Raw genomic sequence first — 54,519 nt, forward strand, 5'->3', positions numbered from 1 at the left:
GGCGCAGGCTCCGAACAGGCGATTACGCCATAAAACGTGCGTCAGCCCGTGCGCCGCGCCGGGGCGCGACCTACCCGGATACTCCTTGCCGACACCCGCACCAGCGCGCCGGCCAGCGTACGCGCCCCTCGCTGCGCCAAACCAAGCTCCTTCAGCCAAAGATGCAGCGCCTCCAGCTTGGCAAGTTCGACGTTCCCCTGCCCGGCCCGCTCGATCATCCGCCCCAGCAGGCGCAGGCCGATCTCGTCCGGCAGATCGTGAAAGCCGGCGCGCGCCATCTCCCGCGGATCGTCGCGCAGCAACCGGGCCGCGGCCTCCCCGGTCGCCGCCTCCAGCGCCGCCTCGGCCCGCGCCATGCGGCCGGCAAGCCGTGCGAATCGCTCGGCATTCAGCCCCTCCCGGGCCAGCAGCGGCAGCAAGGCGCGCAGCCGCGCGCGCGCGAATCGGGCATCGTGGTTCGAGGGATCGTCGGCAAAGGCGACGCCGGCCTGCCGGCACAGCGCCACCAGACCGGCCTTGTCGATGCCGAGCAGGGGACGAATCAGGCGGACCCCGCCCATCGCCCGCTCGATGGGAATGCCGGCGAGCCCACTGAGCCCCGAGCCGCGCATGAGCCGGAACAGCACGGTCTCGGCCTGGTCGTCGAGGGTATGGGCGGTGGCGATGGCGCTGGCGCCGATCGCGCGGGCATGGGCGAGCAGAAGGTCGTAGCGGGCATGGCGCGCCGCCTCCTGCAGGCGGGTCGCCGGCAGCGGCGCGGGAAGCTCCAGCACGGCATGATCCAGCCCGAGAGCGCGCGCGAGCCTTCCGACCGCCTGCGCCTCGGCCCGCGCCTGCGGCCGCAGTCCATGGTCGACAGTGGCCACGAACAGCGCCGTCGGGGTGCCGAGAAGACGACGCCAGCGCGCCGCCAGCAGCAGCAGCGCGGTGGAATCCGGCCCGCCGGAAACCGCCAGCAGCAGCCGTTCATGCATGGCAAAGGGCGCGAACAGGACGGTCAGCGCGGCGGGCGACATCCCGCCAGGGTCAGCTTGCGTGGGATCGGCCTCAGCAGCCGACACGCTTCTGCTCCCGCTCCACCCCCTGCTTGATGGTGGCGGAAGCGCGCGGATATTTGTTGCCGACCGCGTTGAGCGTGGCGCAGGCGGCATCCTTCTCGCCGATGGCGGCAAGCGACTGGCCGAGCCGCAGCAGCGCGTCCGGCGCCTTCACCGCGTTGGGATAGTCGGTCGAGACCTTGAGGAAGCTCTGTGCCGCCTCCTTGTAGGATTTGCGCTGGAACTGCGATTCGCCGAGCCAGTAATAGGCATCGGGGGCGGCGCGGTCATTGGGATAGAGCTTGAGGAACTGGTCGAAGCCCTGGCCGGCCTGCACGTAATCCTGCCGGAGCACGGCATTATAGGCGACGTCGAACAGGTCCTTCGGGCTGTTGGACGGCGCCGCCACGGGCGCTCCGCCCGCCGCCACCGCTCCCGAGAGCTGGCCGAGATCCATCGGCGCGCCCGGCTGCCCGGCAACCGGTGCCGAGGGCGTGGTGGTGCCAAGCGGGCGCGGCACACCCGGCGCAGCCGCCTGCGCGTTGGGATCGAACGCATCCGAGCGTCGCGCGGGCGCCGGATCGAGGATCGGCGCGACGCCGCCGGGGGCTCCCGCGACCGGCGGATTGGCACGGGGCGCCGCACCGCCCGCAGCCGCAGCACCACCCGTGCCGCCGAGGCGGAAGTCGATCTCGCCCTGAAGCGAGCGCACCTGCTGCTCGAGTTGCTGGTTACGATATTGCAGCTGCTCGATCTGGCCGGTCAGCAGCCGAAACTGGTTCTCCAGCCGGTCGATCCGCGTGGTGGCAGATCCGCCCTCATCGGTATCCGGCGGCGGGGCGGTATTGCCCGAGCGCACCTGACCGGGTGGCTTGAACAGGTTGCCGAAGAAATCGTTATTGGCCTGCGCATGGGCGCTTTCCAGCGGCGCCAGCGTCAAGGCCAGGGCACCAGCGAGCACGAGCGAGGCGGAAAAGCGCGAGAGACGGACCATCATCACTGAACAACGAAGGGAATGGGGACGGGCGAGGCAACGCACCGGAACGGGCGGTGCAGTATAGTCGAACATACGAGGCCGATCGCGTCCAAAGTTTGACCCCGGCCGCCACGCATCGCGGCCCGGGCCGCCAAAACGACAAGGCCCGGTCCGCGCGGGCGGTCCGGGCCTTGATATCGCGAGGCGTGCCGCCCGGCGCCGACGACCCCGTCAGGAGCCGGTGGAGTTCAGCACCGTGACCGCGCGCCGGTTCTGCGACCAGCAGGAAATGTCGTTACAGACCGCCACCGGGCGCTCCTTGCCGTAGGAGATGGTGCGCATGCGGTTGGCATCCACCCCGCGCCCGACCAGATAGTCGCGCACGCTCTGGGCCCGCCGGGCGCCGAGCGCGATGTTGTATTCGCGGGTGCCGCGCTCATCGGCATGGCCTTCGATGGTGAAGGTGTACTTGGCATAGTGGTTGAGCCACTGCGCCTGCTTGTCGAGCGTGGCCTGGGCCTGCGAGCTCAGGTCGCTCTGGTCGCTTTCGAAGAACACGCGATCGCCGACCGAGACGATGAATTCCTGCGGGCTGCCGGGAGGGGCAGAACCGAGCGCCTGACCGGCGCCATCCATCGGATTCTTGGCGCAGGCGGCCGCGAGCATAGCGAGGCCGACGATGAAGGCGACGCGCGCTCCGCCCAGCTGGCGCAACATACGGATCATAACCGCTGACTCCCAAAATTCCCTGATCGGGCCGCCCCGACCTAGCGTGCTTCACGTTAATGAATGTTCCGTCTTGCTTTACGGAACCTTGACCAAATGCGTCGATTTCGCGGCCGACACATCAACTGTTTCTTATGGTTAACGGTTCCCTACCGCGTCATGAACGCAGCGGCGACCAGGCGGGGTCGGAGGCATAGCTCGGCGTCGGCACGCGCTGCTCGTTATAGCCCGTGACGTCCACCGTATAGAGTTGGGGGCCCGCCGCGCCGCCGGGGTCGCGGAAGAACATGATCACGCGGCCGTTCGGCGCGAAGGTCGGGCCTTCATTGTGGTAGCCCTCGGTGAGGATGCGCTCGCCCTGCCCGTCCGGACGCATGATGCCGATGGCGAAGCCGCTGCCGGTCTGCTTGGTGAAGGCGATGACGTCGCCGCGCGGCGACCAGACCGGGGTCGAATAGCGCCCCTGGCCGAAGGAAATGCGGTGCTGGTTCGACCCGTCGGGGTTCATCACGTAGATCTGCTGGGTGCCGCCCCGGTCGCTCTCGAAGCAGATCTGCGTGCCATCGGGCGAGTAGCAAGGGGCGGTGTCGATGGCCGGCGTATCGGTGAGGCGCGTCGTCGCCTTCGAGCGCAGGTCCATCACGAAGATATTGGCATTCGAGCCCTGCTGCAGGCTCAGGATCACCCGCTGCCCGTCCGGCGCGAAGCGCGGCGAGAAACTCATGTTGGGGAAATTGCCGACCACCTCGCGCTGGCCATTCTCGATATTGAGCAGATAGACGCGCGGCTCACCCTTGCCGTAGCTCATATAGGTGATTTCCTGGCTCGTCGGCGAGAAGCGTGGCGTCAGCACGAGGTCGTCGCCGCGCGTGAGATAGGTCACGTTGGCGCCGTCCTGGTCCATGATCGCGAGGCGCTTGATGCGCTTCTCCTTCGGCCCGGACTCATCCACGAAGACGATGCGGGTGTCGAAATAGCCCTTCTCGCCGGTCAGGCGCTCATAAATGGCGTCGGCGATGATGTGGGCGACCCGGCGCCAGTTCTCCGGCTGGGTGAAATATTGCTGGCCGATGAGCTGCTGGCCGGCGAACACGTCCCACAGGCGGAACTCGGCCTTCACGCGGCCATCGCCCTGGCGGGTCACGCGGCCCGTCACCAGCGCCTGCGCGTTGATCACGCGCCAGTCCTGGAAGCGCGGCGAGGCGTCCGGATTGGTGATCTTCTCCACGAAGGCCGCAGGGTCGATCGGGGCGAACAGGCCCGACCGGCGCAGGTCCGCGGAAATGATCTGCGAGACGCCCTTGCCCGCCTCGATATCCTGCGGGCTGCCGCCACCGACGAATTCGGAAATGGCGATGGGCAGCGGCTGGACGGTGCCCTGCGTCACGTCGAGCTTCAGCACGGCCGCGGCCGGCCGCGTCAGCAGCCCGACGCCGGCAAGCGCGCCCGCTCCGGTGATGAGACCGCGACGGCCGATGGGAAGACCCCCGAAACCGGGGCGGATAAGCTCTGTCATGATGAATGTCTCAAAAGCAAATGCCGGGCCCCGGATCAACCCCGTACCATTTCGCGGGGATCGAAAGTGACCTCGATGTCCTTCCACGAGTCGTATTTCGCGGGGGACAGCATGTTGAAGGGCTGACCGCGGAAAATGGCGCGCATCGCGCTCTCGCGCGCCGCCATGAAGAACTGGCTCGTGCCCGACGTCAGCACCATCGGCGGACCCGAGAGCGTGCCGTCCGGATTGAGCCGCAGGCGCACCGTGACCACCAGTTCCTCGGGGTTCGAGGCGCCGGCGGGCGGGCTCCACAGCTGCATCAGCCGGGCGCGCAGGGCGTCGATCTCGGTCTGCGAGAGCGTCGAGGCGGTTCCGACCCGCGCGCCGAGCGCGGCGGTCGAGTTGATGGTGTCGCCCACCGCCGCCTGGCGCGTCGCGGTGCGCTTGTCGAGCAGCGCCGCGATCTCGTTCGGCTTGAACTCGCGCTGCTGGTCCTGCGGCGGCGTCTGCACCACCTTCGGGGGAATGTCCTTCGGCTTCTTCGGCGGCGCCGGGGCGGGCTTGGCCTGCGCCTGCTGCTCGGGCTTGGGCTCGTCCTTCTTGGGCTCGGGCGGCTTGGACGCGAGCGATTCGGCGGCCGATGGCGGCGTCGGCTCGGGCTTGGCTTGCGCCTGGGCCGCCGGGGGCTTCGGCTCGGGCTTGGCTTCCGCCGGAGGTGGCGGAGGCGGCGGCGCCGGCTCGTTGGCGGCCTTCACTTCCGGCTTGGCGTCGTCCACCTTGGCGTCGAGCTGTTCCGCGGGCTTGGGCGGCGCGACCTTCTCGACCACGGGCTTGGGCGCCTCGGCCTTCGGCGCATCCTTCTTCCCCGCCATCATCTGGCTCATCTCCGCATCGGAGATGATGTCGACCGGCATGGATTCCTGCATCGGCTCGAATGGGCGCGCCGAAGAGAAGGACACCAGCATGAAGCCGATGATTCCAGCGTGAAGGACAGCCGACGAGACGAGGCCCGCGCGCATGACGCTCAGTTCCCCTGTTCGACTTCGGAAACGAGGGCGACGCGCTTGAACCCGGCACCCGACAGACGGCCCATCACCTTCATGACGGTACCATAGTCCACCGTCTTGTCGCCGCGCACGAAAATCCGCTCGTCATAGCCGGCCTTGGCGATCGCCTGCAGCTTCGGCACGAGTTCGTCGAACTGGATTTCGGTGTCCTGAATGAAGACCTGCCCCTGATTGTTGATCGAGATCACCAGCGGCTGGTGATCCTGAGACACCGCCTGCGCCTGCGTCTGCGGCAGGTCGAGCGGCACGCCGACCGTGAGCATGGGCGCCGCGACCATGAAGATGATCAGCAGCACCAGCATCACGTCGACCATCGGCGTGACGTTGATTTCCGCCATGACGGCAGCACCGCCGCGCCGACGCGAGCGCCGCGACGACCGTCCGGCCCCGCCGCCTCCACCGCCTCCCGAGGACATCCCCATCGCGCGTCAGCCCCGCTCGTCGATCTGCCGCGACAGGATGGCCGAGAACTCGTCCGCGAAGCCTTCCAGCCTCAGTGCCTGCCTGTTCACCTGGGAAATGAACTTGTTATAGAAAATCGTCGCGGGGATGGCCGCGAAGAGGCCGATTGCTGTCGCGAAAAGGGCTTCGGCGATACCGGGCGCCACAACCGCGAGGCTGGTGTTCTTGGACGCGGCGATCGACTGGAAGCTGGTCATGATGCCGATGACCGTGCCCAGCAGGCCGATGAACGGACCCGCCGAGCCCACCGTCGCCAGCACCAGCAACCGGTTCTCCAGCCGCTCCACCTCGCGGGCGATGGTCACGTCCATCACCTTGTCCAGCCGCTGCGTCAGGCCGGCGAAGGAGCGCGCGCCCCCCTCATAGGAGCGCTTCCACTCGCGCATCGCCGCCACGAAGATGGCCGCCATGGCGTGGTTCGGGCGGGAGGACAGCGAGCGATAGAGTTCCTCAAGGCTCTGCCCCGACCAGAAGGTCGCCTCGAAGCGGTCCATCTGGCGCTTCATGCGCTGGAACAGGATCGTCTTGTCGATGATGATCGCCCACACCCAGACCGAGGCCAGGATGAGCCCGACCATGATGATCTTCACGAAGATGCTGGCCTGGAGGAACAGCCCGATCAGCGAAAGGTCGCCGGCGGGGGCTGCCATGGCCGTTTGCGCCACATCGGCAGGATTCATGTGATCTCTTTAACCTCAGAACAAGGACCGGCCACCGTCCGGACGGTCAGCCGGAACGCACGATGCGCAACGCCCTTCGACGGAACCGCCCCTTCGGCGGAACGAACCGGCAAGATGCCGATTCCATCCGCTGAATCCTCAGCCCGTGTTCGACGGCGAATCCGCCGAAACTAGGGCGCACAAGGGCTTGCGCCAGCCAGATTAAGCGACCGATAGGGTTAATGCCGGGTTAGCGTTGCCGCAACGCAACAGCGATAGGCCGCTCCTGCGACAGCCGTGAGAAACTCACGGCCTTCCCGGATGATCCAGCGCGGCCTTCATCGCCGTTCGCAGCGCATCGGGAATACGCCGCGCGCGTCCCTGCGAGACGAAGGCGACCTTCACCTGCCCCACCACCAGGAGTTCGTCGCGGCGCATCACCTTCTGCGTCAGCGTGATCGAGGCGCCGGCCACCTCGCTGGGGCTGGTGTGAACTTCCAGCACATCGTCGATACGGGCGGGGCGCAGGAACTGCAGCTCCATCGAGCGCACAACGAAGGCAAAGCCGGGCGCCTCGGCCAGCGCCTCGCCGAACAGGTCGCCCTGCACCACGCCGATGAGGCGCAGGTTGTCCGAGCGCGCGCGCTCCATGAACTTGAGGTAATTGGCGTGATAGACGATGCCGGAGAAGTCGGTGTCCTCGTAATAGACCCGCACGGGCAGCACATGCCCGCCCGGCACCAGCCGGCCGGCAAGGTGCAGATAGGGATCCGACTTCAGGGCTTCAGGGGTAAAGGGATCGGGGCGCTCGCTCATGGCGCCCTCATAAACGAGACCGCGCCCTTTGTGAACAAAGGACGCGGCCGGGTCGACCATCGGAGGGAGGCTGGATCAGGGGGCGGATCGCCCCCCTCACGGGTCAAGGCGTTCGGCTTCCGGTCAGTTCTGCTTCCAGTCCTGCGGCTGCTCGGGAGCGGGCGCCGGCGAGGGCGCGGGACGGTTGCGGCGATCGGCCATGAACTGGTCGAACTCAGCCTTGTCCTTGGCCTGGCGCAGACGATCAAGGAAGCCCTTGAACTCCTGCTGCTCGTCCTCGAGACGGCGCAGCGTCTCCTCGCGATACTCGTCGAAGGCGCGGTTGCCGCTGGAGGGGAACCCGCGGAACCGTCCGCCAAAGGCGTTGCGCACCGCTTCCGCGCCTTCTTCCTGCCAGCGGCCGAAGCCGCGACGCTTGCCACAAAACATTCGTCCACTCCCTATCGAGAAAGCCAGGATCGCCAGTCCCAGGGGCCACCAGGCCATGAAGCCGAGGACCGTGAGCGCGATCCAGGCGGGCTTGCCGTAACTGTCGAGCTTTTGAGCGAGCTCCATGGCATCCGTTCCTGGGTTAATGTTAATCACATTCACATAGGTAGGCACGCTGGGTCAGATTGTCAAGGATCGTTACATTGAAATCCTTTTGTGGCGGATCCGGCCGGCTTTGCCGCGAGCCGAGACTGCAAACCCGGACGAGGCGCCCGTGCCGGGCCGCTCCCGGTCAGTTGCCGGGCGCGCCGAGGCCCCGGAGATATACCAGGAATGCGGCCTCAAGCAGGTCTTCCGGTGGCATGGGCAATTTGCGGCGGGAGCCGTCGGAGCGGCCGAACAGCGAGGCGACGCCATGCGCCAGCGCCCAGGTGTGCAGCGCCACCATCAGCGCGGGCGGCCGTCCCGCCGCCGGCATGGACGCGACCACCACTTCCGCCGCCTCGCGCAGCACGCCGAAGGCGCGCTGGCCGGCCTGGTCGAGCGCGGGATGCGCCTCGGTCGACAGGCCGGTCTCGAACATGGCGACATATTCCGCCGGATTGCCCCGCGCGAAATCGAGATAGGCCCGCCCCATGCGTTCATAGGCTTCCACCGGCGTCGGTCGGCCCTCGTTCCACCCCGCCTGCAGCGCCTTGGTGAAGCGCTCGAAACCCTCCGCCGCCACGGCGGCGATGAGTTCGTCGCGGTCGCGGAAATGGCGATAGGGCGCGGCCGGGCTCACCCCGGCCCGGCGCGCCGCCTCGGCGAAGGTGGCGCCGGCAGTGCCCTTCTCCGCGATCAGTTCGAGCGCCGCCTTCATCAGCGCTTCCCGGAGGTTGCCGTGATGATAGCCGCGGGATTCGCCGCCGTTCTTGGTCCAGCTCATGTGAAAGGGGCTTACATCACGGGGGGTGGAACGTCGAGCGATGTCGCGAGACCTCTCCCGCCGGGGAGAGCGGGCGGCGCTACTCGCCCTCGTCGAACAGCGGCATCGGACTGGTGCTCGGCGGTGCGGCGAGGCCGAGATGCTTGAAGGCGTGGGCGGTGAGCATGCGCCCGCGCGGGGTGCGCTGGATGAAGCCCTGCTGCACGAGATAGGGCTCTATGATCTCCTCGATCGCGTCGCGCGGCTCGGAGAGCGCGGCGGCGATGGTCTCCACACCCACCGGCCCGCCGCCATAATTCATGGCGATCACCGTGAGGTAGCGCCGGTCCATCTGGTCGAGGCCGGAACTGTCGACCTCCAGATGCGACAGCGCGTGGTCGGCCGCCGCGCGGTCGATGACCTCCTTGCCGGCCACGAGGGCGAAGTCGCGCACCCGGCGCAGCAAGCGGCCGGCAATGCGCGGCGTGCCGCGCGCGCGCCGCGCGATCTCGCGCGCGCCGTCCTTGGAGATGGGAATGCCCAGCACCCGGGCGCCGCGCGTGACCACCAGTTCCAGCTCGTCGATCGTGTAGAAATTCAGCCGGATCGGGATGCCGAAACGGTCGCGCAGCGGCGTGGTCAGCAGGCCTGAGCGCGTCGTCGCGCCGACCAGCGTGAATTTGGACAGCTGGATCTTCACCGAGCGCGCCGCTGGCCCCTCGCCGATGATGAGGTCCAGCTCGTAATCCTCCATCGCGGGATAGAGGATCTCCTCCACCGCCGGGTTGAGGCGGTGGATCTCGTCGATGAACAGCACGTCGCGTTCTTCGAGATTGGTCAGCAGCGCCGCCAGATCGCCCGCCTTGGCGATGACCGGGCCGGAGGTGGAGCGGAAGCCGACACCCAGTTCGCGCGCCACGATCTGCGCCAGCGTGGTCTTGCCCAGCCCCGGCGGGCCGACGAACAGCACATGGTCCAGCGCCTCGCCGCGCGCCTTCGCGGCCTGGATGAACACGCGCAGATTGGCGCGCGCCTGCTCCTGCCCGACGAATTCGACCAGATTCTGCGGCCGCAGCGACGCTTCCGTGGGATCGTCCACGCGCTTGTCCGGAGTGACCAGGCGCTTCGTCGTCATCGCGCGGCCCCGCGCGAGGGGAACACCCCGCCCACCAGCAGCACGCCGGTCACGAAGGCGATGATCGCCGCGAAGATGGCGCCGAGCAGCAGCGCGCGCTGCTGGAACAGGGCGCGGTATTCGTGGAAGTCGATCGACAGCGCGATGACGGCAAGCGGCAGCAGCGCGACGATGATCACGGCGGCGAGCACCGTGAGCCGCGCCCGCGGCGTGAAGGACAGCGCGAAGGCGGCGACCCCGGCCGCGATACCGCCGGGCACCACCGCGATCGCCGCATAATAGGCCGAGGTCGCGCTGTGCATCAGCCGCTCGGTCACCAGCACCGCGAGGATGGCCGCGCCATAGGCGAGGATGATGGCGGGCACGCGCGCGGGCCACGGCCAGGGCGGACTTTCATGGCCAGCGCGCGCAGTGATGAAGCGCAGCATCATTTCGCCAGCTCCCGCAGGCCGAGGCGGATCAGCCGGGCCGTGTCCGCCCCCTCCCCGGCCTCGCGCAGCGCGGCCGCCACGGCAACGCTCGCCTGCAGCTGCGCATAGCCGAGATTGACCAGCGCCGAGACCGCATCGGCCACCGGCGCGGGGGCGCTGCGATCCTCGATCGAGCCGGCGAGCCCGGCCACCATGGGATCGACGCTGGCGAAGCCCGGCGCCTTGTCCTTCAGCTCGATGACGATGCGGGCGGCGACCTTGGGCCCCACTCCGTTCGCCCGCGCCACCATCGCCTTGTCGCCCACCGCCACCGCATTGGCGAGCTCGCCCGGCGAGAGGATGGACAAGACGTTGAGCGCCACCTTGGTGCCGACGCCCTGCACGTTGAGAAGCAGCATGAACCAGCTCTTCTCGGCCGGCGAGGCGAAGCCGTAGAGGCGGATCATGTCCTCGCGCACGAAGGTCTCGATGAACAGCGTCGCCGCCTCGCCAATGCCGGGCAGCGCCTGCAGCGTGCGGCCCGAGCAGTGCACGAGATAACCCACGCCCTGCACGTCGAGGATGACGTGATCCTCGCCGTAGCTGTCCACCACGCCCCTGAGTTTTCCGATCATGTCCCGCTGCCGATCACTGCGCGGCCACCCGTGCCTTGAGCGCCGCCATGCCGCGATGCTGCGCGTGGGTGACGGCCACCGCAAGGGCGTCCGCCGCGTCGTCCGTCTCGAAATCGGCCTGCGGCAGCAGAACCTTCATCATCATGCGGATCTGCCCCTTCTCCGCTCGCCCGGCACCGACCACGGTCTTCTTCACCAGCAGCGCGGCATATTCGGAGACCGGCACCCCGACCATGGCGGGGGTGAGCATCACCACCCCGCGCGCCTGGCCGAGCTTCAGCGTCGAGGCGGGGTTCATGTTGACGAAGGTTTCCTCCACCGCGGCTTCGTCTGGCGCGTGGGTGCGCAGCACCTTGGCGAGTTCCGCATGCAGGAAGGCCAGCCGCACCGCCAGCGCCGCGTCCTCCGGCGGCTTCACCGTGCCGCAGGCGACGAAGGTCAGCCGCGTGCCGAGGGTGTCGATCACCCCCCAGCCGGTGCGGCGGAGGCCGGGATCGAGCCCGAGAATGCGAATCGCGGTTGCAGCCATGGCCTAGGGCGTACCCGAACAAAGGACGAACGTGAAGGCCGCGCGCCGGCATCGGCGTTCCGCCTCGCCCACAGGGTTAACGCTTCGTGAAGGCTGGGTCCCTTCCCGCCATGACGCGATCGGCCATGTGCCGGGCGCGCTGGCGCGGTCGCCGCAGTGCCTATCGCCCTCGCCCGCTGAACGCCCCGCTCGCCAGCGCGACGCCGAAGCCGGTCGCCACCACGCCGGCAATCGCGGCGGCATCGGGATGCTCGCCGAGCACGGGCACCGCGATCAGCGCCGCCAGCGCCGGCACCAGCCCGGTAAAGGCCGCCGCGCGCGAGGAACCCAGCCGCTGGATGGCGATTCCGAACGCCACCAGCGCGACCACGCCCGACAGCACGCCCTGCACAACGAGCTGCAACAGCACCTCGCGTCCATAGCCATCGGACACCGCCTGCACCACGCCCGGCAGGCCGAACGGGGTGAGGATGATCACCGACCACAGGCCGATAAGGCCGACGATTTCGGTCGCCTTCATGCCGGTGCGGCGAAAGGCCAGCGTGTAGCCGGCCCACATCGTGGCCCCGCACAGCAGCAGAAGATGGCCGCGCCACGCCCCATCCTGCGGAAACATCACGCCCCGCCCGCCCAGCGCGAGCACCCCGAGCGCGATGCAGGCGAAACCGAGCGCCCGCGCGAGGCCGAGCCGCTCGCGCAGCACGACGACCGAGATCACCGCCACCACCAGCGGCATGGTGCCGGGCAGGAGCGGCCCGACATCGGCCGCCGGCACGAAGCGCATCGCATTGCCGACGACGAGGAAGAAAAGCGCGCCCGAACCGAAAAAGCAGAACAGGAAGGGCACCAGGCCCCTGCGCGGCCACACGCCGATCCGCAGCCAGGCCGGTGCCAGCATCGTGGCCGGCACGATGAAGCGCAGCCAGCCAACCGTGACGGGCGGCAAATGGCCATGCACGGCATGGCGCGTGGAAACGATCCAGCCGCCCCAGATGGCGACGGCGAGCAGCGCCGCGCCGATACCGACCAGCCGGTCGGCGAGGGATGGATCGACCACGGCTCCAGCCGCGGTCACGGTCGATGATTTCTGCATGGGGAATCGCCGGCCGCCACGGCGGCCTTCCAATCGCGTGATGCCGCCGCGCGGCTGAGTTGCCGGAATGTGGCGCGCGCGATGCACCAAGGCAAATGAGTTTTGCCGATCCGCATGGTCACGAAAGCTGATGGACTGGCGCGTTGACGCGCGCCCGCCGGGGGTCTAGCTCCACGTCCAGCTCAACGCGGACATTCCCGCCCCCGGACATCCCATGCCGTTCGATATGGCCCTCGTCTCGGCCGCCCTGGTCGCCCTCATTGCCGGGGCGACGCGCGGTTTTTCCGGCTTCGGCGGCGCGCTGATCTTCGTGCCGCTGGTCAGCGCGGTGTTCGGGCCCAAGGTGGCGGCGCCGACACTTCTGGTCATCGACACCGCCCTGACCCTGCCCTTCGTCGCCTCCGCGCTGCGCGCCTGCATCTGGCGGCAGGTGGCGCCGCTCGCCGTGGGCGCGGTGGTGGCGGTGCCGTTCGGGGTCATGGTGCTGCGTCACGTCGATGCGCTCACGCTGCGCTGGGCGCTGGCGGGACTCAGCGTCGTGCTGCTCGGCATTCTCGTCTCCGGCTGGCGCCATTCCGGCCGGCACGGGCTGCCCACCACGCTGGCGATCGGCGCGCTCGCGGGCACGCTCGGCGGCGCGGCGCAGATGTCCGGTCCGCCGGTCGTGGCCTACTGGCTGGGCAGCGGCCAGCCTTCCTCTCTCGTGCGCGCCAACCTGTTCGGCTTCTTCGCGCTGGTCACGCTGGCGAGCGGCACCGCCTATGTCGCCAATGGCCTGATGACGCTGGAGGTCGGCCGGCTGTCGCTGGTGCTCGGCCCGGCCTATGCCCTGGGGCTCTACGCGGGCTCCCGCGCCTTTCGCGGCGCCAGCGACCGCCATTTCCGCCTCGCCGCCTACTGGATCATCGCCTGCGCGGCTTTCCTCAGCCTACCGCTATTCGACGGCCTGTTCGGCCGCTGACGCCGGGCTCACGCGGGAAAGAACCGGTTGGCCGGGCGCGGCAGGCCCAGATGCTCGCGCAGCGTGGTGCCCTCATATTCCGTGCGGAACAGGCCGCGCCGCTGCAGTTCCGGCACCACCTTGGCGCAGAAATCCTCCAGACCGCCCGGCAGATACGGAAACATCACGTTGAACCCGTCGCTTGCCTCGGTCACGAGCCACTCCTCCATCGCGTCGGCAATGGTTGCCGCCGTTCCGACAAAGGACAGGCCGCCATAGCCGCCAAACCGCTGGGCGAGCTGGCGCACGGTGAGATTCTCCCGCCGCGCCAGCGCGAGGACCCGCGCGCGCCCGCTCTGGCTGGCATTGGTCTGAGGGATATCCGGCAGCGGGCCATCCGGATCGAAGCCGGAAGCGTCGTGGCCGAGCATGATGGAGAGCGAGGCGATGGCGCTCTCGTAATGGACCAGACTGTCGAGCCGGGCGCGTATGGCGCGCGCCTCCTCCACCGTGTCGCCGACCACCACGAAGGCACCGGGCAGGATCTTGAGATGATCGCGCGCGCGGCCGAGCGTCTCCATCCGGCCCTTCACGTCGGCATAGAAGGCGCGGGCGTCCTCGATCCGGCCCGGCGCGGAGAACACCATTTCCGCCGTCTCGGCCGCGAGCTGGCGGCCGGCCTCGGAAGCGCCCGCCTGCACGATCACCGGCCAGCCCTGCACCGGGCGGGCGATGTTGAGCGGGCCGCGCACCGCGAAATGCGGGCCCTTGTGGTCCAGCACATGCATACGGGCGGGATCGAAGAAGATGCCGCTCTCCACGTCGCGCACGAAGGCATCGTCGGCGAAACTGTCCCACAATCCCGTCACCACGTCGTAGAATTCGCGGGCGCGGACATAGCGCGCATCGTGCTCGATTTGCTCCTCCAGCCCGAAATTCAACGCCGCGTCGGGATTGGAGGTGGTGACGATGTTCCACCCCGCCCGCCCGCCGCTGATGTGATCGAGCGATGCGAAGCGCCGGGCAAGGTTGAACGGCGCCTCGAACGTGGTGGAACAGGTGGCGATCAGCCCGATCCGCTCGGTCGCCCCGGCCAGTGCCGAGAGCAGCGTGAAGGGCTCGAAGGAGGTGACGGTGTGGCTGCGCTTGAGCGCCTCGACCGGCATGTTGAGCACGGCGAGATGGTCGGCCATGAAGAAGGCGTCGAACTTCGCCGCTTCCAGCGTTCGGGCGAAGTGCTTGAGATGGGCGAGGTTGAAATTGGCGTCGGGGGAAGCGCCGGGATAGCGCCAGGCGCCGGTGTGGATGCTCACGGGACGCATGAACGCGCCGAGATGGAGCTGTCGCGACTGGGCCATGGTCCCTCCGAGCGTACCCGCCGGCATGGAGCCGGCCCGCCGAGAGAGCTATGTGCTGGCGTCGCGTGGCGCCAGACCGGTCACCGGAATTTAATACCGGGCGACGCGGCGCAGGCTTTCCGACGAGGCACTCGCCGACGGCGATGCGCCGATCCGGCCCCTCACCGAGCCGCATGCCGGGGCACCTCTCCCCGCCGGGGAGAGGGCCCGCCGTCGCCCCAGTGGCGACGGCGGGCGCTCACGCGCTCAGGCCTCGGTTCGACGGATGAGCGCTCACGCACTCATCTTGGCGACGAAGGCGTCGGACAGCTCGAAATTGGCGTAGACGTTCTGCACGTCGTCATTGTCGTTCAGCGTGTCGATGAGGCGGACCAGCTTCTCCGCCATCTCGTCATCGACCGCGATCGTGTTCTGCGGGCGCCACACCAGGCCGGACTTGCGCGGCTCGCCGAACCGGGATTCCAGCGCGCGTGCAACCTCGTGCAGGTTCTCGATCGAGCAGACCACCTCGTGGCCGTTCTCGTCGGACGTCACGTCGTCGGCGCCAGCCTCGATGGCGGCTTCCAGCATGTCGTCGGCGGACGCGCGGGAGGCATCGAACTCGACCGTGCCGATGCGGTCGAACATGAAGGAGACCGCCCCGGTTTCCGCCAGCGCACCGCCCGACTTGGTGAAGTAGGATCGCACTTCCGAGGCGGTGCGGTTGCGGTTGTCGGTCAGCGCCTCGACGATGACGGCGACGCCGCCGGGGCCGTAGCCCTCATAGCGGATCTCGTCATAATTCTCGGCATCGCCGCCCAGCGCCTTCTTGATGGCGCGGTCGATATTGTCCTTGGGCATGTTCTCGGCGCGGGCCGCGAGGATGGCGGCGCGCAGGCGCGGGTTCATGTTGGGATCGGGCATGCCGAGCTTGGCGGCCACGGTGATTTCGCGCGCCAGCTTGGAGAACAGCTTGGAGCGCACCGCGTCCTGCTTGCCCTTGCGGTGCATGATGTTCTTGAATTGCGAATGACCGGCCATGACCGCCTCTCCACGTCTGGCGGCCGGGGCCCTTGACGGTCCTTCGCCGCGCTTGTCGCCTGTACGAAATGTCGCGTGGCTTATAGGCGCAAGGGTGCGGGCACGTAAAGCTGGCTATGCGCGTCACGCCCGGCCTGCTCCGCGTGACGGCTCGCCAGCGCCGCCGCGATCCGCCGCGCCATCTCCTCGCGCAAGGCGAGCCGGGCTCGCCCCGGCCCTTCGCGGCAGAACGCATCGTCCTCGCCCTCCTCCACCCGCAGCCTGGCGCCAAGGGCCGTCCGGCGAAGAAGGCTCAGGATCATCGAAGGCTCAGGATCATCGCACGGCGCTGGCGGGTCGTCGCAGGGCACGTCGCCGGTCGAACATATCCCGCGGGCGAAGACCGGGCGCGACAGGGCGCCCCTACCAGAAGGCGGGCACGGCCTCTTCCAGCGCGCCGCCGATGCGCACCGGAGCGACCTTCACCGCGCGCCCGGCGCCATTCGTCTCCACCGCGAGGCCCGAGAGCGTGCCCGGCCCCGATGCCGGTTCGAAGCGGGAGGAGCCGATCTTGCGGGTGAAGCGGCGGAGAGGCTCTTCCTTGTCCATGCCGATCACCCCGTCATAGGCGCCGCACATGCCGACATCCGTCATGTAGGCGGTACCGCCCGCGAGAATGCGGTGATCGGCGGTCGGCACATGGGTATGGGTGCCCACCACCAGGCTGGCCCGCCCGTCGCACCAATGGCCGAAAGCCTGCTTCTCGCTGGTGGTCTCGGCGTGAAAATCGATGATCACCGCGTCCGAGACCAGCCCGAGCGGGCCGGCGTCCAATTCGCGGTCGATACTCGCGAAGGGGTCGTCCATCGGATCCATGAAGGCACGGCCCATCATGTTGACGACCAGCACCCGCGCGCCATTCTGCGCCTCGACCAGCGCCGCGCCGCGTCCCGGCGTACCCGGCGGATAATTGGCCGGGCGCACGAGGCGCGGCGCGCGCTCGATGAATACCAGCGCCTCGCGCTGGTCGAACGCATGATTGCCGAGCGTCACGGCATCGGCGCCGGCCTCGAGAAACTCGTCATAGATCGCCTCGGTGATGCCGAAGCCGCCGGCGGCGTTCTCCCCGTTCACGACAACGAAATCGAGCGCCCATTCCCGGCGCAGACGGGGAAGATGCTGCAACACGACCTGACGCCCCGGCCGGCCGACCACGTCACCAAGAAACAGGATGCGCATGCTTTATTCCCCGGCCGGCAGAACGATGCCGGTATCGGTGGCGATGGCGTCGAGCCGCTCGTCATGGGCCTCGACCGGTACGGTGGGAAGCTGCTGCACGGCGAAGGCATAGCCGACCGCCTCGACCCGCTTGGCCCGGCGCAGCAGCGCCAGCGTGCGGTCGTAGAAGCCTCCGCCATAGCCGAGCCGGTTGCCCAGCGCGTCGAACGCCGCCAGCGGCACGACCAGCACATCCGGCGAGACGGCCGGCGCGGATTCGGGGGGCACGGGAATTTGCAGCCGGCCGGGACCGGCCGAAAGCACCAGTTCCTCGCCCGGCTCCCAAAGCCGGAACAGCAGCGGCTTGCCGCACTCCACCACCACCGGCAGAGCGATGGACGCTCCCGCCGCGCGCAGGCGGCGCACCAATGGCGCGGTTGGGATTTCCGAACCGATGGCGGCGAAGACCGAGACAATCTCGCCGCTCACCTCGCCCAGCCAGTCCAGCGCGTTGGCAGCGGCCACCTCTGCCGCCGCCTCGCGCGCAGCCGGCAGCATCGCCGCCCGGCGTGCCAGGGCGATGGAGCGGAGGCTGGCCTTGTCGAGTGTGAGGTCGGACTTGCGGGACATGATGCGATGAGTGCGGAGCCGCGATGGCCGTTGGAGGATCGATCCCGGGAACCTACAACGTAGGTGGGCGCCGTGTGTCCGGACCCACGGGTCCGGTCAGGGACAGCTCCCTTTGAGATCGATAAGGCCCCGGGGAATATGTTCTCCGGACGAACCTCACAGCCCCGCATGACAAATCTAGGACGACCGGGTCCGAATTGCCAGAGGGGTAATGCCGAAGGTGAACAGCTTTCCGCGAGCAGGGTGAAAGGCAGGGGATCCGGCCGGCGGATTCGGAGCTGGGTCCGGGATCGACGCTCCGCCTGCGGAGTTACCTGTCCGGGAGACGTCGACGCTCGGTCTCCCGGACGAGCGGAGCCGAAGCCGGCGCGCCGAGCCGGGACCCCGCGCGAGACGGATGCATCGAATCCAACGCTTCCCCCGAACTCAACGCTTCGGCCGAATTCCTCAGTCCACCTTCAGCATGATCTTGCCGATATGGGCGCTGGTTTCCATCAGCGCATGGGCGGCGCTGGCCTGCGCGAGCGGGAAGGAGCGGTCCAGCACCGGCTTCACCGTGCCGGCCTCGATCAGCGGCCACACCTTCTCGCGCAGCGACGCCGCGATGGCGGCCTTTTCCGCCTTGGGGCGCGAGCGCAGCGTCGAGCCCATGTGCGAGAGGCGCTTCAGCATCAGCCGTATGAAGTCCATCTGCACCTTCGAGCCGTCCATGAAGGCGATCTGCACGATGCGCCCCTGCGGCGACGCGGCTTCGTAATTGCGCGGGATATAGGAGCCGCCGACCATGTCGAGAATGACGTTGACGCCCTTCCCCCCGGTCTTCTCCTTGATCACGGCGACGAAGTCCTCGGTCTTGTAGTCGATGGCGACATCCGCGCCGAGGTCCCGGCACACATCGCATTTGGCCGCGCTGCCGGCGGTGGCGAACACCCGCGCGCCGAACGCCTTGGCCAGCTGGATCGCCGTGGTGCCGATACCGGACGTGCCGCCATGGACAAGGAAGTTCTCGCCCGCCTTCAGCCCGGCCAGATCGAACACATTGGTCCACACGGTGAAGAAGGTCTCCGGCAGCGCCGCCGCCTCAAGCAGCGAGAGCCCGGCGGGCACCGGCAGCGCCGAGGCGGCATCCGCCAGGCAGTATTCGGCATAGCCGCCGCCCGACACCAGCGCGCAGACCTTGTCTCCGAGCGTCCAGCCGGTCGCGCCCTCACCAAGCGCCACCACCTCGCCGGCGATCTCCAGCCCGGGAATGTCCGAGGCGCCGGGCGGCGGCGGGTAGAACCCCTTGCGCTGCATCACATCCGGACGGTTGACGCCGGCGGCGGCGACCTTGACCAGGATTTCGCCCGGCCCAGGCCGGGGCACCGGGCGCTGTTCGGGAACCAGCGCCTCCGGGCCGCCGGGCGTGGGCAGGCCGATGGCGGTCATGCTGGCGGGCAGGTTGGACACGGCGGGCTCGGTCATGGCGGGCTCGGTCACGGCGTTTCCCATCCTTCTCGGTTCACCCGGGTGTCCTAGGTGAAGCCGCCGGCACTGGCAACCGGCCGGGCCGCGCCATAGATACTCCCCGATGGAGTGGCGAGACGGTCCACGCATGAAAATGGGGGAGAAGGCACATGGCCCTGGACGATGATCCCTTCGCGGTGCCGCCGCTGAGGAAGGCCGCCGGTCTCGAAGTCGGCGGCGATCTCTCGACCCTGTCGGAAACCGAAATCGAGGAGCGAATCGGCCGGCTCGAAGCGGAGATCGGGCGGCTGAGACAGACGCTGGCGACCAAGCGCGCCTCGCGCGAGGCGGCGGAGAATGTCTTCAAGCGCTAGACCCGGAAGGGGCCGATTAACCAAGCGTTAAGCTTTCTGAACTATTACTGGCGTCGGTCCAGTTTTCGACCGCGAGTGGCCCTGTCCACTCTGTTTGACGCATCCCTGTCTATGACTTCCGAGCCGCCTCCGGGCGGCTCTTTTTTTGTTTATCCCGTCCGCGTTGCGCCGCAGCCGCAGCCATTGGCGAGCGGCTACGCTATATCGTGTGTTCGAGTGCCCGATCGACGCGGAACGGGGACGGCGCCCGGCAAGCGGACGCACAGGGGACAGGCAATGGGATCGGCGGGCAAGAAGGACGAGCACCGGCACGGCGTGCCGATCAACCTTGCCGAGCGCCGCATCGCCTCGCAGGCCTTCGGCGAACTGTTCCGGCAGGGCATGGAACTGGTGGACGAGGCCGCCGCCTATCTCGATGGTGACGGCCGCCGCGAGAGCCGCACCCTCGCGCGCGCCGCGCTCACCGCCTACGCGCAACAGAGCATGCGCCTGTCGACACGGCTGATGCACCTCGCCTCCTGGCTGCTGCTGCAGCGCGCCGTGGCGGAGGGGGACATGTCGGCCCAGACCGCCGAGCGCGAGCGCGGCCGGATCGACCTCAAGGGCCCCGCGCGGGAGACCGAGCCGGAAGCGCTGCTGCCCGAGCCGCTGCGCGATCTCATCGCCCGCAGCTACGATCTGCAGCGGCAGATCGACCAGCTCGACGCGGCGCTCCGGCCCGGCGCCGACATCGCCACCGAATCGCCTCCCAATGCCGTCGCGGGCCAGATCGGCCGGTTACGCACGGCGTTCGAGCGGCACTGAGACCCGGACAGACCCCCACGACCCCCACCAGGGCAGCCCGGAACCGCCGCCATGCGCCACACTGGATGGCGCCCGCGCCCGGACACGTGCACCGGTATGGCAGACATACGAAAACCCTCGCGCAGGGCGGTGAACCGCGCGCGAGGGTTTGCTGATTCGTCTATAACGCAGGCCTAGCCGTGGCGGCTCCCGGAGGCGGGCCGAGCCCGCCAATCCGCACATGCTGTCCACGTGAGGCCAGCCCGGCACAGACCCGGCCGAAGCCCCACGCTTTCCAGAGCGCCACGCGATCCGCAGCCTCAAGTCGCAAGACCTGGGGCCACGAAACCTTGGGCCGCAAAAGCTGGGGCCAAAAAGCCTCAGGCCTTGAGGAAGCCCGCGAACTTCTTCTGGAAGCGGGACACGCGGCCGCCGCGGTCCAGCAGCTGCGTCGAACCGCCGGTCCACGCCGGGTGAACCTTGGGATCGATATCGAGCTGGAGGACATCACCCTCCTTGCCCCAGGTCGTGCGGGTCGTGTACTCGGTGCCGTCCGTCATCACCACTTTGACGAAGTGGTAGTTGGGATGGATGTTGCTCTTCATGGGGTGCATCCTCAGTCGCCGCACGGCCGGCCCCTTGCGGGAACCACGCGGCGATCTACAAAACGATCCTGCCGGAAATCCGAGCGGCTCTATAACCGAGACAAGAGTGTGACACAAGCCGCCCCACGCCGATCCTCCACCCGTGCCGACATCGCTTCCCCCAGCGGCCTGCCGGACGCTCCAGCTCCCCGCCGCTCGCGCATCACGCCGCTGAAGGCGCTCTGGCCGCTCATCCGCCGCTATCGCGGCCGGGCGAGCGCGGCGTTCGTCGCGCTGGTCGTCGCCGCCCTCGCCACGCTGGTGGTGCCGATCGCAGTGCGGCGCATGATCGATTTCGGTTTCGATGTCGAGCATGCCGGCTTCATCGACCGCTATTTCGGGGTGATGATCGGCGTGGTCGCCGTGCTGGCGGTGGCCTCAGCCGCCCGCTACTTCCTCGTCATGACGCTCGGCGAGCGCGTCGTGGCGGATCTGCGCGCCCAGGTCTTCGCGCATCTGCTCACCCTTGATGGCGGCTTCTACGACCAGGCGAAATCGGGCGAGCTGATCTCGCGCCTCACCGCCGACACGACGCAGATCAAATCGGCCGTCGGCGCCTCCGCCTCCATCGCGCTGCGCAATATCGTTCTGTTTATCGGCGCGGCGGTGATGATGGTGATCACCAGCCCCTGGCTCTCGGCCACGCTGTTCGTCGCCATTCCGATCATCGTCGCCCTGCTCATCGGCGCCGGGCGCGGCGTGCGCAAGCGCTCGCGCGAGGCGCAGGACACGCTGGCGGAAGCCTCCGCCTACGCCGCCGAGGCCATTGGCGCGGTGCGCAGCCTGCAGGCCAACACGGCGGAGCAGGCTGCCGCCCGGCGCTTCGATGGTGAGGTGGAGCACGCCTTCACCGCGGCGAGCGACGCGGTGCGCGCCCGCGCCCTGCTCACCGGCGTCGCCATCTTCCTCATCTTCGCCAGCGTGGTGGCGATCCTGTGGGCCGGGGCCAATGCCGTGCTCGCCGGCTCCATGACCGCCGGCACGCTTGGCCAGTTCGTGCTCTATGCCGTACTCGCGGCCAGCGGGCTCGGCCAGCTCGGCGAGGTATGGGGCGAGATTTCGCAGGCCGCCGGCGCCACCGAGCGCATCGCCGAACTGCTGGACGAGACACCGCGCGTCACGCGTCCGGCCACCCCGCTCGCCCTGCCCCAGCCGCCGCGCGGCGAGGTGCGATTCGAGAACGTCGCCTTCGCCTACCCCACCCGCCCGGACCTGCCGGCGCTCACGGGGGTAAGCCTCACGGTGAAGCCGGGCGAGCGCGTTGCCATTGTCGGCCCCTCGGGAGCGGGCAAGAGCACGCTGTTCCAGCTGCTGCTGCGCTATTACGACCCCGCGAGCGGGCGCGTCGAGGTGGATGGCGTCGACATCGCCAAGGCCGACCCGCAGGCGGTGCGCGCGCGCATCGCGCTGGTGCCGCAGGACGTGGCGATCTTCGCCAGCTCGATCCGCGAGAACATCCGGCTCGGCCGGCCAGAGGCGAGCGATGCCGAGGTGGAGGAAGCCGGCCGTCTGGCGCGGGCCGACGAATTTGTCGCGCGCCTGCCGGAAGGCTGGGAGACCCCGGTGGGCGAGAGGGGCGTCACGCTCTCGGGCGGCCAGCGCCAGCGCCTCGCCATCGCCCGCGCCATCCTGCGGCGCGCGCCGATCCTGCTGCTCGACGAGGCCACCTCCGCGCTCGATGCCGAGAGCGAGACACTGGTGCAGCAGGCACTCGACCGCTCCATGCAGGGGCGCACGACGCTGGTCATCGCCCACCGCCTCGCCACCGTCCTCTCGGCCGACCGCATCATCGTGATGGAGCACGGCCGGGTGGTGGAGGAAGGCACCCATCACAGCCTCGTCGCGCAGGGCGGGCTCTATGCCCGCCTCGCGGCGCTGCAGTTCGGCGACGCCGGGTGAACCCGCGCGGGGCGCGATAACCGACGGGAGCGCGCATGCCGTCCCTGCGCAAAACCTTCGACCTGCGCAAGACGTTCGACCTGCGCGACGAAAGCGGCGTGCTGCGTATCTCCATCGCCATCACCGTATCCATCGCGGTGTTCGGCATTGCCTTCGGCCTGCTGTCGGGCTCGTTCTCGATCCTGTTCGACGGCATCTACTCGCTGGTGGACGCCAGCATGAGCCTGCTGGCGCTGGCCGTCGTGCGGCTCATCCGCACCTACACGCATGAGGCCTCCTCGGCCGGGCGGCGGCTGAGGGAGCGGTTCACCGTCGGCTTCTGGCATCTGGAGCCCATGGTGCTGGGCCTCAACGGCATCCTGCTGATGGGCGTCTCCGCCTATGCCTTCTTCAACGCGGTGACGCTGCTGCTCGATGGCGGGCGCGAGCTCGAATTCGGCTTGGCGATCGTCTATGCGCTCGTAACGGTGATTGCCTGTACGGTGGCGGCGCTGCTGGAATGGCGCGCCAATCGGCGCATCCGCTCGGATTTCATCCGGCTGGACGTGCATTCCTGGCTGATGTCCGGCGGCATCACCACGGCGCTGCTGGTAGCGTTCTGCATCGGCTATGGCGTGGAAGGCACGCGTTATGCGTGGCTCTCGCCCTATGTCGATCCGGCGATTCTGGCGCTGGTGTGCCTCGTCATCATTCCGCTGCCGATCGGCACGGTGAAGCAGGCGCTTGCCGACATCCTGCTGGTCACGCCCGCCGGCCTGAAGGCGCATGTGGACAGCGTGGCAACCGCCGCCGTGGCGCGGCATGGCCTGCTGTCCTTTCGCGCCTATGTCGCGAAGGTCGGCCGGGCGCAGCAGATCGAGCTCTATTTCATCGTGCCGGCCGAGGCCCCGGCCCGCCGCATCGGCGAGTGGGACGCCATTCGCGACGAGATCGGCCAGGCCATCGGCCCGGACAGCCCGGATCGCTGGCTCACCATCATTTTCACCGGCGATCGGGAATGGGCCGACTGAGTCCGCCTCACACGGGCGTGGCCCGCCGCTCCATCTTCAGCGTCGGGCGGCCGGAGGTCGGGTTCACGCCATGGTCGATGACCACGAAGCCCGCCTTCTCGTAGAAGCGCACCGCGCGGCCGTTCTGCTCGTTCACGTCGAGCTGCAAGGGGTGGCGGGTATGGGAGGCCGCGGCCTCGACCAGATCGCGCGCGATGCCGCCGCCCCACTGGTCGGGATGCACCACCAGCTGGTCGACATAGCCCGTGCGCGGGTTGATGCAGGCAAAGCCCAGCAGCGCCGAGGGATTGCCCGCGCGCACCGCCAGCACGAACAGCGCGCCCTCGTCGATCAACTCGCCGACGCGGTGGCACAGCCAGCCGCGCCGGGCCTCGAAATCGATCTCCGGAATCGTTTCCTGCCAGGCTTCCACCCAAAGGTCCGCCATGGCCGGCATTCGGCCCCACTCGAAGCTGACGAGCTCGGCGGGCGCGGGTTGGGTCATCGCGGGCGGATCATCTCTCGGTGAGCTTGAGTTCGATGCGGCGGTTGCGGGCGCGCGCCTCGTCGGTATCGGCGGTATCCAGCGGCTGATATTCGCCGAAGCCCGCGGCGACCAGATGCTTGGGCGAAATGCCTTTGCTCGCCAGATACTGCACGACCGCGATCGACCGCGCGGCGGACAGTTCCCAGTTGGAGGGGAATTGCGGCGTCTGGATCGGCCGGTTGTCGGTATGGCCGTCGACGCGCAGCACCCAGGCGATATCCGGTGGAATCTCGCGCTCGAGATCGGCCAGCGCCTTGGCGATGTCATCCAGCGCGGACGCCGCCTCGGGCCGCATCTGCGACGAGGCGAGGTCGAAGAAGATTTCGGACTGGAACACGAAGCGGTCGCCCACCTGGCGAATGTCCGGCCGGTTGCCGAGGATGGCGCTGAGCCGGCCGAAGAACTCGGAGCGGTAGCGCGTCAGTTCCTGCACCCGCTGGGCCAGCGCCACGTTGAGCCGGCGCCCGAGATCGGCGAGACGCGACTGGCTCTCCTTGTCCTTCTGCTCGGAGATGGACAGCGCCTCCTCCAGCGCCGCGATCTGGCGGCGCAGCGCGGAAATCTGCTCGTTGAGAATGGCGATCTGCGCCGCCGCCTGCGCCACGGCGTCCTGCTCGTTGCCGAGCTTGCGGGCGAGTTCGACGGCGCGCGTCTCGGCCGCCGCGATTTCCTCGGGCGTGGCGATGGCGGTGGCCGCCTCGCGCAGCAGATCGCGCTCCTGCTCCAGCTTGCTAAGGCTCGCCCGCAGCGCGCCGATCTCGCTATCGGTGTCGGAGGTGCTGGCCCGCTCCAGCGCCAGCTGGTCGGTGAGCTGGCGGATCTGCGCCTGCAGTCGCGCCATGGCGTCGTCCTTGGTGCCGATTTCCTGCGTCAGCACGAATTGCGCGAGGACGAAGACCGACAGCAGGAAGACGAAGACCAGCAGCAGCGTCGACAGCGCGTCGACGAAGCCGGGCCAGTAGTCGATGGTGCGTTCGCCGCGCCGGCTGCGTCCCAGGGCCATCAGGCGCGCTCGCGATCGCTCTTGGCCTCGGCCAGGCGTTCCAGCAGCTTCTTGATGTCCTTCTGCTGCTCGGCCTGCGCCTCCACCCAGTCGCGCACCATCTGCTGCTCGCCGCGCATGTGCTGCACCAGCCCCTGCAGGCTCTCGGCCAGATGCGCCATGGCGGTGGTGACGCGGGTCGAGCCCGCCTCGGTCATGGTGCGGTCCAGCCGGGCGATAGCCTCGGTGAGCGGGGTGAAATCGGGCGGCGGCGGCAGCGCGGCGGCCGGCCGCGCGGTCGGGGTTGCCGGGGGCACATAGGTGGTGGGCACCGGCGCCACGCGCTTCAGCTGCCCTTCGAGGCTGAGGTCCTCCACGGTGGTGGAGAGCCAGTCCTCGAGGTCGGTGTAGAAGCGGTTCTGCGCCTGGCCGGCCTGGAGATCGAGGAAGCCGAGCACAAGCGAGCCGGCGAGGCCGAACAGCGAGGACGAGAAGGCGAGGCCCATGCCGCCCAGCGGCGCGGCGAGGCCGGATTTCATCGTGTCCAGCACCGAGGCCGATTCCGGCCCGACATTGAGCGAGCCGATGACGCGGGCGATGGAGCCCACCGTGTCGAGCAGGCCCCAGAAGGTGCCGAGCAGACCGAGGAAGATCAAGAGACCGGTGAGGTACCGCAGCAGGTCGCGCGCCTCGTCGAGCCGGGTGCCGATCGATTCCAGGATCCCGCGCATGGTGGCCTGCGAGATCGCCATGCGCCCGACCCGGTCGCCCAGCAGCGACGCCATCGGCGCCAGCAGCCGCGGCCCGCGCCGTACCTCCAGGCCGGGGTCGGCCACGCGGAAGCTGTTGACCCACTCCACCTCGGGCAGGAGGCGCACCACCTGGCGGAAGGCAAACACCGTGCCGATGAACAGCACGCCGAAGATCACCCCATTGAGGCCGGGATTGTTGAGGAAGGCGCGCCAGATCTGTTCGTGCAGAACGGATGCCAGCGCAATGCACAGCAGCAGGAACACGAACATCCGCACCAGAAAGATGCGCGGCGAAGAAAGTTTATGAAAGGGATCCGTCGCGTCCATGCCCCAAGCCGTCTCTCATATCGGCGGCCGTCCCGCCCCGAGACAACCCTGTTCGGGACTATGCCACAGACGGGCGGAAATGAAATGCTGCGGATTTGCTTAATCTTACAGGATGTTTACCGGCAGAAGCTCAGACCCCGCGCAGCACGCCCAGCAGGTCGCGGCGGATGGTCTCGTTGCCGACGATAATGTCGCCCTTGGCGAGCATCTTGTCGCCGTCGTCGAGATCGCTGACATAGCCGCCCGCCTCGCGCACCAGCACGATTCCGGCCGCCATGTCCCAGGGCTTCAGCCCGCGTTCCCAGAAACCGTCGAACCGCCCCGCCGCCACCCAGGCGAGGTCCAACGCGGCCGCGCCGGTGCGGCGCAGGCCGGAGACCTTCGGCCCCAGCGCGCCATATTCGCGCCCGAACCGCGCGAAATCGCCGCGGCCCATATGCGGCAGGCCGCAGGAAATGACGCTGTCGGCGAGGTTCCGGCGCGCGGCGACGCGGATGCGCCGGTCGTTCATGAAGGCGCCCGCGCCCTTCTCGGCGATGAACAATTCGTCGGTGGCCGGATTGTGGATGACGCCGGCGATCGGCACGCCGTCACGCGCCAGACCCAGCGAGACGGCGAAGAGCGGGATGCCGTGCAGGAAATTGGTGGTGCCGTCGAGCGGGTCGATGATCCAGCGGTGGCTGGCGTCGCTGCCCTCGACCTCGCCGCTCTCCTCCATGAGGAAGCCGAAGCTCGGCCGCGCCTTGGCGAGTTCGTCGTGCAGGATGCGCTCGGCCTTGCGGTCGGCATTGGAAACGAAGTCGCCCGGCCCCTTGAGCGAGACCTGCAGGTTCTCAACCTCGCCGAAATCGCGGATGAGGGAGCGACCGGCCTTGCGGACGGCCTGGACCATGACGGTCATCAGGGGAGTGCGGATCATGGCGGCGGTTCCGGCGCGGGCGGTCAGGATAAGGCTGCACCCTCTGCCGTTCGACGGCGCCAGCGTCAAGCGATAAACTACCGCAGCGGTTCGTCCCGCGTCACGACGCGCCCATCACCTTGAGCGTCACGTCGTCGAAGATCTTCACCGATGAGCCCGCCGCCATGGACCTCAGTCGCTGCTCGTCACGAAAGTCGTCCAGTGTGACGGTCGCCACGGTCGGCTGGGAATAGGACGACCGAATCCGGCTCGCGATCGCGGGTGCCTCTCGAGTGACCTGCCGCACGAATTCGGCCAGCTCGTCGCGGCTTGAGAAACGTAGCAGCAATTCCACCTCCGAACGTCCGGGGCGCGCCCCACAACCCATGCGCTAGCAGAATATATAGGCACCATTCGCGCCTTCGCCAGCGCCAACCGCGCCCTTGCCACACGACGCCCATCACGCGACGCGCAAATCCCGCATGGCTTTGTGGACCGCAGCCTCACAATTGATCATACCCCGGCCGACGCAGTTTGCCCCCTCGGGCAGGGCCGTGCAAGTGTCCCGGATGGTCGCCGCGACTTGGGCTGGTGACGCCTGCGGAGCGACGGACAGGACGAGCGCCGCCAATCCGGCGACTTGAGGACACGCGCCCGAGGTTCCCCACCAAGGCATGTCCTCGTAACCGTCTCCCCACGGCACGATGCCATAGGTTGGCGCGACGCAATCCGGCTTGGGATGGTGCTTCGCCCATTCGCCCGGACCACGGCTGGAATTAGCGTGAGGCGTCAAGGAATCGCAGTTGCTGAGCGCCCGGTTGACCGTGCCCACGCTGACGACCATGTCGTGCGAATTCGGGCCCCAGATCGAATTGGGGCCGCACTTGTCCGGCTCGTAGCGACACACGTCGCTGTAGTGGTTATTGCCAGCGGCGAAGCACACGAAGACGCCTGCGGCGACGGCGGATTCGATGACGCTCATGAAGGGATGGTCCTGCGGCATCACGCCGGGCGAATCGCAGACGTACAGACCATAGGAATTCGTCGCCACCACCCTCCCCTGCAAGTCGCCATTGTCGAGGGACCGCAACAGATTGTCGTAGATGCGGAAGAGATCGACCGATCTGAGGTTGCTGCGCGCGGACAGCACGCGAGCTTCCGGCGCCACGCCGTCATAGGCCCCGGCAATCGATGATCCCGCGGCAATGGCCGCGCACATCGAGCCATGCCCCACGTCGTCGGCCCAGATCTGCCCACGGAAAGCATCGCTCAGATCGACGGCGGAACGCCGAGGCATAGGCAGTTCGCGCAGGTTCTGCACGATGCCCGTATCGACGACGGCGATCGTGACGCCCTGTCCGCGCGCGTGTTCCCAAGCCGAAGGTGCGCCGATCTGCGCGATCACCTCACGGAGATTTCCGGCGACCCTTCCCCCTGCCGGCGACAAGCGGCCATCTGCGGGTACATTCTCGTGGATGCCGCACCGACCGTCCTCCCCGCCGGAAATTCCCGGCAGCACGTCGAACTGCACGTCGCTGAAGACCTGCGCCCCCAGCACGAGCAGGCGATGACGCTCGTCATCATCGACATCCATCAGCAGCGTGTCGGATTGCGAGAAGGAGGCGACCGGCCGACGGCCCTTCAGTTCCAGAGCGGCACCCGTCAGAAGATCAAGTCTCAGGTCTTGCGACGGCACGCGAATGAAGATGCGGTCCATACCTTCCCCCGAACTACCTTTTCGGGAAACGATAAATAATGCAACCTTTGCGCGCAACAATATTCTGACGTTTACTCAGCCCATGCCGACCCGGCCGGACGGGCTGGGGCCCAGCTCGCGGGCCAGGTCTTCCAGCCGCTCGGCGGCGGTGACGATGGTGCCGGCGATCTCCGCCTCGGCCTCGATCATCTGCCGCACCGCCTGGTCACGCGCGCCGCGCTCGGCGGCGCTGTCGCGCTCCAGCGCCTGGATCCGCCGGCGCGCCTCGCTCAGTTCGTCGGCAAGGGTGATCGCCGCCATAACGCTCAGGCGCTGGTCGCCGATCTCGCCGAAAGCAATGCGCAGCTGGTCGATCCGCTCGTCCACCTGCTCGCCGAGCCGGGCGAGGTGGTCCTCCTGCCCGTCGTCGCAGGCCATGCGATAGGCGCGCCCGCCGATGGTGACGGTGACATGGGCCATGGCCGACCTTTCAGCGCTGATGCGCGGCGAGCACCGCGCGAATGGTTTCCATCGCGCTGCCGAGCCGGCGCGAGACCTCCTCATTGGCCCCTTCCAGCCGCTCGGCCCGGGCCTGCGCGCCGTCCAGCGCATCGGCCAAGCGCGAACGGTCGGCTCCGAAGACGTGCAACTGCTGCGCCAGCGCGGCCTCCTGGCGCTCCACCTCCAGCCGGCGCTGGATCGCCACGCCGAGCGTCTCGACAGCGTCGTCGAAGCGCTTGAGCGCGGCCTGCAGCGCGGTGGGCTCGCCGGCCGGATCGATCGCCGAGGAATGGGCCGAAGGATGATGGTTCGCCGAAGGATTCATGGCATCGACGCTCCGGTCTGGGATCGGGCGGCCCCGGAAGAGGCCCCATTCCCGCGATCTCGCAGGGGATTTTGGCGCTATTGAGCCTTCCATTGGGTCAGGCGTCAACCGATGCGCCGTTCCGCAGCCTGGTATTCAAACGCTGTCATACGCTTGTAGCGGCCAGCGCGTTTGACAGAGACCGGCGTGGTGCTATCACTCGACCCGGCCTCCCGCACCGCGGCAGACCCAATCACGCGGTGTCGCATCGAAGCGGCCCGTGATGCACGCACGCCTAAGAGACAACGCGTTCCCCCTCGGAGACATCAGCCCTCATGTCGAACCGCGAAAAGCATGATCGCATGGCCAACGCCATCCGCGCGCTGGCGATGGATGCCGTCGAAGCCGCCAAGTCGGGCCACCCCGGCATGCCCATGGGCATGGCGGATGTCGCGACGGTGCTGTTCGGCAAGGTGCTGAAATTCGATCCGACCGACCCGCACTGGCCGGACCGCGACCGTTTCATCCTCTCCGCCGGCCACGGCTCGATGCTCATCTATTCGCTGCTCTACCTCACCGGCTATGAGGGGATGACGATCGACGACATCAAGAATTTCCGCCAGCTCGGCTCGCGTACGCCCGGCCACCCGGAATATGGCCACACGGTCGGCATCGAGACCACGACCGGCCCGCTCGGCCAGGGCCTCGCCAACTCGGTCGGCTTCGCGCTGGCGGAGCGCATGCTCGCGGCGCAGTTCGGCTCGGACCTGGTCGACCACCACACCTATGTCATCTGCGGCGACGGCTGCCTGATGGAAGGCATCTCGGAAGAGGCGATCGAGATCGCCGGCCGCCAGAAGCTGAACAAGCTGATCGTCTTCTGGGACGACAACCACATCACCATCGACGGACCGACCTCGCTTTCGGTCGCCACCGACCAGCTCGCCCGCTTCGAGGCCTCCGGCTGGAACGCCACCCGCGTCGACGGCCATGACCCGGACGCCATTCTCGCCGCCATCGAGCGCGCCAAGACCTCCAACAAGCCCTCGCTCATCGCCTGCCGCACCACCATCGGCTATGGCGCGCCCAACAAGGGCGGCACCAATGGCGTGCATGGCGCCCCGCTCGGCGCCGCGGAAATCGCCGCCGCCCGCGCCTTCCTGAACTGGGAATACGAGCCCTTCGTGATCCCCAGCGACGTTCTGGACGCCTGGCGCCTCGCCGGCCTGCGCTCGCGCCAGGCGCACAAGGCGTGGTCGGAGCGCCTCAAGGCCGCCGATCTCGAAAAGCGCGGCGAGTTCGAGCGTCGCGTGCGCGGCGACCTGCCGTCCCGCACCTCCGATGTGGTGGCCGGCGTGATCGCCAAGGCCCGCGCCGACGGCGGCGCGGTCGCCACCCGCAAGTCGTCGGAAATCGTGCTGGAGGCGCTCACCGCCGCGCTGCCGGAAATGCTCGGCGGCTCGGCCGATCTCACCCATTCCAACAATACCAAGACCAAGGCCACCTCTGTCTATGTCGAGCCGCCCAAATATGACGGCCGCTATGTGAACTGGGGCATCCGCGAGCACGGCATGGCGGCGGCGATGAACGGCATCGCGCTGCATGGCGGCTTCATTCCCTATGGCGGCACCTTCCTGGTGTTCTCCGATTATTGCCGCCCCTCCATCCGCCTCGCGGCGCTGATGGGCGTGCGCGTGGTCTATGTCTTCACCCATGATTCCATCGGCGTCGGCGAGGACGGCCCCACCCACCAGCCGGTGGAACAGATCGCCGCGCTGCGCGCCATCCCCAACCTCCTCGTCTTCCGCCCGTGCGACACGGTGGAGACGGCGGAAGCCTGGAAGCTGGCGCTGGAGCACAAGACCGGGCCGAGCGTTCTGGCGCTCACCCGCCAGAACCTGCCGCTGCTGCGCACCGACGCGGGCACCGAGCGCTGCCTCACCGCGCGCGGCGCCTATGAGCTGGTGGCGGCCTCGGGCGAGGCGAAGGTCTCGCTGTTCGCCTCCGGCTCCGAGGTCTCCCTCGCCATGGCTGCGCGCGAGCAGTTGCAGGCGCAGGGCGTGCCGACCCGCGTGGTCTCCGTGCCCAGCTTCGAACTGTTCCTCAACCAGCCGGACGAGAGCCGCAAGCAGGTGGTGGGCAAGGCGCCGGTGAAGATCGCCATCGAAGCGGCGATCCGCCAGGGCTGGGACGCCATTGTCGGCTCCGATGCCGCCTTCGTCGGCATGCACGGCTTCGGCGCCTCGGGTCCGGCGCCGGAAGTCTTCGCGCATTTCGGCATTACGGTGGAAGGCGTGGTCGCGACCGCGCTCAGCCGCCTGAAGTCCTGAAGTCACCGGTAAAAAGGGCTGAAATTACAAGCAATGGACGCCCTAGCCATGCAGCTGACGCATAAAGGCTGCGTCAGCTGCGCACAGGGCAAGCATCAGCCCTAAGAGCGACTGGTGTCGTAACGGCGACCGCGCTATGAGGCCCATGGCGCGGCTGGTTTCGACAGATAAGCTTACTTGGGGAAAGACGCATGACGCTCAAGGTTGCCATCAACGGTTTCGGACGCATCGGCCGGAATGTGCTCCGCGCCATCATCGAATCGGGTCGCACCGACATTGAGGTCGTTGCCATCAACGATCTCGGCCCGGTCGAGACCAATGCCCACCTGTTCCGCTTCGATAGCGTGCACGGTCGCTTTCCCGGCGAGGTGAAGGTGGACGGCGACACGATCGACGTGGGTCGCGGCCCGATCAAGGTGACGGCGGTGCGCAATCCCGCCGAGCTGCCGCACACGGCGCTGGGCGTCGACATCGCGCTGGAATGCACCGGCATCTTCACCGCGCGCGACAAGGCCGCGCTTCATCTCGAAGCTGGCGCCAAGCGCGTGGTGGTCTCCGCCCCCTCGGACGGCGCGGACCTGACGGTCGTGTTCGGCGTGAACCACGACAAGCTGACCCGGGATCACCTGGTCATCTCCAACGCCTCCTGCACCACCAATTGCCTGGCGCCGGTGGCCAAGGTGCTGAACGACGCGTTCGGCATCGACCATGGCTTCATGACGACCATCCACTCCTATACCGGCGACCAGCCCACGCTGGACACGATGCACAAGGATCTCTACCGCGCCCGCGCCGCGGCGCTGTCGATGATCCCGACCACCACGGGCGCTGCCAAGGCGGTCGGCCTCGTGCTGCCGGAACTCGCCGGCAAGCTCGACGGCACCTCGCTCCGCGTGCCCACCCCGAACGTCTCGGTGGTCGACTTCAAGTTCGTCGCCAAGAAGAACGTGACGAAGGACGAGATCAACGCCGCCATCAAGGCCGCCGCCGATGGTCCGCTCAAGGGCATTCTCGGCTACACGACGCAGCCGAACGTCTCCTCCGACTTCAACCACGACCCCCACTCCTCGATCTTCCATTTCGACCAGACCAAGGTGCTGGAAGGCAATTTCGTCCGGGTGCTGTCCTGGTACGACAATGAATGGGGCTTCTCGAACCGCATGTCGGATACGGCGGTCGCCCTCGGCAAGCTGATCTGAACGAGTTCCGGCCGGGCCCTCCGCCAAGAGGCCCGGCCGTTTCGCATCAAGATCAACAAAACCCGAGGAGGAACCCATGAGTGAGGCTTCTAATGGCGCGTCCGGCGAGGCTTCGGCCTTCCGCACGCTCGACGACGCCGATGTCGCGGCCAAGCGTGTGCTGGTGCGCGTGGACCTGAACGTGCCGATGGATGCCGGCCGGGTCACCGACGACACCCGCATCCAGGCCGTGCTGCCGACCATCCGCGAAATCGCCGACAAGGGCGGCAAGGTCATCCTGCTGGCCCATTTCGGCCGGCCCAAGGGCGAGGACCCGGCGCTGTCGCTGGCGCCCATCGCCGGCGAGGTCGCCTCCCGGCTCGGCCGGCCGGTCGCCTTCGCCCCCGCCACCATCGGTGAGGTAGCCGCGGCGGCGGTGGAAAAGCTCCAGCCCGGCGAGGTGCTGCTGCTGGAGAATACCCGCTTCGACAAGCGGGAAGAGAAGAACGACCCCGACTTCGTCGCCGCGCTGGCCGCGCTCGGCGATCTCTATGTCAACGATGCCTTCGCCACCGCCCACCGCGCCCACGCCTCCACCGAGGGGCTGGCGCACACGCTGCCGGCCTTTGCCGGACGCTGCATGCAGGTGGAAATCGAGGCGCTGGCCAAGGCGCTGGAGAAGCCGCAGCGCCCCGTGCTCGCCGTGGTCGGCGGCGCCAAGGTCTCGTCCAAGCTGGAACTGCTCGGCAATCTCGTTGCCAAGGTCGACATTCTGGTCATCGGCGGCGGCATGGCCAACACCTTCCTTGCCGCCCAGGGCAGACATGTCGGCAAGTCGCTGTGCGAGCACGACCTTGCCGGGACGGCGCTGGAGATTCTCGACAAGGCCAAGGCGGCCGGCTGCGAGATCGTGCTGCCGGTCGACGCGCTGGCCGCGACCGAGTTCAGGGCCAACGCCCCGCACCGCGTCGCTTCGGTCGACGACATCCAGCCGGACGAGATGATGCTCGATGCCGGCCCGGCCTCCATCGCGCAGGTCATCGAGAAATTGCATGCTGCGAAGACCGTAGTGTGGAACGGCCCGTTCGGCGCCTTCGAGCTGCCGCCCTTCGACACGGCGACGGTCGCGGTGGCGAAGGCGGCGGCGGAACTGACCGACGCGGGCCAGCTGCTCTCGGTCGCCGGCGGCGGCGACACGGTGGCGGCGCTCAACCATGCGGGTGTGGCGGAACGCTTCACCTATGTATCGACGGCGGGCGGTGCCTTCCTCGAATGGCTGGAGGGCAAGGCCCTGCCGGGCGTCGAGGCGCTGCGCCGCTGAACGATCGTCCGGTCCGGTGGAGAAGCCCGTCAATCGGGACAAGTCCGGGCGGATGCGACTGATGTAACCGGCCCGGCCGCGTGGGTGAAACATGCCGCGTGGCCGGGACTATCTGTTTCGCGCGGGAGAGAGATATGACGGCGAGCCTCGAAGAGGTTGCGTACAAGCTGGCGGCGGGCGGCAAGGGCATTCTGGCCGCCGACGAGAGCACGAGCACGATCAAGAAGCGCTTCGATGCCATCGGCGTCGAATCCACCTTCGACAACCGCCGCGATTATCGCGAGCTGCTGTTCCGGTCGACCGAGGCGATGACCGATTATATCTCGGGCGTCATCCTGTACGACGAGACCATCCGCCAGAAGGCCAAGGACGGCACGCCGCTGGTCGATCTGATCACCCAGGCCGGCTCCATCCCCGGCATCAAGGTCGATCTCGGCGCCAAGCCGCAGCCGGGCTGCCCGGGCGAGACCATCACCGAGGGCCTCGACGGCCTCGGCGAGCGCTTCAAGGAATATTACGACCTCGGCGCGCGCTTCGCGAAGTGGCGCGCGGTGATCGATATCGGCGCCGATATCCCGAGCTACACCTCCATCCTTGCCAATGCGCAGGCTCTGGCCCGCTATGCCGCGCTCGCCCAGGCCGCCGGCATCGTGCCGATCGTCGAGCCGGAAGTGCTGATGGACGGCGACCACGATATCGACCGCTGCTACGACGTGACGGAATGGGTGCTGAAGGAAGTGTTCCAGCAGCTGTTCTACGGCCGCGTGAAGCTGGAAGGCATGGTGCTGAAGCCGAACATGGCCATCGCCGGCAAGAAGTCGGCGAAGCAGGCCTCGGTCGCCGAGGTTGCCGAGAAGACCGTGAAGCTGCTGAAGAACACGGTGCCGCCGGCGGTGCCGAGCGTCGCCTTCCTGTCGGGCGGCCAGTCGGACGAGGAAGCCACCGCCCATCTCGACGCGATGATCCGCGCCGGCGCCCTGCCTTGGAACCTCACCTTCTCCTATGGCCGCGCGCTGCAGGCCGCGCCGCAGAAGGCGTGGTCGGGCAAGCCGGAGAACTGGGCCGCCGGGCAGGCCGCCTTCACCCACCGCGCCCGGATGAACTACCTCGCGGCGCTGGGTCAGTGGACGCCGGAAATCGAGCACAAGAGCGCCGCCTGACACCTGTCGGGCCTGTGCTTTAACACCAGAGGCGCCGCCCCCCCCCCGGGCGGCGCCTTGCTTTTTTACCGGTCGACAGCCGCATCGCCGACGCCCGCGCGAGCCTATCCCTGCACACCCGGGCCGAGGCCGGCGGTCGCCGCAAAAGAAAATCCCCAGGCGCCGGCCCGGGGATTTCACGATCGTCACCACCACATCCGGGCACGAGCCCGGGTCGGCCGCTCAGCGGCGGAAGCCGCCGCCGAAGCCGCCGCCGAAATGGCCGCCAAAACCGCCGCCGCCGCCGAAGCGATCGCCGCCGAAATCGCCACCACCGAAATGGTCGGCGTTGAAATCGCCGCCGCCAAAGCCGCCGCCGCGCGCGAAATTCTCCACGCGCTGGTCGCCGTAGCTCTGGAACTGGCGCTGCTGGTCCAGCCGGTCGGTCTGCGCCGCGTCGGTGTCGTGCTGCCAGCCGTCGATGGTCTGGTGCTGCCAGCCATTATTGGCGTCGTACTGGTGAATGCTGCCGTCATGGTCGGTGTAGACATTGCCATTGTTCCACGCCACCGCATTGCCGGTACGCGCATTGCCGGCGACGCCGCGGCTGTCGACGCTGACATGGCCGTTGGTGTCGGTGACGCCGGTCTCGGAGGCATGGCCGACGCCCGTGGTGGGGTTATAGGCTTCCGACTGCCGGCCGGCGGCGAAATTGCCGGTATAGGCATTGCCGACCGCGCCCGCGCGCGCCGCGCCTTCCGCGCCCGTCGCCGGGTTGAAGAAGGAGCCCTCGCGCCCGCCGGCATAATTGCCGGTCCACGGGTTGAAGGCGGCGGCCGAACGGCCCTGGAACGCGGTGCCGTTGGCGGTGACGCCGCTCGCCGCACGGCCGGCCCATTCATTGCCGGTCCAGGGGTTGTAGCCCCAGGCATGGGCATAGGCGGCATTGGCGCCCCACTGGCCGTAAATGTTGGTGGCGTTGACGTTCACGCCCGCCCACGGTCCGCCCCACGGGCCGGGACCCCAATAGGGGCCCCAGGCCGGGCCCCAGGCACCCCAGGGATAGCCCGCCGCGAAGCCGAAGGCGAAGCCGTCGGTCCAGCCGAAAGCGGCATTGGCGCCGTAGGAGGCCGGGCAGCCATACCAGTAGGAGCCGATATAGCCGACGCAGTCATAGCCGGTGCCGTAGACCACCGTGCCGCCCGGCTCGAGCATCACGCCGAGATAGCCGGGCGTGTAGCCGACCGTCACCGCATCGGCGGTCGAGGCATAGACGCGCACATAGGTGACATAGTGCAGCGGCGAGGAGGTCGGGATGGTGTAGATCGCCGCCGGCACCGTCTCGGTCACGAACCACGGGCCGGTCGGCGCATTGGCGACGAACCACGCCGCCTGCACGAGCGCATAGTAGCGCGTCGCGTCGAGCTTGATCACGGGCGTGCGGGTGTTCACCGCATAGGACAGGATGGTGCCCTTGATCGGCTCGAACCGCGGCGCGCCGTCATACTGGATGGTGAGCTGGGTATCGCGCTTGATGGTCGCGGTCTGCGGCACGGTAGCGGCGATCGCCGCTTCCTTGGCCTGCGGCGTACCGGGGACAGCGACCAGCGCGTTGGCGACCGGATCGGTCGGCGCGATCTTCTTGAAGTCGGCCGGCAGGCTCGCGCCCGGCACGAAGGCCCATGGTCCACCGAGGCCGGCGGCGCGGAACCAGCGGCCGGAAATCAGCACGTAATACTGGTTGCTGGAGGGATCGAGGATGATCGCGTGATCGGCATTGCCGACGCGCAGCAGCGACGTGCCGCTCACCGGCACCATCTGCGGCGCGCCATCGGTGATGACCAACTCGGCCGGGCCGGTGGACACGACCACGGCCGGCGGCGTCGCCGGCTTCTGCCCGTTCGCGGGCAGAAGCGAAGCGGCCGCCTCCTCGTAATTCGCGGTGCTGCCGGCCGCCTCGAGCGCGGGATCGGGCGCACGCACCAGCGTCCATGGGCCTTCGATCGCCTTGGCCTGGTACCAGTTGCCGGCCGCCTGCAGGTGATAGCCGCCAGCGGCATCCACGAGGATCAGCGGATGGGTGTTGACGATGCGCTGGAACCCGGTGACGCCGTCGATCGGCTTGGCCACCGGCGTGCCGGCCACCAGCACGAGGATGGTCGCCTTGTCGGCGAAGATGATCTTCGGCGGCGTATTGTCGACCGGCTGCGTCTCCGCCTGGGTCAGTTCCTTGGAGGCGGCATAGCTGGTCAACAGATGATCGAGGGCGACCGTGATGCCGCCGGCGGGAATGTGCGACTGCAGCGCGCTCATCAGCGCGGTGTCCTGCGTCGGGTCGGTCGGCACGTCGACCTTGGTGATCTGGATCGGGCCAAGCTGGGCGAGCTTGGAGGGCTTGTCGACCGCGACGCGCGCGGTGAAGCGGGCGATGCCATAGGTCGGCGTGCCGGTCTTGGGGCCGATGGCGATGGCGGCGCGACCGGCCAGTTGGTCACCGTTCCACTGCTCGATCAGCGGCTGGTAGATCTGCAGCACCTTGTCGCCGAGATCGAAGCTGCGCGGCCAGGCGAGGCCGGGCGGAATCGCGGACGGCGCGGCGCTGGTGGCAACCGGCGCGGCGGGCGCGGCCGGCTGCTGCGCCAGGGCCGGCGCGGTGAGGAATGTCGCGGCGGCCAGCAGGGCCGCGAAGCGATAGGCGGGTCGAAGGACCATGTTTCCCCCAGGGAGCGGACAGCCGGCGGCAGGCCGGCCGATTGGCGTCAGGCAAGGTCTAGCATTCTCATGCAACGACCGTGAAGTGAGGGAGATCGCTGAGGCGCACAGCTTGCCGACAGCCCGAAGGAAACCTTACCGCGCTACGGGCGGCACGGCACGACGGCGCACTGCCCTCCCCGCCCCGGGGCGGCGGGCGGAGCGGGCCCGAGGCGCGATGCCGGACGTACGAACGCCCCCGGCTTCGATCGGCTGTTTCCAACGGGCGGACAAATGCTCTAGACAGCAGGGAAACATCATCCCCCTGGACGCGCGAGCTATGCCGCGCTTTCGCCGCCATCCTACGGCATGGCTTTCAGAAGTTCATCAGACATTCCCATGGCCCGCTCCGCACCCGCCCCGATCGCTCCCCGCCTCTATGTTCTCGTGCCCGCCCTGCCGGTGGCCGATGCCGCCCGGATGGCGGACGGGCTGCGCCGCGCCAGTGGCGAGGTCGACATAGCGGCGGTGCTGCTGCGGGCGGGGGCCGACCAGCCGGCCACGGCCCTGCGCCCGCTCGTCGCCGCGAGCCAGGATATCGGCGCCGCCTGCCTGATCGAGGCGGATGCCGCGCTCGGCGCGACGCTGGGGGCGGACGGCGCGCATCTCGACGGCAACGAGGCGCTCAAGGCCGCGCTTCCCGCCCTGCGCCCGGACGGCATTGCCGGCGCCGGCGGCCTGCGCAGCAAGCATGACGCGATGACCGCGGCCGAGGCCGGTGCCGATTACGTGATGTTCGGCGAGCCCGACGCCCAGGGCCGCCGGCCGCCCTTCGAGACAACGCTGGAGCGCGCCGAATGGTGGGTGCAGCTGTTCGAGCCGCCCTGCGTCGCCTATGCCCGCACGCTGGAGGAAGTTGTCGCGCTGGTCGCGATCGGTGCCGATTTCATCGCGGTGGATGCCGACCGGCTGGACGACCCGGGCGCGCTGGCGCTGGCGGGCGCGCTGGCGGGCGGGGGAGCCGGCTGATGCGCCTGCCGTCCGCTGCGGCCCTCCTGGGATGCCTCGCGGCACTGCTCGCCGCAGGCGCGGGCTCGCCCGTGGCCGCCGAGGACAAGGACACCACCCCGCCGGGGGTGACGGCGCTGCCGCCCGGCACGGGCGCCACGCCGACCAAGGCGCCGGCCCGGATCCAGCTCGATGCCGGCACCACGGCGCCGGCCACCCCCTCCCCGCAGGATGCCGCCTATGGCGCCTATCAGCGCGGGCAATTCAAAACCGCGCTGGGTCTCGCGGTCGAGCGCGCCAGGACGCAGGACGATCCCATCGCCATGGTGCTGGCGGGCGAACTGCTCTCGCAGGGCTACGGCGTGCGCCAGGACAGCACGGCCGCGCGTGAATGGTTCGAGGCCGCCGCCGCCAAGGGCAGCGCCGACGCGCTGTTCACGCTGGGCTCGATGAAGCTCATATCGGGCGAGGGCGCGGAGAGGACAGAGGCGATCGACCTGCTGCGGCAGGCGGGCGAAAAGGGCAATGTCGCGGCGGCCTATAATCTCGGCCTCGTCTACCTGCAGGGCCAGCTGGCACCGCGCGAGCCGGCCATTGCCGCCGACTGGTTCCGCCGCGCCGCCGACAAGGACCAGCCGGACGCGATCTATGCCCTCGCCACGCTCTATCGCGACGGTAACGGAGTGCCCAAGGACCCGCGCGAGGCCGCGCGCCTGCTGATGCGCGCGGACCAGCTCGGCAATGTGGTCGCCACCACCGAGCTTGCCATCATGGTGTTCAACGGTGACGGCGTGCCCAAGGACGAGGCTCGCGCCGCCGAACTCTTCCACAAGGCCGCGCTGGCGGGTAACCCGATCGCGCAGAACCGCTATGCCCGCATTCTCTCCGCCGGGCGCGGCGTGCCGGTGGACAAGGTCTCCGCCGCCGCATGGCACCTCGCGGCCAAGGCGCAGAAGCTCGATGATCTCATGCTCGCCCAGATGGTCAACGAACTGACGCCAGAGGAGCGCGCGAGCCTGGAAACCCGCATCAAGACCTGGACGGTGCCGGAGACGCAGCCGCAGGCGCCGTAGCCGGTAGCCCGCGGACACGGGCTTGCGCGGCGCCAGCGACATCAGGCTGCCGCGGCTACAGGCTCCGAAGCGGGGGCGCCGGCCGTGGGACAGACCTTCCCCACGGAATGTGCGCGCATCGCCGCCGCCCACGCCTTGCTCCCGCCGCGCGTCGCCGCTACTCATCGCAGGGCGTCACCGAGGGAAGCGGGCAACGCAGGAACGATCCCCCGGCCACGCGACCGGATATCGTTCCGAATTTCGGCATGAAACTCGGCATGAAACTCGTCTTGGCCTTCGACCGGACCCAACGCCAGAACCAGAGGTAGCCGTTTGGCCTTCTTCCGTCGTTTCCCGCTGCGTATGCCGGTGCGCCGGCCAGCCCTCGGGCAGCTGGCATTCGCCGCGCTCGCGCTGGTGCTGGCCAGCGCGTTCCCCGCGTCGGTCGCCCGCGCGCTGGACGCGGTGGCGATCCGCCTCGACGCGCTGGTGGTCGATCTCGCCCCGGCGATCGAGCGGCATACGAGCGAGACCGACCGCATCCAGGTCTCCACCGTGCCGGGCGCCGACGGCATCGTCCGCCGCATCGAGGTGCGCTCGGTCGCGCCGGGGCCGAATGGCAGCAAATGGGCGGTGTTCGCCCTCGCCAACAATACCGACGAGCAGGTCGACCGGCTGATCGTGGCGCCTCACTATCGCATGGTCGGATCCGGCGTGTTCTGGCCCGATCTGGGCAACCGGCGCATCCTCAACATCACCGCCAGCCAGGGCTTCCGCCCCGAGCGGCAGAACGCGCCGGACGCCGACGTCTACCTCATCACCCTCGATCCCGGCGCGACGGTGACGCTGGTGGCGGAACTCGCCGACGGCAACCTGCCGCAGCTCTATCTGTGGGAACCGGAGGCCTACAAGGACAAGGTCAACAGCTTCACGCTGTATAATGGCATCGTCATCGGCATTGCCGGCCTGCTGGCGCTGTTCCTCACCATCCTGTTCGTGGTGAAGGGCAGTGCGATGTTCCCCGCCGCGGCGCTGCTGGCCTGGGCCGTGCTGGGCTATATCGGCCTCGATTTCGGCTTCTGGTCGAAAGTGTTCGGCATCTCGCCGCTGGCGCAGCAGTTCTGGCGCGCGGCCGGCGAGGCGATCCTGGCCGCCACGCTGGTCGTGTTCCTGTTCGCCTATCTCAACCTCAACCGCTGGCACGTGCGTTATGCGCACATCACCGCCGGCTGGCTGGTCTTCCTCGCCGCGCTGGTGGGCCTCGCGCTGCTCGACCCCTCGGCGGCGGCCGGCATCGCCCGGCCCTCGCTGCTGGTGGTGTCGATCATGGGCTTCGCCGTGGTGCTGTGGCTCGCCCTGCACCGCTACGATCGCGCCGTGCTGATCATCCCGACCCTGCTGCTGCTGGTCGTATGGGTGGTCACCGCCGGCATGGCGGTGTCCGGGCGCATCGGCAACGACCTCGTCGCCCCGGCCCTGCTCGGCGGACTGGTGCTGATCGTCATGCTGATCGGCTTCACGGTGATGCAGCACGCCTTCGCCGGCACCGGCTCGGTGGCCGGCAGCACGCAGGAACTAGAGCGCCGCGCGCTCGCCGTGGCGGGCTCGGGCGATATCGTCTGGGACTGGGATGTCGACACCGATCGCATCCATGTGAGCCCGGAAGCCGAGCACATGCTCGGCCTCAAGCACGGCACGCTGGAGACCGAGGCCGCCGGCTGGCTGGACATCATCCATCCGATGGACCGCGACCGCTTCCGCGCCACGCTGGACGGTCTGCTGGACCAGCGGCGCGGGCGCATCGACCAGGATTTCCGCCTGCGCGCGCATGACGGCCATTACATGTGGTTCAACCTGCGCGCCCGGCCGGTGGTCGGCACCGATGGCGAAGTGGTGCGCTGCATCGGCACGCTGTCCGACGTCACCGACATGCGCACCGCCGAGGAGCGGATGCTGCATGACGCGGTGCACGACAACCTGACCGGCCTGCCGAACCGCGAACTGTTTCTCGACCGCCTCGCCTCCGCCAACGGCTTTGCCCGCGCCGACGAGACGCTGAAGCCGACTGTCATGCTGATCGACATCGACCGCTTCCAGCAGGTCAATGCCAGCCTCGGCATGCCGGCGGGCGATTCCATCCTGCTCACCGTCGCGCGCCGGCTGATGCGCCTGACCAAGCAGCAGGACACGCTTGCCCGCCTCGGCAGCGACCATTTCGCGCTCATCCTCATGTCCGAGCGCGATCCCGAGCGCATCACCGCTTTCGCCGACACGCTGCGCCGCACGCTGCGCGCGCCCATCACCTTCGGCGACCGCGAGATCTTCATCACCGCCTCGATCGGCCTGCTGCTCGCGGACGGACAGCGCCGGACGCCGGACGAGATGATGAAGGATTCCGAGCTGGCGATGTATTTCGCCAAGCGCGTGGGCGGCGACCGCATCGAGGTATTCCGGCCCTCGATGCGCACCCACAAGCTCGACCGGCTCACGATGGAAGCGGATCTGCGCCAGGCGCTGGAGCGCTCGGAGATCAGCATCGTCTACCAGCCGGTGGTCGATCTTTCGACGCGCGCCATTGCCGGCTTCGAGGCCATGGTGCGGTGGCAGCATCCCACGCTGGGCACGCTGGCGCCGGCCGATTTTTTCGGCATTGCCGAGGATTCCGGTCTCATCGTCGATATCGGTCTGTTCATGCTCGACGGCGCCGCGCGCCAGCTGGGCAGCTGGCAGCGCATCCTGCGTGGCGAGCCGATCTTCGTCTCGGTGAACATCTCCTCCCGGCAGATGCTGCGCCACGACCTGCTTCAGGACATCAAGGCAATCCTCGCCCGCAACGTGGTGGCCCCCGGCACGCTGAAGCTGGAGCTGGCCGAATCGCTGGCGATGGAAAACCCGGAATATTCCGCGCAGATCCTCTTGCGCATGCGCGAGCTTGGCGCCGGCCTCTCGCTGGACGATTTCGGCACGGGCTATTCCTCGCTCGCCTATCTCCAGCGCTTCCCATTCGACACGATCAAGGTCGACCGCACCTTCATGAAGGCGCTGGGGCGCAACGGCAACAAGGCCCAGCGCCCGGTCATCCTGCGCACCATCATCAACATGGCGCATGACCTCGGCATGGACATCGTCGCCGAAGGCATCGAAAGCGAGCAGGCCGCTTCCGCGCTGGCCCGCCTCGGCTGCCGCTACGGACAGGGCCACCTGTTCGGCGAGCCCATGTCGGCGGAGGATGCACGCCGGCAGCTTCAGCCCGATTCCGCCCCGGCCTCGCTGCTGGAACGCAGCCGCCTGCTCTCGCGCGGCGGCAAGCCTGCCGCCAGGCCCGCACCGGCCAAGCCGGCGGACGGCAAGGTTGCGGATGGCAAGCTTGCAGAGACCAAGGCGCCGGATGCCCGGCCCGCACCCTTGAAGCCCGCATCCTTGAGGCCGCCCGCGCCAAGGACGCCTGCGCCGAATTCTACCCTTGCGCCGAATTCTGCCCCGGCGTCGGCCGCACCCGCGACAGGCAGCGCGACGGCCAGCCTGCAACAGCTGGCGAACGTGCTTGCCGGTGCGCCGGCGACCGCCGCCCCGCCGCGCGCGGCCCCACGACCCACCGCGACCTCAGCCACCACGACCTCACCCGCCGCCACCTCACCCGCAGAGGCCGGCACCCGCGGTGTCCCCGCCCCGTCCGCAGCACCGAAGCCTGCTGCGGCCAAGCCTCCGGCGGTGACCAAGCCGGCCCAGCAGGGATAAGGCCCCGCCTCTTGCCAGGCACGCAGGCGGGCTTTTCAGAGCCGCGCTTGCGACGGAGGGCACGTCTGGAGGGCACGTCTCCAGAGCGGGTAGCGCGCGGCGTTCACGCGCAAAGCCCTGCCGGGTTGAACAGACGAACATGATCGTTCGGAAAGGGCTCGGCACGCCACCGGCCGCTGCCGGCCTCCGCCCGTGGCGTCTCGCCCGCGCGTTCCAGCCTGCGGGCGGCCCGGCCTCAGGCGTGCCCGGCCTCGGGGGAGAGCATACCGGGATCAATGCCGATCTTGCGCAGGGCGAGGTCGTATTTCACGCTCGCTTCGGCCTCGAACACCAGCGTCTGGTCCGCCGGGCAGTGCAGCCAGCCATTCTGCTGGATCTCGTTCTCCAGCTGCCCCGGCGCCCATCCGGCATAGCCGAGCGCGAGCAGCGCGCTCGCGGGGCCTCCACCGGCGGCGATGGCCCTCAGGATATCGAGCGTGGCGGTGAGGCAGATGCCATCATCGATCGGCAGCGTCGAATCCTCGATGAAGAAATCGGAGCTGTGCAGAACGAAGCCGCGCCCGGTTTCCACCGGCCCGCCCTTCAGCACTTTCACGCCCCCGGCGCGCTGCGGCAGGTGAATGCGATCTTCCTGCGGAATGACATCCAGCTGCACAAGGAGATCGGAAAACTTGATGTTGGGCGCGGGCTGGTTGACGATGATGCCCATCGCCCCCTCGGGCGAATGCGCGCACAGATAGATCACAGCACGGGCGAAGCGCTCGTCGCGCATGCCGGGCATGGCAACCAGCATCTGTCCCTCAAGATAGGCCCCGTCCGAACCGCCGCCGGACCTCTCGCGGCTTTCTCGTCCAATCCACATGAGTAAAAGCCTAATCCTCGCGGGGTCATTTGCAAGGGCCGCGTGCGGGCGAAGATTCCGGCGCGGAACGGCCCTCACATGAAAGTGCGCTGGCGAGACTTTCCGGGAGCGGCGCGAGAGGCTATCGCCAGAGCATGGTTTCGCCCGCACGCCTCGCCCTCGCCCTCACCGCCCTCATGGCCGCGCTCCCCGGCGCCGTACCCGCTCGGGCGGACAGCGCGCCGATGGTCAGCTCTGAGGACATCAGCTCCCCCTGGACGGCGCCGAGCGGTACGGCGGTGCGGCTTCTCGCCGGCCCCCGCGACGGGGAGATCGTCACCGGCGGCGTGCAGATCCGGCTCGGTGCCGGCTGGAAAACCTATTGGCGCTATCCCGGCGACAGCGGCGTTCCGCCGCATTTCGACTGGTCGGGCTCCGACAATGTGACGGGGGTGGAGATCCTCTGGCCGGCGCCGGTCCGCTTCGACGACGGCGGCAGCTTCTCGATCGGCTACAAGAAGGACGTCACCCTGCCCTTCCGGGTGACGCCGCGCGATCCCGGCAAGCCGGTCGATCTGCGCCTCACTCTCGATTTCGCGGTATGCGCGAAGATCTGCCAGCCGGCCACTGCCGAGGTGACCCTGGTGCTTCCGGCCGGCGGCGCGCCGACCACCCCGCCCGCGCTCGCCGCCGCGCTTTCCACCGTGCCGCAGCTGGCAACCTTCGGTGCCGGCGGCGCCACCGCGCTGGAGACGGCCGACCTCGGCCCCGCCCCCGCCGGCGAGCACGGACAGACCATCCGCGTCGTGGCACGCGTGGCCAATCCCGATACCGCCGACCTCTTCGTCGAGGGGCCGAGCGAGGACTGGGCCTTGCCGCTGCCCGCCCGCGAGCCCGGCCCGGACGGACAAACCGTGTTCCACCTGCCGGTCGAAGGCGTGCCAAAGGGGGCTGACATCGCGGCCACGCGGCTGCGCTTCACGCTGGTCGACGGCACACGCGCCGTCGAGGTGGACGCCCCCCTTTCCGCACGCTGAAAACGCTTCCCGATCAATGGGAAACGGTTATTCTACCGGCCGACCGGGCCGACGGGTCGCGCGCGACACAGGCGCGGCGCCGGCTGGCGGCCCGGCGACCGCCCGCATATCCAGCGCTTGAAAGGAAACACCCAATGACGATCAAGGTCGGCGACCAGCTGCCGAGCGTCACCTTCCGCGTCGCCACCGAGGACGGCCCGGTTCCGAAATCCACCGACGAGATCTTCAAGAACAAGAAGGTCGTCCTGTTCGCCGTTCCCGGCGCCTTCACACCCACCTGCCACAAGAATCACCTGCCGAGCTTCATCGCCCGCGCCGACGATTTCTTCGCCAAGGGCATCGATGCCATCGCGGTGACGGCGGTCAACGACCCCTTCGTGCTCGCCGCGTGGGAAAAGGCCTCCAATGCCGGCGGCAAGATCATCTTCCTGTCGGACGGCAATGGCGAGTTCGCCAAGGCGATCGGCCTTGATTTCGACGCGTCGGCCGCCGGCCTCGGCGTGCGCTCCAAGCGCTATTCCGCGGTGGTGGACGATGGCGAGGTGCTGATCCTCAATGTCGAGGACGTGCCGAGCAAGGCCGACAAGACCAATGCCGACGTGCTGCTGACGCAGTTCTGAGACGTGCCGGCCGTCCTCGCCGCAGGGAGTGGACGGCCGCCGCAATCGCCCGCCTACAGCCGGCTCCACGAAGGTTGGCCGTCGGGTCGCGCCAAATCGCACCCGTCCGAAATCGCGCCCGTCCGAAAACGCGGAGAACACGCGCCCTGAGGCGCGCGGGGCCGCCTCCGCGCTCAGGCGATGATGTCAGGGCACATCTGGTCTTCGATATAGCCGATGCGATCCTTGATCAGCAGCTTGCGCTTCTTGAAGCGCGCCAGCTGCAGCTGGTCGCTGCCCGGCATCTCCTGCAACGCGGCGATCGCCACGTCGAGATCGCGATGCTCCTGCCGCAGGCGCTCGAGGAGAGCCCTCTGCTCCCGTTCCTCATCCGCCGCCGTCATCTGTTCTGCCAAACACCTGATCCGCAAACTCAGTCGCCCCTCCAGCCGGGGCGTGGCGGACAGTATCACCGGCCACGGGCCCGGTCGCAACAGCTTCCGCAACCACTGGAGCATGCCACGAGCCACCTCGCCATGGACCGGCGCGCCGTCCTGCGTGCTGCAGCGCAGCGCATCGTGTCGTCGACAGCGCGAAGCTCTCGTGACAGACTGATGACGTCCGCATCTGACGACAGGAGATAATGTCCATGTCCATGCAGGCGCATGTCACGGAACTTGAGCGGCGCCATCAGGCACTCGAGCGCGAACTGAAGGAAGAGATAAACCGCCCGGCGTCGAATGACGCCCGTGTCGCCGATCTGAAACGGCGGAAACTTCTGCTGAAGGACGAAATCACGCGGCTCAGGGGAGCAACCCTCCACTAACCAGCCCCGGCGCAACATTTCCATGCATTAGCATAAACCCGGACGGCTCCAGCGGCTTGAGGCATTCTGCCCGGCGGCGGACACATCGGGCAGACAGAGCGCCTTTCCGCTGAGCGCCATCCGCGAAGACATCCGCCGCCGGCTCCTCAGGGCCGGCGGTTCGCGTTGAAGGACCGCGCGCGCCCACGGCGCCGCACGCCTGTCCGCCTGCCCGCCTGCCACCCCGATGGTACGGCAGGCCCCTCCGCACGCGATGACCCCGGGGCACGACCAAGGTCGTAAGCATTTGAGCGTTCTTGAATTGCCGGTCATGAGCCGTGAAATTCAGTTCAAGCAAGAAAATGTCGCTCCAGGAGAACGCCCATGTCGATACCCAACTCGATGCCCATCTCGATGCCTGCCCCGCAGGAGAGCCGCTACCCCGCCGCCTACGCGCAGTCGATCGAACATCCGGACATTTTCTGGGGCGAGGCGGCGCGTGCCATCGACTGGTATGTCGAGCCCCGGACCATTTTCGACCCCGCCGCCGGGGTCTATGGCCGCTGGTTTGTCGATGGCGTCACCAATGTCTGCCACAACGCGGTGGACCGCCACGTCGCGGCAGGTCACGGCGCGGTGGCGGCGATCCACTATGACAGCCCCGTCACCGGTGCCAAGCGCACCATCACCTATGCCGAACTGCTCACGGAAGTGAACACGCTGGCCGGCGTGCTGCGCGATCTCGGCGTCGAGAAGGGCGATCGCGTCGTCATCTACATGCCGATGATTCCCGAGGCGGTGTTCGCGATGCTGGCCTGCGCCCGTATCGGCGCGGTGCATTCGGTGGTGTTCGGCGGCTTTGCCGCGGCGGAACTTGCCAGCCGCATCGAGGACGCCCAGCCAAAGCTCGTGCTCTCGGCGTCCTGCGGCATCGAGCCCAGCCGCATCGTCGCCTACAAGCCGCTGCTCGACCTCGCGCTGACCATGGCCACGCACAAACCCGAGGCTTGCCTCGTATTCCAGCGCCCGCAGACGCAGGCCCAGCTCCTGCCCGGGCGCGACCATGACTGGGCAAGCCTGCGCGCCAGCGCGATGGCTGAGGGGCGCGGCGCCGAGCCGGTTCCGCTCGCCGCCACCGATCCGCTCTACATTCTCTATACCTCGGGCACGACCGGCAAGCCGAAGGGCGTCGTGCGCGACACCGGCGGCTACATGGTGGCGTTGCGCTGGTCGATGTCGGGGCTTTACGGCGTCGAGCCGGGGGAGGTCTTCTGGTCCGCCTCGGATATTGGCTGGGTGGTCGGCCATTCCTACATCATCTATGCCCCGCTGCTGGCCGGCTGCACCACGGTGCTGTTCGAGGGCAAGCCAGTGGGCACGCCCGATGCCGGCGTGTTCTGGCGCGTCATCGAGGAATACAGGGTGAGCGCGCTGTTCACCGCCCCGACCGCGCTGCGTGCCATCAAGAAGGAAGACCCCGAGGGGCTGCTGATGCGGCGCTACGATCGCTCGTCGCTGCGCAACCTGTTCCTCGCCGGCGAGCGCGCCGACCCCGACACGGTGGAATGGGCGCAGGCCAAGCTCGCCGTGCCCGTGGTCGATCACTGGTGGCAGACCGAAACCGGCTGGGCCATTGCCGGCAATCCGGTGGGCTTGGGCGCGCTGCCGATCAAGATCGGCTCCACCGGCGTGCCGATGCCGGGCTACCAGATCGACATCCTCGACGAGGGCGGCCACCCCCTCGGTGCCAACCGGATGGGCTCGATCGCCATCAAGCTACCGCTGCCGCCGGGCTGCCTGCCCACGCTGTGGCGGCAGGATTTCCGCTTCACCGAAGGCTATCTCGCCGAGTTTCCCGGCTACTACAAGACCGCCGATGCCGGCTTCTGCGACGAGGACGGCCAGCTCTTCATCATGGGCCGCACAGACGACATCATCAACGTGGCCGGCCATCGCCTCTCCACCGGCGGCATGGAGGAAGTGCTGGCCGCCCATCCCGCCGTCGCGGAATGCGCGGTCATCGGCATCCATGATGAGCTCAAGGGCGAAGTGCCGTGCGGCTTTCTCGTGCTGAAGTCCGGCGTCGACCGCTCGCCGGCGCTGATCGAGGCGGAGATCGTCGCGCTGGTGCGCGAGCGCATCGGTCCGGTCGCCGCCTTCCGCATCGCCATCACGGTGAACCGCCTGCCGAAGACGCGCTCGGGCAAGATCCTGCGCGGCACCATGAAGAAGATCGCCGATGCGCAGGCGTGGAACATGCCCGCCACGATCGACGACCCGACCTCGCTGGAGGAGATTGCCGACGCGCTGCACGCGCGCGGCCTCACCAAGGTCTCCGCCGCCTGAGTGAGCTCCAGTGCCTCATGAAAAAGGGGGCCGCGAGGCCCCCTTTGCATGCCGGCCGGCGGAGAAGGATCACTCCTCCTCGGTAGCCGTCTTGCGCGAGCCGCCAAGCTTGGCAAACACGGTCTCGAGGTCGATGGGCTCCTCGCGCGGCTTGCGCTGGGGCACGAAAGGCTCCTCCATGGCGCCGGGACCGGTGGTGACGTCGGCGGGGAGCAGCGTCGAGCCCTCCGCGGTGACCATTGTCGCCGGGCGGTCCTTCGAGGAGCGCTGCACCTCGATGTCGAGATCGATCTGCGAGCACAGGCCGAGCGTCACCGGGTCCATCGGCGTCAGGTTCTGCGCATTCCAGTGGGTGCGCTCCTTGATCGATTCGATGGTGTGCTTGGTGGTGCCGACAAGCCGCATGATCTGGCTATCCTTCAGCTCCGGATGGCTGCGCAGCAGCCAGAGGATGGCGTTCGGCCGATCCTGCCGCTTCGACACCGGCGTGTAGCGCGGCCCGCGCCGGCGCTTGGGCTCGGGCAGGCGCACCTTCGATTCCAGAAGCCGGAGGTGATAGGCGGCATTCTTCTCGCCCCGCTCGATCTCGTCGCGCGAGAGCTGGCCGGTGGTGACCGGGTCGCTGCCCTTGATGCCCTGCGCCACTTCGCCGTCGGCGATGCCCTTCACTTCGAGCACGTGGAGCTTACAGAAATCGGCGATCTGGTCGAAGGTCAGCGCGGTGTTCTCCACCAGCCATACGGCGGTGGCCTTCGGCATGAGCGGTGCGTTGGCCATGGGGCGCGTCTCCATCCAATGTGCTTCATACGGCCGCGCAAACTCTCTCACGCGCTCCGCCGCCTTGTCGGGGCGAAGCCTCGGACCGTCTCGCGATGACCGGGATAACCCGAATATAGGCCCGTGCGCGCCGTCCTGCAAATCCAAAGAAATACGCCCCCGTCGCCGCGTCCGATGCGCCCGTCCGGGCCGCGCGCTTGACAGGGCGGGGATCGCCAACCATGACGGTGAGAGGCCGCTGCGGCGGGCCGCGGAGGAACCGAACCGCCATGAACCGCTCGATGACGGATCCCCGATGACGAATCCTTCGATGACGGATCAGGCCGGCGACAAACCCGCCCTGCGCGTGATGCTCTGCGCCCCGCGCGGCTTCTGCGCCGGCGTGGTGCGGGCCATCGATGCGGTCGAGCGGGCGCTGGCGATCCACGGCGCGCCGGTCTATGTCCGCCACGAGATCGTGCACAATAAATATGTCGTCGAGGGCCTGAAGGCGAAGGGCGCGATCTTCGTCGAGGAACTCGACGAGGTGCCCGCCGGCACCCGCGCGCCGGTGATCTTCTCCGCCCATGGCGTTGCCAAGTCGGTGCCCGAGGACGCGGCCGCGCGCCATTTCTACGCTATCGACGCCACCTGCCCGCTCGTCACCAAGGTGCATCGCGAGGCGACGGTGCATCACAAGCGCGGGCGTGAAGTGGTGCTGATCGGCCATGCCGGCCATCCCGAGGTGATCGGCACCATGGGCCAGCTGCCGGCGGGCGCCGTCTCGCTGGTGGAAACCGCCGAGCAGGCCCGCCTGTTCGTGCCGCGTGACCCGGACAATCTCGCCTTCACGACCCAGACCACCCTGTCGATCGACGACACAGCCGGCATCGTGGCGATCCTGCGCGAGCGCTTTCCCAACATGGTGGCGCCGCACAAGGAAGACATCTGCTACGCCACCACCAACCGGCAGGAAGCGGTCAAGCGCGTGGCGCCGGAGGTCGATGCGCTGATCGTGGTGGGCGCGCCCAACTCATCGAACTCGCAGCGCCTGCGCGAGGCGGCCGAGCGCGCCGGCTGCCGGGTCGCGGTGCTGGTGCAGCGGGCGAGCGAAATCGACTGGAGCCTGTTCGGCGGCATTTCCTCGCTCGCCGTCACGGCCGGCGCCTCCGCGCCTGAGATCCTCGTCGAGGAAGTCATCGATGCCTTTGCCGAGCGCTTCGCGGTGAAGGTGGAGACCGTGCACACCGCGCACGAAGACGTGTTCTTTCCCCTGCCCCGGCAGCTGCGCGCCGACGCGGCGGAATAGTCCCCGCGGATCGCCCCGCGCCACACCAGCGAGTTGCCCAACCATCCCATGGCCGTCTACACCGACGTCACCCCGGAAGAGCTCGAGGCTTTTCTCTCCACCTATGAGCTTGGCCGCCTGCGCGCCTTCAAGGGCATTGCCGAGGGCGTGGAGAATTCCAACTACCTGCTGCAGACCGAGGCCGGCAGCTTCATCCTCACCCTCTACGAGAAGCGGGTGAACCCGGCCGACCTGCCCTTCTTCATCGGCCTGATGGAGCACCTGGCGACGCGCGGCATCGATTGCCCGCAACCGGTGCGCAACCGCGAGGGCGTGGCGCTGGGCACGCTCGCCGGGCGCCCGGCGCTGATCGCCACCTTCCTCATCGGCACCTCGGTGCGCCGGCCGAGCGCCGCCCATTGCGCCGCGCTCGGCGCTGCGCTGGCCGGGCTGCACAAGGCGGGAGCCGACTTCACCACGCAGGCCCGCGTCAACGCGCTCTCGGTGGCCGGCTGGCGGCCGCTGTTCGAACAGGCGGGCGCGCGCGCCGACACCGTCGCCCCGGGCCTTGCCGCGCTCATCGCCGATGAACTCGCCGTGCTGGAGCCGAACTGGCCGAAGGGGCTTCCCACCGGCGTCATTCATGCCGACCTGTTCCCCGACAACGTGTTCTTCACCGATGGCACGCTCTCGGGGCTGATCGACTTCTATTTCGCCTGCAACGACCTCCTCGCCTATGACGTCGCCATCTGCCTGAATGCCTGGTGCTTCGAGCCGGACGGCGCCTACAACCTCACCAAGGGGCGGGCGCTGCTCGCCGGCTATCAGGCCGAGCGGCCGCTGGACGAGGCCGAGATCGCCGCGCTGCCGCTGCTGGCGCGCGGGGCGTCGCTGCGCTTCCTGCTCACCCGCCTGGTCGACTGGCTGAACGTGCCGTCCGGCGCGCTGGTGCGCCCGCACGACCCGCTGGAATATCTGCGCAAGCTGCGCTTCCACCGCGCGGCACAGAGCCCGCGCGACTACGGAGTGGGCTGATGAAAAGCGCACCGGGAACGGCCCGCGTGTTCTCCGACGATGCATCGAAGCAGGAGCCCAAGGACGAGCCCAAGGAGGCGCCCAAGGGCATCGTGGCGATCTGGACCGACGGCGCCTGTTCGGGCAATCCCGGTCCCGGCGGCTGGGGCGCGATCCTGCGCTATGCCGGCACGGCGAAGGAACTGTGCGGGGGCGAATCGCCCACCACCAATAACCGCATGGAGCTGATGGCGGCGATCTCCGCGCTGGAGGCGCTGAAGCGCCCTTGCACGGTCGATCTGCACACCGACAGCGAATATATGCGCAACGGCATCACCAAGTGGATCGCCGGCTGGAAGCGCAATGGCTGGCGCACCGCCGACAAGAAGCCGGTCAAGAATGTCGACCTGTGGGAAAAGCTGGAAGCGGCCATCGCGCGCCACGAGATCCGCTGGCACTGGGTGAAGGGCCATGCGGGTGACGAGATGAACGAGCGCGCCGATGAGCTCGCCCGCGCCGGCATGGCGCCCTACAAGCGCTGAAACCACCGTCCGGGGCCGGCATGGATCGGCCTCGATCGGGGAAAAACCCGCACTGCAATTGACAAAGGCCCCTGCCCTCCGCTATCAGCCGGCCTCTAATTTGACGCTCGCGGATCGGGGCGCGGCCATCGAGCCGCCGTCTCGTGCGCAAGCACCACCGATCCGAAGGTTACGTGTCATGAAGATCCGCAATTCGCTCAAGTCGCTGCTCGGCCGTCACCGCGACAACCGTCTGGTGCGCCGCAAGGGTCGCGTCTACATCATCAACAAGACCCAGAAGCGCTTCAAGGCGCGTCAGGGCTGATCCGCCGCAGGGCGGGTTCTCTTTCACTCTACCGGTCGCGATCACGTTTTCGCGGCCCGTGGAGCGCGCGATTGACGAGGGCGCCATTGCTCCTAGACTAGGAGCCATGCGCGCCCTTTTTGCTGTTCTTCTCCTCGCCGCGACGCCCGCCCTCGCCCTGACGCCGCCGAGCGATTCGACGGCGCCGGCGCCGCGCGCGCCGCTTCAGGTCGAGATCCCCAAGCTGAAGACGGACGCCGACCGGGCGCTCGAGAAATCCCCCGACGCCGCCGGCAAGGATGGCGCCCGCCCGCTGGACACCGGCCGCGCCGAGCCCGACCATGGCAAGCGGCTGGATGCTCTGTTCGCCGCGCTCAAGGTGGCGCCGACCAAGGAAGCGGCCAAGAGCATCGCCGACCGTATCGACATCGCTCTCACCCCCTCGGGCAGCGATACGGCGGATCTCTTGATGGCCCGCGCCACACAGGCGCTGCAGACCAAGGATTTCGATCTCACCATCCAGCTGCTCGACAGCGTGCTGCGCGTCGCCCCCGACCATCTCGACGCCTGGAACAAGCGCGCCACGGTCTTCTACCTGAAGGAAGATTTCGCCGACGCGCTGATCGATCTTCGTCAGGTCGTGGCCCGCGAGCCGCGCCATTATGGCGCCTGGGCCGGCATCGCCATCATCTGCAAGGAGATCGGCGACGACAAGCACGCGCTGGAGGCGGCACGACAGGCGCTCGCCATCTATCCCCATCTCGAATCGGTCGAGGACATGGAGAAGACGCTGTCGCTCAGCGTCGAGGGCCGGCCGATCTGATTCCGGCCCCGCGGCCGATCACACCCGGTCGTAATCGACGTAACTGAACGGATATTCGTCCT

At 68.3% G+C, this 54,519-nt stretch carries 56 protein-coding genes and 1 other RNA gene (1 of these 57 cut by a window edge); 21 read left to right on the plus strand and 36 right to left on the minus strand.

Annotated features, from left to right (window positions below):
- Nucleotides 1-41: 41 nt before the first annotated feature.
- The 15 genes from tilS to FHS55_RS14925 all read right to left on the minus strand — a co-directional run bounded on the left by tilS (nucleotide 42) and on the right by FHS55_RS14925 (nucleotide 12,379).
- Complete coding sequence (gene tilS / locus FHS55_RS14855; RefSeq protein WP_343056161.1) at nucleotides 42-1,061, minus strand: tRNA lysidine(34) synthetase TilS; 1,020 nt, start codon at nucleotides 1,059-1,061, stop codon at nucleotides 42-44.
- A complete protein-coding gene (gene ybgF, locus FHS55_RS23740; RefSeq protein WP_183190549.1) occupies nucleotides 1,048-2,034 on the minus strand; it encodes a tol-pal system protein YbgF in 987 nt (328 codons plus the stop codon). Before ybgF ends, tilS begins: the two co-directional genes overlap by 14 nt.
- Before the next feature lie 210 nt (nucleotides 2,035-2,244).
- Complete coding sequence (gene pal / locus FHS55_RS14865) at nucleotides 2,245-2,730, minus strand: peptidoglycan-associated lipoprotein Pal (protein WP_370876810.1); 486 nt, start codon at nucleotides 2,728-2,730, stop codon at nucleotides 2,245-2,247.
- A gap of 166 nt (nucleotides 2,731-2,896) precedes the next feature.
- A complete protein-coding gene (tolB, locus tag FHS55_RS14870; protein ID WP_183190551.1) occupies nucleotides 2,897-4,255 on the minus strand; it encodes a Tol-Pal system beta propeller repeat protein TolB in 1,359 nt (452 codons plus the stop codon).
- A gap of 35 nt (nucleotides 4,256-4,290) precedes the next feature.
- Nucleotides 4,291-5,256, minus strand: coding sequence for an energy transducer TonB (locus FHS55_RS14875; RefSeq protein ID WP_183190552.1), 966 nt, complete (start codon nucleotides 5,254-5,256; stop codon nucleotides 4,291-4,293).
- A 5-nt stretch (nucleotides 5,257-5,261) separates the two neighbouring features.
- Complete coding sequence (gene tolR / locus FHS55_RS14880; RefSeq protein ID WP_183190553.1) at nucleotides 5,262-5,726, minus strand: protein TolR; 465 nt, start codon at nucleotides 5,724-5,726, stop codon at nucleotides 5,262-5,264.
- 6 nt (nucleotides 5,727-5,732) lie between these two features.
- Complete coding sequence (gene tolQ, locus FHS55_RS14885; protein ID WP_183190554.1) at nucleotides 5,733-6,446, minus strand: protein TolQ; 714 nt, start codon at nucleotides 6,444-6,446, stop codon at nucleotides 5,733-5,735.
- A 285-nt stretch (nucleotides 6,447-6,731) separates the two neighbouring features.
- Nucleotides 6,732-7,241: a tol-pal system-associated acyl-CoA thioesterase gene (ybgC, locus tag FHS55_RS14890; protein WP_183190555.1), complete on the minus strand. Its 510-nt coding sequence runs from the start codon at nucleotides 7,239-7,241 to the stop codon at nucleotides 6,732-6,734.
- Between the two features lie 123 nt (nucleotides 7,242-7,364).
- Nucleotides 7,365-7,796 (minus strand): DUF2852 domain-containing protein, encoded by a 432-nt coding sequence (locus tag FHS55_RS14895; RefSeq protein ID WP_183190556.1) that lies wholly within the window; start codon nucleotides 7,794-7,796, stop codon nucleotides 7,365-7,367.
- A 166-nt stretch (nucleotides 7,797-7,962) separates the two neighbouring features.
- The gene (locus FHS55_RS14900) at nucleotides 7,963-8,598 is read right to left on the minus strand and encodes a TetR/AcrR family transcriptional regulator (RefSeq protein ID WP_183190557.1); all 636 of its coding nucleotides are present in this window, start codon (nucleotides 8,596-8,598) and stop codon (nucleotides 7,963-7,965) included.
- Nucleotides 8,599-8,677: 79 nt separating this feature from the next.
- Entirely contained in the window at nucleotides 8,678-9,712 is a 1,035-nt protein-coding gene (gene ruvB, locus FHS55_RS14905; RefSeq protein WP_183190558.1) for a Holliday junction branch migration DNA helicase RuvB, read from the minus strand.
- Nucleotides 9,709-10,143 carry a hypothetical protein gene (locus tag FHS55_RS14910; RefSeq protein ID WP_183190559.1) on the minus strand — a complete coding sequence of 145 codons (435 nt, stop codon included), beginning with the start codon at nucleotides 10,141-10,143 and terminating at the stop codon, nucleotides 9,709-9,711. The genes ruvB and FHS55_RS14910 overlap by 4 nt, the downstream gene beginning before the upstream one ends.
- Nucleotides 10,140-10,757: a Holliday junction branch migration protein RuvA gene (ruvA, locus tag FHS55_RS14915; protein WP_183190560.1), complete on the minus strand. Its 618-nt coding sequence runs from the start codon at nucleotides 10,755-10,757 to the stop codon at nucleotides 10,140-10,142. Before ruvA ends, FHS55_RS14910 begins: the two co-directional genes overlap by 4 nt.
- Before the next feature lie 13 nt (nucleotides 10,758-10,770).
- Nucleotides 10,771-11,286: a crossover junction endodeoxyribonuclease RuvC gene (gene ruvC, locus FHS55_RS14920; protein WP_183190561.1), complete on the minus strand. Its 516-nt coding sequence runs from the start codon at nucleotides 11,284-11,286 to the stop codon at nucleotides 10,771-10,773.
- Nucleotides 11,287-11,446: 160 nt separating this feature from the next.
- Complete coding sequence (locus tag FHS55_RS14925) at nucleotides 11,447-12,379, minus strand: DMT family transporter (protein WP_183190562.1); 933 nt, start codon at nucleotides 12,377-12,379, stop codon at nucleotides 11,447-11,449.
- Nucleotides 12,380-12,593: 214 nt separating this feature from the next.
- Here FHS55_RS14925 and FHS55_RS14930 point away from each other — a divergent pair, with 214 nt between their 5' ends.
- Nucleotides 12,594-13,340 (plus strand): sulfite exporter TauE/SafE family protein, encoded by a 747-nt coding sequence (locus FHS55_RS14930; protein WP_183190563.1) that lies wholly within the window; start codon nucleotides 12,594-12,596, stop codon nucleotides 13,338-13,340.
- A gap of 8 nt (nucleotides 13,341-13,348) precedes the next feature.
- On the opposite strand, the gene FHS55_RS14935 is transcribed toward FHS55_RS14930, so the two are convergent.
- The 7 genes from FHS55_RS14935 to FHS55_RS14965 all read right to left on the minus strand — a co-directional run bounded on the left by FHS55_RS14935 (nucleotide 13,349) and on the right by FHS55_RS14965 (nucleotide 18,973).
- A complete protein-coding gene (locus FHS55_RS14935; protein WP_183190564.1) occupies nucleotides 13,349-14,677 on the minus strand; it encodes an LLM class flavin-dependent oxidoreductase in 1,329 nt (442 codons plus the stop codon).
- A gap of 273 nt (nucleotides 14,678-14,950) precedes the next feature.
- Nucleotides 14,951-15,697, minus strand: a complete 747-nt coding sequence (locus tag FHS55_RS14940; RefSeq protein WP_183190565.1) for a YebC/PmpR family DNA-binding transcriptional regulator — start codon at nucleotides 15,695-15,697, stop codon at nucleotides 14,951-14,953.
- A gap of 80 nt (nucleotides 15,698-15,777) precedes the next feature.
- On the minus strand, nucleotides 15,778-15,999 hold the full coding sequence (locus tag FHS55_RS14945; protein WP_183190566.1) for a hypothetical protein: 222 nt from the start codon (nucleotides 15,997-15,999) through the stop codon (nucleotides 15,778-15,780).
- Between the two features lie 100 nt (nucleotides 16,000-16,099).
- The gene (locus tag FHS55_RS14950) at nucleotides 16,100-16,915 is read right to left on the minus strand and encodes a TIGR00282 family metallophosphoesterase (RefSeq protein WP_183190567.1); all 816 of its coding nucleotides are present in this window, start codon (nucleotides 16,913-16,915) and stop codon (nucleotides 16,100-16,102) included.
- A gap of 3 nt (nucleotides 16,916-16,918) precedes the next feature.
- Nucleotides 16,919-17,524, minus strand: a complete 606-nt coding sequence (locus FHS55_RS14955; protein WP_183190568.1) for a 5-formyltetrahydrofolate cyclo-ligase — start codon at nucleotides 17,522-17,524, stop codon at nucleotides 16,919-16,921.
- An 11-nt stretch (nucleotides 17,525-17,535) separates the two neighbouring features.
- Nucleotides 17,536-17,692: non-coding RNA, 6S RNA (gene ssrS / locus FHS55_RS14960), on the minus strand.
- A 279-nt stretch (nucleotides 17,693-17,971) separates the two neighbouring features.
- The gene (locus FHS55_RS14965) at nucleotides 17,972-18,973 is read right to left on the minus strand and encodes a zinc-binding dehydrogenase (protein ID WP_183190675.1); all 1,002 of its coding nucleotides are present in this window, start codon (nucleotides 18,971-18,973) and stop codon (nucleotides 17,972-17,974) included.
- Between the two features lie 167 nt (nucleotides 18,974-19,140).
- Here FHS55_RS14965 and FHS55_RS14970 point away from each other — a divergent pair, with 167 nt between their 5' ends.
- Both FHS55_RS14970 and rcdA read left to right on the plus strand, forming a co-directional pair.
- Entirely contained in the window at nucleotides 19,141-19,344 is a 204-nt protein-coding gene (locus tag FHS55_RS14970; RefSeq protein WP_183190569.1) for a DUF1192 domain-containing protein, read from the plus strand.
- A gap of 276 nt (nucleotides 19,345-19,620) precedes the next feature.
- Nucleotides 19,621-20,148, plus strand: a complete 528-nt coding sequence (gene rcdA, locus FHS55_RS14975; RefSeq protein ID WP_183190570.1) for a protease adaptor protein RcdA — start codon at nucleotides 19,621-19,623, stop codon at nucleotides 20,146-20,148.
- A gap of 359 nt (nucleotides 20,149-20,507) precedes the next feature.
- On the opposite strand, the gene rpmE is transcribed toward rcdA, so the two are convergent.
- Nucleotides 20,508-20,732, minus strand: a complete 225-nt coding sequence (rpmE, locus tag FHS55_RS14980; RefSeq protein ID WP_183190571.1) for a 50S ribosomal protein L31 — start codon at nucleotides 20,730-20,732, stop codon at nucleotides 20,508-20,510.
- A 108-nt stretch (nucleotides 20,733-20,840) separates the two neighbouring features.
- Between rpmE and FHS55_RS14985 the strand changes: the two genes are divergently transcribed.
- Nucleotides 20,841-22,670, plus strand: coding sequence for an ABC transporter transmembrane domain-containing protein (locus FHS55_RS14985; protein ID WP_183190572.1), 1,830 nt, complete (start codon nucleotides 20,841-20,843; stop codon nucleotides 22,668-22,670).
- Nucleotides 22,671-22,750: 80 nt separating this feature from the next.
- Nucleotides 22,751-23,680 (plus strand): cation diffusion facilitator family transporter, encoded by a 930-nt coding sequence (locus tag FHS55_RS14990; protein ID WP_210287015.1) that lies wholly within the window; start codon nucleotides 22,751-22,753, stop codon nucleotides 23,678-23,680.
- A 7-nt stretch (nucleotides 23,681-23,687) separates the two neighbouring features.
- Here the strand turns inward: FHS55_RS14990 and FHS55_RS14995 are convergent, their stop codons facing one another.
- The 8 genes from FHS55_RS14995 to FHS55_RS15030 all read right to left on the minus strand — a co-directional run bounded on the left by FHS55_RS14995 (nucleotide 23,688) and on the right by FHS55_RS15030 (nucleotide 29,687).
- Nucleotides 23,688-24,164: a GNAT family N-acetyltransferase gene (locus FHS55_RS14995; protein ID WP_183190574.1), complete on the minus strand. Its 477-nt coding sequence runs from the start codon at nucleotides 24,162-24,164 to the stop codon at nucleotides 23,688-23,690.
- A gap of 10 nt (nucleotides 24,165-24,174) precedes the next feature.
- Nucleotides 24,175-25,209, minus strand: a complete 1,035-nt coding sequence (locus FHS55_RS15000) for a peptidoglycan -binding protein (protein ID WP_183190575.1) — start codon at nucleotides 25,207-25,209, stop codon at nucleotides 24,175-24,177.
- Nucleotides 25,209-26,267 (minus strand): flagellar motor protein MotA, encoded by a 1,059-nt coding sequence (locus FHS55_RS15005; protein WP_183190576.1) that lies wholly within the window; start codon nucleotides 26,265-26,267, stop codon nucleotides 25,209-25,211. Before FHS55_RS15005 ends, FHS55_RS15000 begins: the two co-directional genes overlap by 1 nt.
- Before the next feature lie 130 nt (nucleotides 26,268-26,397).
- Nucleotides 26,398-27,186 carry an inositol monophosphatase family protein gene (locus FHS55_RS15010; protein ID WP_183190577.1) on the minus strand — a complete coding sequence of 263 codons (789 nt, stop codon included), beginning with the start codon at nucleotides 27,184-27,186 and terminating at the stop codon, nucleotides 26,398-26,400.
- A gap of 100 nt (nucleotides 27,187-27,286) precedes the next feature.
- Nucleotides 27,287-27,514 (minus strand): hypothetical protein, encoded by a 228-nt coding sequence (locus FHS55_RS15015; RefSeq protein ID WP_183190578.1) that lies wholly within the window; start codon nucleotides 27,512-27,514, stop codon nucleotides 27,287-27,289.
- Between the two features lie 111 nt (nucleotides 27,515-27,625).
- Nucleotides 27,626-28,882, minus strand: a complete 1,257-nt coding sequence (locus FHS55_RS15020) for a S8 family peptidase (RefSeq protein WP_183190579.1) — start codon at nucleotides 28,880-28,882, stop codon at nucleotides 27,626-27,628.
- Between the two features lie 75 nt (nucleotides 28,883-28,957).
- Complete coding sequence (locus tag FHS55_RS15025) at nucleotides 28,958-29,341, minus strand: cell division protein ZapA (RefSeq protein WP_183190580.1); 384 nt, start codon at nucleotides 29,339-29,341, stop codon at nucleotides 28,958-28,960.
- A gap of 10 nt (nucleotides 29,342-29,351) precedes the next feature.
- Nucleotides 29,352-29,687: a DUF4164 domain-containing protein gene (locus FHS55_RS15030; RefSeq protein ID WP_183190581.1), complete on the minus strand. Its 336-nt coding sequence runs from the start codon at nucleotides 29,685-29,687 to the stop codon at nucleotides 29,352-29,354.
- A 314-nt stretch (nucleotides 29,688-30,001) separates the two neighbouring features.
- On the opposite strand from FHS55_RS15030, the gene tkt reads away from it, so the two are divergent.
- The 4 genes from tkt to FHS55_RS15050 all read left to right on the plus strand — a co-directional run bounded on the left by tkt (nucleotide 30,002) and on the right by FHS55_RS15050 (nucleotide 35,655).
- Nucleotides 30,002-31,996: a transketolase gene (gene tkt / locus FHS55_RS15035; RefSeq protein WP_183190582.1), complete on the plus strand. Its 1,995-nt coding sequence runs from the start codon at nucleotides 30,002-30,004 to the stop codon at nucleotides 31,994-31,996.
- Between the two features lie 191 nt (nucleotides 31,997-32,187).
- Complete coding sequence (gap, locus tag FHS55_RS15040; protein WP_183190583.1) at nucleotides 32,188-33,195, plus strand: type I glyceraldehyde-3-phosphate dehydrogenase; 1,008 nt, start codon at nucleotides 32,188-32,190, stop codon at nucleotides 33,193-33,195.
- A 76-nt stretch (nucleotides 33,196-33,271) separates the two neighbouring features.
- The gene (locus FHS55_RS15045; RefSeq protein ID WP_183190584.1) at nucleotides 33,272-34,495 is read left to right on the plus strand and encodes a phosphoglycerate kinase; all 1,224 of its coding nucleotides are present in this window, start codon (nucleotides 33,272-33,274) and stop codon (nucleotides 34,493-34,495) included.
- A gap of 134 nt (nucleotides 34,496-34,629) precedes the next feature.
- A complete protein-coding gene (locus FHS55_RS15050; RefSeq protein WP_183190585.1) occupies nucleotides 34,630-35,655 on the plus strand; it encodes a class I fructose-bisphosphate aldolase in 1,026 nt (341 codons plus the stop codon).
- Nucleotides 35,656-35,877: 222 nt separating this feature from the next.
- Here FHS55_RS15050 and FHS55_RS15055 read toward each other — a convergent pair whose 3' ends face one another.
- Nucleotides 35,878-38,346: a carbohydrate-binding family V/XII gene (locus FHS55_RS15055; protein WP_183190586.1), complete on the minus strand. Its 2,469-nt coding sequence runs from the start codon at nucleotides 38,344-38,346 to the stop codon at nucleotides 35,878-35,880.
- A gap of 378 nt (nucleotides 38,347-38,724) precedes the next feature.
- Between FHS55_RS15055 and FHS55_RS15060 the strand changes: the two genes are divergently transcribed.
- The 3 genes from FHS55_RS15060 to FHS55_RS15070 all read left to right on the plus strand — a co-directional run bounded on the left by FHS55_RS15060 (nucleotide 38,725) and on the right by FHS55_RS15070 (nucleotide 44,123).
- Complete coding sequence (locus FHS55_RS15060) at nucleotides 38,725-39,354, plus strand: thiamine phosphate synthase (protein ID WP_246340164.1); 630 nt, start codon at nucleotides 38,725-38,727, stop codon at nucleotides 39,352-39,354.
- Nucleotides 39,354-40,406, plus strand: coding sequence for a tetratricopeptide repeat protein (locus tag FHS55_RS15065; protein WP_183190588.1), 1,053 nt, complete (start codon nucleotides 39,354-39,356; stop codon nucleotides 40,404-40,406). Before FHS55_RS15060 ends, FHS55_RS15065 begins: the two co-directional genes overlap by 1 nt.
- Nucleotides 40,407-40,748: 342 nt before the next feature.
- Complete coding sequence (locus FHS55_RS15070) at nucleotides 40,749-44,123, plus strand: putative bifunctional diguanylate cyclase/phosphodiesterase (RefSeq protein ID WP_246340186.1); 3,375 nt, start codon at nucleotides 40,749-40,751, stop codon at nucleotides 44,121-44,123.
- Between the two features lie 235 nt (nucleotides 44,124-44,358).
- Here the strand turns inward: FHS55_RS15070 and FHS55_RS15075 are convergent, their stop codons facing one another.
- Entirely contained in the window at nucleotides 44,359-44,985 is a 627-nt protein-coding gene (locus FHS55_RS15075; RefSeq protein ID WP_183190589.1) for a YqgE/AlgH family protein, read from the minus strand.
- A 134-nt stretch (nucleotides 44,986-45,119) separates the two neighbouring features.
- On the opposite strand from FHS55_RS15075, the gene FHS55_RS15080 reads away from it, so the two are divergent.
- Together FHS55_RS15080 and FHS55_RS15085 are read left to right on the plus strand one after the other, a co-directional pair.
- Entirely contained in the window at nucleotides 45,120-46,001 is an 882-nt protein-coding gene (locus tag FHS55_RS15080; RefSeq protein ID WP_246340165.1) for a protein-disulfide reductase DsbD domain-containing protein, read from the plus strand.
- 134 nt (nucleotides 46,002-46,135) lie between these two features.
- Entirely contained in the window at nucleotides 46,136-46,621 is a 486-nt protein-coding gene (locus FHS55_RS15085; protein WP_183190590.1) for a peroxiredoxin, read from the plus strand.
- Between the two features lie 173 nt (nucleotides 46,622-46,794).
- On the opposite strand, the gene FHS55_RS15090 is transcribed toward FHS55_RS15085, so the two are convergent.
- On the minus strand, nucleotides 46,795-47,004 hold the full coding sequence (locus FHS55_RS15090) for a YdcH family protein (protein WP_183190677.1): 210 nt from the start codon (nucleotides 47,002-47,004) through the stop codon (nucleotides 46,795-46,797).
- A 245-nt stretch (nucleotides 47,005-47,249) separates the two neighbouring features.
- Here FHS55_RS15090 and FHS55_RS15095 point away from each other — a divergent pair, with 245 nt between their 5' ends.
- On the plus strand, nucleotides 47,250-47,426 hold the full coding sequence (locus FHS55_RS15095; protein WP_183190591.1) for a YdcH family protein: 177 nt from the start codon (nucleotides 47,250-47,252) through the stop codon (nucleotides 47,424-47,426).
- Between the two features lie 393 nt (nucleotides 47,427-47,819).
- A complete protein-coding gene (locus FHS55_RS15100; protein WP_183190678.1) occupies nucleotides 47,820-49,751 on the plus strand; it encodes a propionyl-CoA synthetase in 1,932 nt (643 codons plus the stop codon).
- Nucleotides 49,752-49,820: 69 nt separating this feature from the next.
- Here FHS55_RS15100 and FHS55_RS15105 read toward each other — a convergent pair whose 3' ends face one another.
- Nucleotides 49,821-50,528 (minus strand): DUF1013 domain-containing protein, encoded by a 708-nt coding sequence (locus FHS55_RS15105; RefSeq protein WP_183190592.1) that lies wholly within the window; start codon nucleotides 50,526-50,528, stop codon nucleotides 49,821-49,823.
- A gap of 310 nt (nucleotides 50,529-50,838) precedes the next feature.
- On the opposite strand from FHS55_RS15105, the gene ispH reads away from it, so the two are divergent.
- The 5 genes from ispH (at nucleotide 50,839) to FHS55_RS15130 (ending at nucleotide 54,457) form a co-directional block, all read left to right on the plus strand.
- Nucleotides 50,839-51,816 carry a 4-hydroxy-3-methylbut-2-enyl diphosphate reductase gene (gene ispH / locus FHS55_RS15110; protein WP_183190679.1) on the plus strand — a complete coding sequence of 326 codons (978 nt, stop codon included), beginning with the start codon at nucleotides 50,839-50,841 and terminating at the stop codon, nucleotides 51,814-51,816.
- A gap of 48 nt (nucleotides 51,817-51,864) precedes the next feature.
- Entirely contained in the window at nucleotides 51,865-52,830 is a 966-nt protein-coding gene (locus tag FHS55_RS15115; protein WP_183190593.1) for a homoserine kinase, read from the plus strand.
- Nucleotides 52,830-53,351 (plus strand): ribonuclease HI, encoded by a 522-nt coding sequence (gene rnhA, locus FHS55_RS15120; RefSeq protein WP_183190594.1) that lies wholly within the window; start codon nucleotides 52,830-52,832, stop codon nucleotides 53,349-53,351. Before FHS55_RS15115 ends, rnhA begins: the two co-directional genes overlap by 1 nt.
- Nucleotides 53,352-53,529: 178 nt before the next feature.
- Nucleotides 53,530-53,655, plus strand: coding sequence for a type B 50S ribosomal protein L36 (gene ykgO, locus FHS55_RS15125; protein WP_013167868.1), 126 nt, complete (start codon nucleotides 53,530-53,532; stop codon nucleotides 53,653-53,655).
- A gap of 106 nt (nucleotides 53,656-53,761) precedes the next feature.
- Complete coding sequence (locus tag FHS55_RS15130) at nucleotides 53,762-54,457, plus strand: tetratricopeptide repeat protein (protein ID WP_183190595.1); 696 nt, start codon at nucleotides 53,762-53,764, stop codon at nucleotides 54,455-54,457.
- Nucleotides 54,458-54,475: 18 nt separating this feature from the next.
- Here the strand turns inward: FHS55_RS15130 and FHS55_RS15135 are convergent, their stop codons facing one another.
- On the minus strand, nucleotides 54,476-54,519 hold the 3' portion of the coding sequence (locus FHS55_RS15135) for a dihydrofolate reductase (RefSeq protein WP_183190596.1). It continues 466 nt past the right edge of the window; only the last 44 of its 510 coding nucleotides appear in the window; its start codon lies off the right edge, out of view; it ends in the stop codon at nucleotides 54,476-54,478.

Origin of the sequence: Ancylobacter tetraedralis (assembly GCF_014195655.1) — a bacterium.
In the GTDB taxonomy this organism is placed as follows: Bacteria; Pseudomonadota; Alphaproteobacteria; order Rhizobiales; family Xanthobacteraceae; genus Ancylobacter; species Ancylobacter tetraedralis.

What these genes read in the sequence shown, in the direction of transcription:
- ruvB (WP_183190558.1), bottom strand. Translation starts at nt 9,712, where the DNA reads ATGACGACGAAGCGCCTGGTCACTCCGGACAAGCGCGTGGACGATCCC.
- FHS55_RS14935 (WP_183190564.1), bottom strand. Translation starts at nt 14,677, where the DNA reads ATGGCCCAGTCGCGACAGCTCCATCTCGGCGCGTTCATGCGTCCCGTG.
- FHS55_RS14955 (WP_183190568.1), bottom strand. Translation starts at nt 17,524, where the DNA reads ATGTCCCGCAAGTCCGACCTCACACTCGACAAGGCCAGCCTCCGCTCC.
- FHS55_RS15065 (WP_183190588.1), top strand. Translation starts at nt 39,354, where the DNA reads ATGCGCCTGCCGTCCGCTGCGGCCCTCCTGGGATGCCTCGCGGCACTG.
- FHS55_RS15095 (WP_183190591.1), top strand. Translation starts at nt 47,250, where the DNA reads ATGTCCATGCAGGCGCATGTCACGGAACTTGAGCGGCGCCATCAGGCA.
- FHS55_RS14900 (WP_183190557.1), bottom strand. Translation starts at nt 8,598, where the DNA reads ATGAGCTGGACCAAGAACGGCGGCGAATCCCGCGGCTATCATCACGGC.
- ybgF (WP_183190549.1), bottom strand. Translation starts at nt 2,034, where the DNA reads ATGATGGTCCGTCTCTCGCGCTTTTCCGCCTCGCTCGTGCTCGCTGGT.
- FHS55_RS15045 (WP_183190584.1), top strand. Translation starts at nt 33,272, where the DNA reads ATGAGTGAGGCTTCTAATGGCGCGTCCGGCGAGGCTTCGGCCTTCCGC.
- ispH (WP_183190679.1), top strand. Translation starts at nt 50,839, where the DNA reads ATGACGGATCAGGCCGGCGACAAACCCGCCCTGCGCGTGATGCTCTGC.
- FHS55_RS15105 (WP_183190592.1), bottom strand. Translation starts at nt 50,528, where the DNA reads ATGGCCAACGCACCGCTCATGCCGAAGGCCACCGCCGTATGGCTGGTG.
- FHS55_RS15000 (WP_183190575.1), bottom strand. Translation starts at nt 25,209, where the DNA reads ATGGCCCTGGGACGCAGCCGGCGCGGCGAACGCACCATCGACTACTGG.
- FHS55_RS15005 (WP_183190576.1), bottom strand. Translation starts at nt 26,267, where the DNA reads ATGGACGCGACGGATCCCTTTCATAAACTTTCTTCGCCGCGCATCTTT.
- rnhA (WP_183190594.1), top strand. Translation starts at nt 52,830, where the DNA reads ATGAAAAGCGCACCGGGAACGGCCCGCGTGTTCTCCGACGATGCATCG.
- FHS55_RS14925 (WP_183190562.1), bottom strand. Translation starts at nt 12,379, where the DNA reads ATGCAGAAATCATCGACCGTGACCGCGGCTGGAGCCGTGGTCGATCCA.
- tolR (WP_183190553.1), bottom strand. Translation starts at nt 5,726, where the DNA reads ATGGGGATGTCCTCGGGAGGCGGTGGAGGCGGCGGGGCCGGACGGTCG.
- FHS55_RS15090 (WP_183190677.1), bottom strand. Translation starts at nt 47,004, where the DNA reads ATGACGGCGGCGGATGAGGAACGGGAGCAGAGGGCTCTCCTCGAGCGC.
- FHS55_RS14945 (WP_183190566.1), bottom strand. Translation starts at nt 15,999, where the DNA reads ATGATCCTGAGCCTTCTTCGCCGGACGGCCCTTGGCGCCAGGCTGCGG.
- gap (WP_183190583.1), top strand. Translation starts at nt 32,188, where the DNA reads ATGACGCTCAAGGTTGCCATCAACGGTTTCGGACGCATCGGCCGGAAT.
- FHS55_RS14940 (WP_183190565.1), bottom strand. Translation starts at nt 15,697, where the DNA reads ATGGCCGGTCATTCGCAATTCAAGAACATCATGCACCGCAAGGGCAAG.
- FHS55_RS15010 (WP_183190577.1), bottom strand. Translation starts at nt 27,186, where the DNA reads ATGATCCGCACTCCCCTGATGACCGTCATGGTCCAGGCCGTCCGCAAG.
- FHS55_RS15025 (WP_183190580.1), bottom strand. Translation starts at nt 29,341, where the DNA reads ATGGCCCATGTCACCGTCACCATCGGCGGGCGCGCCTATCGCATGGCC.
- FHS55_RS15055 (WP_183190586.1), bottom strand. Translation starts at nt 38,346, where the DNA reads ATGGTCCTTCGACCCGCCTATCGCTTCGCGGCCCTGCTGGCCGCCGCG.
- FHS55_RS14875 (WP_183190552.1), bottom strand. Translation starts at nt 5,256, where the DNA reads ATGCGCGCGGGCCTCGTCTCGTCGGCTGTCCTTCACGCTGGAATCATC.
- ykgO (WP_013167868.1), top strand. Translation starts at nt 53,530, where the DNA reads ATGAAGATCCGCAATTCGCTCAAGTCGCTGCTCGGCCGTCACCGCGAC.
- FHS55_RS15070 (WP_246340186.1), top strand. Translation starts at nt 40,749, where the DNA reads ATGCCGGTGCGCCGGCCAGCCCTCGGGCAGCTGGCATTCGCCGCGCTC.
- tolQ (WP_183190554.1), bottom strand. Translation starts at nt 6,446, where the DNA reads ATGAATCCTGCCGATGTGGCGCAAACGGCCATGGCAGCCCCCGCCGGC.
- FHS55_RS15075 (WP_183190589.1), bottom strand. Translation starts at nt 44,985, where the DNA reads ATGTGGATTGGACGAGAAAGCCGCGAGAGGTCCGGCGGCGGTTCGGAC.
- ruvA (WP_183190560.1), bottom strand. Translation starts at nt 10,757, where the DNA reads ATGATCGGAAAACTCAGGGGCGTGGTGGACAGCTACGGCGAGGATCAC.
- tolB (WP_183190551.1), bottom strand. Translation starts at nt 4,255, where the DNA reads ATGACAGAGCTTATCCGCCCCGGTTTCGGGGGTCTTCCCATCGGCCGT.
- FHS55_RS14930 (WP_183190563.1), top strand. Translation starts at nt 12,594, where the DNA reads ATGCCGTTCGATATGGCCCTCGTCTCGGCCGCCCTGGTCGCCCTCATT.
- FHS55_RS14895 (WP_183190556.1), bottom strand. Translation starts at nt 7,796, where the DNA reads ATGGAGCTCGCTCAAAAGCTCGACAGTTACGGCAAGCCCGCCTGGATC.
- FHS55_RS15100 (WP_183190678.1), top strand. Translation starts at nt 47,820, where the DNA reads ATGCCTGCCCCGCAGGAGAGCCGCTACCCCGCCGCCTACGCGCAGTCG.
- FHS55_RS15020 (WP_183190579.1), bottom strand. Translation starts at nt 28,882, where the DNA reads ATGGACCGCATCTTCATTCGCGTGCCGTCGCAAGACCTGAGACTTGAT.
- FHS55_RS14950 (WP_183190567.1), bottom strand. Translation starts at nt 16,915, where the DNA reads ATGCGCATCCTGTTTCTTGGTGACGTGGTCGGCCGGCCGGGGCGTCAG.
- ruvC (WP_183190561.1), bottom strand. Translation starts at nt 11,286, where the DNA reads ATGGCTGCAACCGCGATTCGCATTCTCGGGCTCGATCCCGGCCTCCGC.
- FHS55_RS15060 (WP_246340164.1), top strand. Translation starts at nt 38,725, where the DNA reads ATGGCCCGCTCCGCACCCGCCCCGATCGCTCCCCGCCTCTATGTTCTC.
- FHS55_RS15050 (WP_183190585.1), top strand. Translation starts at nt 34,630, where the DNA reads ATGACGGCGAGCCTCGAAGAGGTTGCGTACAAGCTGGCGGCGGGCGGC.
- FHS55_RS14995 (WP_183190574.1), bottom strand. Translation starts at nt 24,164, where the DNA reads ATGACCCAACCCGCGCCCGCCGAGCTCGTCAGCTTCGAGTGGGGCCGA.
- tkt (WP_183190582.1), top strand. Translation starts at nt 30,002, where the DNA reads ATGTCGAACCGCGAAAAGCATGATCGCATGGCCAACGCCATCCGCGCG.
- FHS55_RS15115 (WP_183190593.1), top strand. Translation starts at nt 51,865, where the DNA reads ATGGCCGTCTACACCGACGTCACCCCGGAAGAGCTCGAGGCTTTTCTC.
- FHS55_RS15130 (WP_183190595.1), top strand. Translation starts at nt 53,762, where the DNA reads ATGCGCGCCCTTTTTGCTGTTCTTCTCCTCGCCGCGACGCCCGCCCTC.
- FHS55_RS14970 (WP_183190569.1), top strand. Translation starts at nt 19,141, where the DNA reads ATGGCCCTGGACGATGATCCCTTCGCGGTGCCGCCGCTGAGGAAGGCC.
- FHS55_RS14910 (WP_183190559.1), bottom strand. Translation starts at nt 10,143, where the DNA reads ATGATGCTGCGCTTCATCACTGCGCGCGCTGGCCATGAAAGTCCGCCC.
- rcdA (WP_183190570.1), top strand. Translation starts at nt 19,621, where the DNA reads ATGGGATCGGCGGGCAAGAAGGACGAGCACCGGCACGGCGTGCCGATC.
- ybgC (WP_183190555.1), bottom strand. Translation starts at nt 7,241, where the DNA reads ATGAGCGAGCGCCCCGATCCCTTTACCCCTGAAGCCCTGAAGTCGGAT.
- pal (WP_370876810.1), bottom strand. Translation starts at nt 2,730, where the DNA reads ATGTTGCGCCAGCTGGGCGGAGCGCGCGTCGCCTTCATCGTCGGCCTC.
- rpmE (WP_183190571.1), bottom strand. Translation starts at nt 20,732, where the DNA reads ATGAAGAGCAACATCCATCCCAACTACCACTTCGTCAAAGTGGTGATG.
- FHS55_RS15085 (WP_183190590.1), top strand. Translation starts at nt 46,136, where the DNA reads ATGACGATCAAGGTCGGCGACCAGCTGCCGAGCGTCACCTTCCGCGTC.
- FHS55_RS15030 (WP_183190581.1), bottom strand. Translation starts at nt 29,687, where the DNA reads ATGAATCCTTCGGCGAACCATCATCCTTCGGCCCATTCCTCGGCGATC.
- FHS55_RS15080 (WP_246340165.1), top strand. Translation starts at nt 45,120, where the DNA reads ATGGTTTCGCCCGCACGCCTCGCCCTCGCCCTCACCGCCCTCATGGCC.